This is a genomic window from Agrobacterium sp. ST15.16.055 (assembly GCF_027956555.1).
Classification (GTDB): domain Bacteria; phylum Pseudomonadota; class Alphaproteobacteria; order Rhizobiales; family Rhizobiaceae; genus Agrobacterium; species Agrobacterium salinitolerans.
Genome location: NZ_JAQKGN010000014.1, coordinates 1 through 56373 on the forward strand (window position 1 = coordinate 1; position 56373 = coordinate 56373).

Sequence of the window (56373 nt, forward strand, 5' to 3'; positions counted from 1 at the left end):
CGCCTGGGGATGAGGAAACGAGGCTCATCTTATCTCCCGTTCACCCGCAAAAGACGACAACAAAACGTCATCATCCCGAAAAAGAAAAAACCCGCCGAAAATATCGACGGGTTTGTCAGCGGTCTGACCGCCTGCCCTGAGGCAGACGGTTTTATTGTATGAGTAGGCTCGTTACGGCTGGGTCTGCGTGCCGCCCGTATTCGGGCTTGCCGGTGCAGTATCGTTCGCAGGCGGTGTTGCCGGAGCGGTCGGAGCCATGGGTGCCGGCGCCTGATCCGTTGCCGCAGGCGGCGTGGTGGAGGATGTCGTGGCCGGATCGGTGGTCGGGCCGCTCATCTGCGACCAGGCGAAAACGCCCACCAATACGACGACGATGATCGCCAACCACGGCACCCAGGACGACGACGTGCGGGCACGCGGTTCATTGCTGATATTCACTTCCGGACGAAGATCGCGGTCCGAACGCGGGTTGTTGGGATCGAATGTCATGGTGTTTCCTCCTCTTCATTCTGCGGAGAAAACGGCGTTCACGAGATTTTGTTCCGATTTGGCCCAGAACGCTTACGACCGACGAGGCTCAACCGCCTGCTGAAGCGCCTCCGCCAGCACCGTCATGACCTGCGGACCTGCCATTTGCGACACGTTGAAACGCATGAAACCGGACGCGCTCTGTGAGGAACTGAACACATTGCCGGGGGCCAGCACCACCTGCCGCGAAAGGGCGCGGCGCGCCACATCGGCGGCATCAACCCCGTCCGGCAGGCGGCACCACAAAAACATGCCCACCTGCGGTTCGATCCACGGCACACATCCAACCGACCTGAGACGCGCCGCCACCTCCGGCATCGCCGCCGCAAGACGCTGCCTGAGTGCCTCGACATGTTTGCGGTAGCTGCCATCGGTCAAAAGCGAGAGGATGAGCGCCGCCGAAAAATGCGTTCCGCCAAAAGTGGTGGCGATCTTGAGATCGGTTAGAGGGTCTACCCATGCCATGGGTGCTGCGATGAAACCGCACCGTACGGAGGCCGACAGGGTTTTTGAAAAACTGCCTATCTGGACGACGCGGTTCAGACCGTCAAAGGCAGCCAGCCGGGGCGCTGCCTGGGTTTCGAAATCGGCAAAAATATCATCCTCGATGATGGTCAGCCCCACCTGCTCGGCGAGCATCAGCAGGCGATGGGCGGAAACGGCGGAAAGCCTTGCGCCTGTCGGATTATGAATTGCGGAATTGGTGATATAAAGCCGGGGCTGATGGTCTTTCAGCGCCTGCTCGAAGAGTTCCAGGTCCGGTCCGGTCGGCGTATAGGGAACACCGACGATCTTTACCCTGTGCGCCCGCAAGAGGGCGTGGAAATTGAAGTAACACGGGTCATCGACAACAACCGTATCCCCCGGTTGCAGCAGGAAACGGCACAAAAGATCGATCGCCTGCGTGCCGGAGTCGGTGAGCATGATCTGGTTGAGGCCCGCCTGCACCCCGTGTTCGGCCAACCTGCGCGAGAGAAGCTGGCGCAGCGGCAACAGCCCCATCGGGCCACCATAATCCGTCAACAGGGCTGCGTCGGCGCGGGTAAGCCCGCGCATGGCTCGCCTCAACGCCTCCTGCGGCATCCACGATGTGGGAAGCCAGCCGCAACCGGGTTTGGCGAGAACGGAACTTTCATCCAGCGCCTGCCGTGAAACCCACAAAGGATCCACCGCCCTGTCCAGCTGCGGTTCGATATCGGCAAGCGACAGGGGCGCAAGCGGACCCGAAACGAAAAAACCGGAGCCGGGGCGCGAGCTTATCGTGCCATCGGCCACCAGCCGATCGTAGGCCTCGACAATGGTGGAGGTGGAAACCTGCATGGTCTTCGCCAGCGCCCTGACCGAGGGCAGGCGCGCGCCCGGCACGAGGCTGCGCGAGGCGATGCGTTGCCGCACACTTGCCATCACCTTTTCTATGCGCGTGCCCGCGGCAATCGGTCCGTCCACACTTCCTCCAACTGTACCGCTTGCGATACCATAACAGTTTATTGAAATTGTATATGATTGTCGCTGTTCCTGCTAGCCATTCCGGATCAAGAAAGGCAAAACGCAGGAGTTGACGATGGACAAGACGACGAGCGGCTGGCTGAGCGGCCTGACAGGCGTGCTGATATTCAGCGGTTCGCTGCCCGCGACGCGCATTGCGGTAACGGGTTTCGATCCGGTTTTCCTGACTGCCGCCCGCGCCAGCATTGCCGGCCTGCTGGCGCTGGCGCTGCTGTTTCTGTTCCGGCAAAGGCGCCCGGCGCGCGATGAGCTGACATCGCTTTTCATCGTCTCACTGGGTGTTGTGGTGGGCTTCCCGCTGCTCACAGCGCTGGCCCTGCGGCATGTTACCTCGGCGCATTCCATCGTTTTTGTGGGGCTCTTGCCGCTCGCAACGGCAATCTTCGCGGTGCTGCGCGGCGGAGAACGCCCACGCCCGGTGTTTTGGCTCTTTTCCTGCCTTGGAAGCGCGCTTGTTGCGGGGTTTTCCCTGTCGAATTCGTTTGCCGCCGGTGTCGAGGCCTCGCTTGCCGGCGACCTGCTGATGCTCGGGGCAATCATCGTCTGCGGGCTCGGCTATGCGGAGGGTGCTGCCCTTTCCCGCAAGCTGGGCGGCTGGCAGGTCATTTCCTGGGCGCTGGTTCTTTCCCTGCCGGTCATGCTGCCGCTTGCTTTCTTTACCGGGCCGGAAACGCTTGCCGGCATCGAGCCGCAGGCCTGGGCCGGCCTTGCCTATGTTTCCCTGTTCAGCATGCTGATCGGCTTCATCTTCTGGTATCGCGGACTGGCGCTTGGCGGCATCGCCGCCGTGGGCCAGCTGCAATTGCTTCAGCCCTTCTTCGGGCTGGCACTTGCCGCAACCCTGCTGCATGAGGAGGTGAGCCCGGCCATGATCGCCATTACGCTTGTGGTGGTTCTCTGTGTTGCAGGCGCGCGGAAATTCGCGCGCTGATGGCTGCCATCGTAAGCTCGAACGATGTCAGCTCGAACGACGCTCCACCCAGCGATGCCATGCGTCCTCGCTGCCGTTGAAGACGTTGAGATCGATGCGGCCATCGACGCCATGCGACAGGCCGGAACCGGAATATTGCCAGAACAGCCACTTGCGGCCGGGATACACCACGGACGGATGCTGGGCAACGGCGCGCAGCCAGAAGGGATAATCCTGGAATTCGCCCTTGAGGTTGTCCTTGTAAAAATCGGGCGCCGTATAAATGATCGGCCGCTGGCCGTAATGGCGCTCGAGCTTGTCCATGAAGACGCGCATCTTTTCCAGAACGCGCTCACGCGAATGGCGCATCTTGCAGCTCGATTCGCCGTTATATTCCACGTCAATGACAGGCGGCAGCGCATCTGGATCGCGCGGTACATTACGAATGAACCAGTCCGCCTGTTCGCTGGCGCTACGGCACCAGTAGAAGAAGTGGTAAGCACCGCGGCGAATACCCGCTTCCTTCGCGCGCTGCCAGTTGGTGCGGAACATCGGATCGAGATGATCGCCGCCATCCGTCGCCTTGATGAAGGCGAAATTGGCGCCGCGCGTGCGCAGCTGTGGCCAATTAATATTGGCCTGCCAACGGGATACGTCCACCCCGTGGACCTGAAAATGACGCGGCTGGACCCTGCCGAAATTGATCGGCTTGGCATCGCTGAAGCTGGAGCGGAAAATGCGTGAACGAACCTGCGCGCCGGCGCTCGCCGCCGGCGCCGCAGCCATGGCCAACTGGACCGGACGCTCCATCTGGTTGATCGTGGGGCGCTCCGCCGGCCGCACCATTCCCGCCGCCTGTGACGGAACCGGCAAACGGATTTCAGGTGCATTCTGCGTTAACGACGCCCTGGGGGTGACAGCGGAAAAGGCCTTGGGTTCGTCAGGCACCGGCCCGCCCCATGCCAGAACTTCCTGCCGTGGCTGGGCGGCGATGGCCTGGGTACCGACGCCTGCCTGCGGCACCGGCGCGGATGGCGTGACCGAACTCGTCGTTTCCTTTGAAGGCAAGCCCGCCATCAGGCTTTCCGGCCCGGAACTGGACGTGCAGCCTCCAAGCAGGAAGCAACCGAAGAAGAGTGCTGGCACAGCCGATGAACGCATGAGAACCCGTACGCAAAACAAATCGGGGGCGCTCTGATGCCGCCCGGAGACCTCGAAATACAAATGCTAACGGAAGATTATCAAAAAAGACTGAATCTTATCTTTACGTCGGCACCCGCCAATGCGCCCGTCATTTCTGGCAGGCGAAACGGATCGAATTCTCGCGCGGCGGCGCGGTTCAGGCCGTCATGGCGGTCAGATCGACAGTGTCGGCGCCGGGGGAATTTCTCTTGATCGATTCGATCGCATGGATGGCCGAAGCTTTTGCCTTGTATCCTTCCGACGAGAACATTGTTTCCCCGTTGGATGCCTTGAAGCGGAACCGGTATTCGCCGGCCTTGTCCTGGTAGATTTCAAATTTGTACATGATCTTTGCGTCTCCTTTCGCGCCGTAGTCCATCAGCCGCAACTCTGTTCGGCCTCGATCACTTTCGCAACGGAAAATCGGCGATCTGAATGAGCCGTACCCAGGCTCGAGCGATTTCCAGTCCGGCTGCATCCGCCATTTCTGCGCGCGGGCCACGATGGTCACGATAATTCCCCAGCCAGCCCGGGGACATTCTTTCGACGGAAGCAGGAAACGCCTGGCACCAGCCATCAACCACGGTGGTCGAGGCCTCGAAATGGAATTGCGTGCCATAGACTGCCCGGCCGATGCGAAAGGCCTGATTTCGTGTCGCGCCATTGGTCGCAAGCCGCGTGGCGTCCGGCGGAAGCGTAAATGTATCGCAATGCCACTGAAAAATAGGGAAGGTCTTTTCCAGCCCGGCCAATAGCGGATCGGACACGCCCTCTTCCGTCAGTGAGACATCCTGCCAACCGAATTCCGGCGGACCTGAGAGAATATTCTCTCCGCCATAGGCGCGCGCCAGCAACTGGCTGCCGAGGCACACACCCAAGACCGCCTTGCCAGCATCGCCAAAGGCTTTCATGAGAAGGGCGAGATCGGCAAGATAGGGATAAAGCGCATCGTCAAGCGCGTTCTGTTCGCCGCCCAGAACGACAAGCGCATCATGGTCGGCGGCATCCCTTGGGAGAGGCTCCCCCGCATAGGCGCGGATGACATGGATTTCCGCCGCCGCTTCTTGCAGCGCGACACCGAGCTGCCCATGCGGCGTACCCGCCATATTTTCTATAATTGCGACGCGCATGAAACCTCGTGGAGACGGCATGGATTCAACCGGCCAAAAGTGCCGATCAAATCCAGCTTCACCACGAGAAAAATCGATTTTCAAGAGCCGCAGCAACGTCCTTGTGACAATAGGTGGATTCTGAAGCGATACGCCCTAGAATTCACGCGCCAGCTTGGCGTCTACCGAATGCCGGTTGCCGCCGCGAACGGCGAAGAACAGGAAAATCGCGGCCCACAGAATCGATTTTTCCGCGCCGCCCAGACCTTCCGCCTTTACGATGCCGTGAAAATAAACCGTTACCAGAAGAACGATCATGGCAGCAAAGGACGCAGGCCGTGTAAACAGGCCGATAGCGACCAGAATTCCTCCGAAAAATTCCGTGGCAGCAAGCAGCGGCGACCAGAAGACGCCTGGATAAAAGCCGAGGCTCTCCACCATGCCGACTGCGCCAAAAGGATTGACGATCTTGCCGACCCCATGGGTAACGAGAAGAAGTCCTGCCGTGACGCGCAGGATCGTCTCCACCAGATCATGCGTCGCATTATAAAGCGGTGCGACCGCCGGAACGAAAAGACGCTGAAGATTATTCTCGAACTGGGCCATAGGATCTCCACGTTGCAGCCTTCGACAGCTTCTCTGTTCGCAAAGCCGCATGGTAAGAACAAGGGTGCACCCGATAAAAACATGAGTGCTATAGTTGACATTATCGTGAGCATTATTCCTGCCAAGCAGCGAAGGAGACGTGAGGATGACCGAAACCAAACCCCGCATAACCATCCGCTATTGCACACAATGCAACTGGCTGCTTCGGGCAGGGTGGATGGCGCAGGAAATCCTGCAGACCTTCGCTTCTGATGTCGGCGAAGTCAGCCTCGTTCCCTCAACCGGCGGTCTGTTCGAGATCACCGTTAACGGTACGACCATATGGGAACGCAAACGCGATGGCGGTTTTCCCGGCCCAAAAGAACTCAAACAAAGAATCCGTGACATCATCGACCCGGAACGCGACCTCGGCCATGTGGACAGAACGAAGCACGAAGGCCTCGACACCTGACCCGGCGACATGTTTCAACAAGGCCAACCAAGTTTTTTCCCTTTAAAATCAATGATCGTCATAAAAGTTCAAAAAGTCTGTTGACACCGGGCGGCTGCCCTCGTACATCGCTCTCCGTCGCCCAGATGGCGGAATTGGTAGACGCGCCAGCTTCAGGTGCTGGTACTCGCAAGGGTGTGGAGGTTCGAGTCCTCTTCTGGGCACCATTCCATTTTTGATCTTAGCCAGATCAAATACTTAGCCGAAAAATAGCAACATATAGCCGACCGGAAAACGCCGGGGAGCGTGTTGCTTTTTCGCCTTCCCACCGATGGGAAAACCCGAAAGAAGGCCGCTCCCGTGTTACCGGAAGGCTGCCATACTGTCAGAATCTATGATTGATGTTACGGCGTTACGGCTGAGCGTCCTTGTCGCCGCTATTTTGCGAATGCTGTTCGCAATTCGGCGTACAGGACAGAACGGTTCGCTCCGTCTGGCGGAAAACACGCACCGTATTGCCCTCGTCGATGGAGACGAGAATCCGTTCGTCCACGATAGGATTGCCATCGGCATCCAGAAGCACGAGATTGGTCGTGCCAAAACTGCGGCCTGTCAGAACAATCGTGGTGGAATCGGCAACCGTGGCGTCTGCGACCTTGGAATTGCCGACGATAACCTTGCTCACGGGACGATCGAGGCGGAGAACACGGGCGTGATTCATCGACACGCGTAATAAATCTTCCTGAGCAAAAACAGGCAGCGCCGCTGCTCCAAGAATAGCGGACAAGCCGACCACGATTTTCGCCAGTTTTCCGGATGTCACGCTTTTGGCCCTTGCTCATTATCCGCACAATTTCTTTCACTAGAGAATGCGTGGTTTTAGTGAATGAAGCGTTAAATGGCTGAAATCCTCTAAGCAGACCATGGCCGTGTGTAACAAGATGATATTTTCATGTCTCTTGACACGCTCCAAAACTGAACATGTGCGCCCCTGTGAAACGACACTTGCAGGGAAGGGATAACCGGACAGGCTCAAAATACATTTGTTTATCAGCAAATATAAAAATACAGAAATTACTTTTCTTGTTTGTTTACCAAGAGAAACTCATCCTGCCGTTTACTTTGAGTTAATCGTTTTTTTTAAGCGCTTGGAAATCGCTCGGCTGTAGTTTGAACGCAACCGAACAACGGAGAACAGTTGTCGGCGTGCTGAACCAACACAAGTTAGGAGAGACCCATGACCAAAATTTTCGCTCGTTTCCTGAAAGACGAATCCGGTGCAACTGCCATTGAATACGGCCTGATTGCTGCGCTTATTTCCGTTGCGATCATTGGCGGTGCAACGACTGTCGGCACCCAGATCGGCACGCTGTTCGAAAACCTTGGCGACAAGATGACGGAAGCCGCCACTAAGTCTGGTGAGTAAAAGCTAAGAAACTTCGGGGTGGCCGCCCTACAAAGGGCGGCCATCTTTTGTATTTTTAGTCATCTGAATATCAGTCATCACCACTACACCCATATTCTGGGGAGGCGAATTTATGGTTGTCGCAGCAATCTTTTTAACTTTGCCTTTGTGCCTGACGTTTGCTGCGCTGAACGATCTGTTCAGCATGACAATACCTAACCGCATACCGCTGGTGTTGTTGCTAAGTTTTATAGTAGTTGCCCCCTTCACCGGCATGGGATGGCAGACCTTGGCAATGAGTCTTTTGGCCGCCGCCATCGTTTTTTTTGCCTGTTTTGCGCTTTTTGCCGCCAATGTCATGGGCGGAGGCGACGCTAAGCTCCTGACAGCCGCGGCATGCTGGTATGGTTTCAACATATCGCTCATAGAATTCTTGCTCGGCGTCGCTTTCCTTGGCGGCTTCCTTACGATCGGCATTTTGCTTCTGCGCTCGCGGTCACAACAAATCATGGCGGCTGGTATGCCCATCCCGGATTCGCTCCTGGTCGCGAAAAAAGTTCCCTACGGCATCGGCATCGCCGTCGCCGGGCTGATGACCTATGGCGAAGCACCGCTCGTTAAAGCCGCGATTGCCAGTCTTTCCTAGATAATTGCTACTCAGCCTTGCTTTAATAGCCCGTTAACCACGAATCCAAGCATACTATTAACCATAATTATACCAATCGCGCGCCATCCTGACGGGAGCAGAATCTGATTCCCTCAAGGATCGAGCATGAAACCGTCGCGTATCGTCATTCTTTCCGTTGCCCTGGTGGCCGCCGGTCTTGCCGGCCTTGTTGCCATGCAGATTTCCGGTGCCAAGCAGGTCATCGAGAAAGCGGAAACGATCATCCAGAAAGAACCGACGGTCAACGTTCTCGTCTCTTCGGTCAACCTGCCCGTCGGCAGCCGCCTGAACGACAGCTCCGTGCGCTGGACACCCTGGCCACAGGGCAATGTGGTCGACAGTTTCATCACGGAAGCGAAAAGGCCAGACGCCATCACCGAACTCGCGGGCGCTGTCGTCCGGCTGCCTCTCTTCGAAGGTGAGCCGATCCGGCCGGAAAAAGTGGTCGATTCCAGCACGCGCATCATGTCCTCCCTTTTGCCGGCCGGAAAACGCGCCGTCGCCACCGAGATTTCCGTCTCGACAGGTGCAGGCGGTTTCGTGCTGCCGAACGACCGGGTCGATGTGATCATGGTCCGCAAGGGCGAAAACAATAACTTTCTGACCGAAAATGTTTTGAACAATGTCCGTGTCCTGGCGATCGATCAGCAGATCAAGGAAGGCGAGGACGGAACGTCGGCGGTTGTCGGCGCAACCGCTACGCTCGAACTGACCCCGGAACAGGCGAAGATCATCACAGTGGCGCAACAGATGGCGGATCGTCTCACGCTCGCCTTGCGCTCCGTCGCCGATGCACAGGAAAACGATACGCTTTCGGCCGGCCATCTTCTCAGCGGAAGCTCCGGGCAGCCGGAAATTCAGGTAATCAAATCCGGCTCGATCGTGAAGAGCGGTCAAGGAGCTTCACAATGACCGGGGGGCTCATGACAAACCGTCTCAAACAACACCTGCGTTCATCGATGGCGGGTGGGCTCGCATTCTGCCTTGCCTTTTCAGGCATCCCCGGCCAGCACTCCCCCAAATTTCTGCGTTTCAGCGAAGCAGAGGCGCAAAGCGCAAGCGTCGTGCGGATCACCGAAAGCGGTGCCGGCACTCGCAAACGCTTGAAACTGGGTTTAAACAAGGCGCTGGTTATCGACCTGCCTGAAGATGCTCACGATATCCTTGTTGCCGATCCGAGCCTTGCCGATGCCGTGACCCGCACGTCCAGACGAATCTATCTCTTCGGTAAAACGGTCGGTCAGACCAATATTTTCATTTTCGGTGACGGCGGCAGGGAAATCGTCAGCCTCGATCTGGAGGTGGAGCGCGATATTTCCGGGCTTGAGGCCAATATTCGCCGCTTCATTCCCGAGTCTGACATCAAGGTGGAAATCGTTTCGGACAATATCGTTCTGACGGGATCGGTGCGCACACCGCAGGACTCCGCACGCGCCGTGCAGCTGGCGGACGCCTTTCTAAAGGGCGGTGAGGCCACCACACGCAACATATCGCTGACGGGCGGCGACAATGGTGGCGATGCGGCGATTTTTGCCGAGCGCCGGCAAGTATCGCAAATCGTCAATATGTTGACGATTGAGGGTGAAGATCAGGTGACGCTGAAGGTCACCGTTGCCGAAGTCAGCAGACAGGTTCTGAAGCAACTCGGCTTCAACGGGTCGATCGGCAGTACAACGAGCGGCAATGGTTTCGAATTCGCAAATCCGTCCAATCTCGGCAACGCGATCGATGGAGCGTCCCGGATCGCCAGTGGTGCGATTGGTTCTGGCTCCCTCAGATTCGCTTCCTACCTCAACGCCATGGAGCAGGCCGGCGTCATGCGCACCCTGGCAGAGCCGAGCCTGACAGCCATTTCCGGCGAGCAGGCCAAATTTTACGTGGGCGGTGACTTCCGACTTGCCGCTACACAAGAAATCGAGATTGATAACGAGACGAAACAGCCGAGCAAAGTTATACGCGAGACACAGACGGTAGACTACGGCATCACCTTGAACTTCAAGCCGGTGGTGCTTTCACCAGGCAGAATAAGTCTCAAGATCGAGACCAATGTCTCCGAACCCACCTATGAAGGCAATGTCGTCACCGGTAATTACGGGCGGGGCGTTCCAGGCTCGACCTATATGTCCGTGCGCAAGCGCGAGACCTCCACGACGGTCGAACTTCCCTCGGGAGGATCAATCGTGATCGCGGGCCTTGTCCAGGACAATGTCAGGCAAGCCATGTCCGGGCTGCCGGGCATCTCGAAAATTCCTATCTTCGGTACGCTTTTCCGCAGCAAGGACTTCCTGCGCAACGAAACGGAACTGGTCATCATCGCGACGCCCTATCTGGTACGGCCCGTCGCGCGCAACCAGATCGCCCGGCCGGATGACAACTTCAACCCGGAAAACGATGCCGCCATGTATTTCATGAACCGCGTCAACAAGGTCTATGGCCGCAAGGACCAGGTCCAGGCGGCGCCATACCAAGGCTCCGTGGGGTTCATCTACAAATGACGACGAGTTCCGCCAATTCCCAACCCGATCTCGCAGCAAGTCCGGACCGCGCAGGTGACATCATGCACGCAAACACTCACCGCCCTTTCGCAAAACAGATCGGCCTTGCGGCTGTCGTCGCTGTTGTCGCTGGGTTGCTACACGGCTGCGCCCGTGACCCCATGACGACCAACGCGATCCCCGATGACTATCGCACCCGCCACCCGATTACGCTGTCCGAAGCCGAGCACTCGCTCGACATACCCGTTTCTGCCGGCGATAGCCGCTTGACCACTGCGATGGCAGACAATGTCCGTGGTTTTGCCCAGAATTATGCATCCATGTCGACGGGCATAGTCAACATTCAAATACCTTCCGGCTCCGCCAACTCCGCGGCGGCATCACGAATGGCAAAACAGATTCGCTCAGCGCTTTCGGGTGCGGGTGTGGCGCCAGGAAAAATCATGCAGACGAACTATGCCGCCTCCCCGAATGGCGACGCCGCGCCCATCCGCCTGAGCTATGTTGCGGTTACCGCCATGACTGGCCAGTGCGGCCAATGGCCCGAGGACCTCTCGGATAATACCTTCGCCAACAAGAACTGGTACAATTTCGGATGCGCGTCCCAGAGCAATCTCGCAGCGCAGATCGCCAATCCCATGGATCTCGTCGGCCCGCGCGGCATGAGCCCGATCGATGCCGAACGCCGGGCGGTGGTCATCGATACCTATCGCAGCGGTACTTCGACGGCACCGACAAACTGATGCAGATCCACGATTTCTCACGGCAGGAAAAACAATGAGCGCTGTAGAGTACGATATCAAGCCAAGCGGCGGCACAGAAGCCGAACCGCCCGTGCGCGCTTCGGATATGGACCACCTGCGGCCCCTGCCCCGCATTTCCGTTCACGCTTTCTGCGTCAGCGACAATATGCAAGGTGTCATGGACGCATTGTCCAGCGACCGGCGCATGAGCAAGGTAACCCTGCGGGTGACCAAAGGTGACATCAATGCGGCAGCCACGATGTTTTCCACGTCACCCACACCCAATCTCATCATTCTCGAAACAGCAAGCTCACCCGCCTCACTGCTGGACGATCTCGCGCCTTTGGCGGAGGTTTGCGATCCCTCCACGCGTGTCATCATCGTCGGCCGGCACAATGACATAACGCTCTATCGCGATCTCATCCGCAACGGCATCTCCGAATATCTCGTCGCCCCGGTCAATATGGCCGATCTCCTGGGTTCGATCGCCGCGATCTTCGTCGATCCGGAAGCGGAGCCGCTCGGCCGCAACATCGCCTTCATTGGCGCCAAGGGCGGTGTGGGCTCGTCCACCATCGCGCACAATTGCGCCTTTGGTATTTCCAGTCTTTTTTCCACGGAAACCATTCTAGCTGATATGGACCTTGCCTACGGAACGGCGAATATCGATTTCGATCAGGACCCTGCCCAAGGCATGGCTGAAGCGGTCTTTTCGCCGGAGCGGCTGGACGAGGTGTTTCTCGACCGCCTTCTGACGAAATGTTCCGATCATTTGTCGCTTCTGGCAGCGCCGTCTCTTCTCGACCGCACCTACGATCTCGATCGTCAAGCCTTTCTGCCGATCCTCGAGGTTTTGCAGCGCAGCGCCCCGGTTGCGGTTCTCGATCTTCCCCACCAATGGTGCGACTGGACGCAGGCAGTCCTTGCGGAAGCCGATGAGGTGGTCATAACGGCCGTTCCCGATCTCGCAAACCTGCGCAATACGAAAAATCTCTTCGACGCGCTGATAAAGCTGAGACCCAACGATAAATTGCCGCATCTCGTTCTCAATCAGGTCGGCATGCCCAAACGTCCGGAAATCGCGCCGGCGGATTTCCTTGAGCCGCTTGAAATCGAACCGATCGCGATCATCCCGTTCGACGCATCATTATTCGGAAATGCCGCCAATAGCGGCCGAATGATCAGCGAGATGGATGAAAAATCGCAAATAGCGGAAACCTTCTCGCAAATCGCCCACACCATCACAGGCCGCTCCGTGCTGCGCAAAAGCAGGCGCGGCGGTCTCGAAAAACTGAAGAATATTCTCAAGCGCAAGTAGGTCTTTTGCCTGCGCCCTTAGACGGAAACGCCGATGTTCGGAAAACGCGGGCCTGAGGGCCCAGCCAGAAGCACGAAGCCGGAACCTGTTGCACCTGTACATATGCAGGCGGTGACGGCGCCTGAACCTCGTTCTGCTGCGATTGACACTCTTGAACCCGGCCAATCGCCGGCAATGCGTCAGGCGACCGCAAGCGTACCGCCGGCACAGAAAAAACGCGCCCGCACGGAAGATTACTACAATACCAAGAGCCAGGTATTTTCCGCACTTATCGATACGATCGACCTTTCGCAACTCGCCAAGCTCGACGCGGAGAGCGCGCGCGAGGAAATTCGCGATATCGTCAACGATATTATCACGATCAAGAATTTCGCCATGTCGATCGCCGAGCAGGAAGAGCTGCTCGAAGATATCTGCAATGATGTTCTTGGTTACGGGCCGCTGGAGCCTCTCCTCGCTCGCGATGATATCGCCGATATCATGGTCAACGGTTCCGGCCAGACCTTCATCGAAGTCGGCGGTAAAACCATCGAATCCGATATTCGTTTTCGTGACAATGCGCAGTTGCTTTCCATCTGCCAGCGCATCGTTAGCCAGGTTGGCCGACGGGTGGATGAGTCGAGCCCGATATGCGACGCGCGCCTACCGGACGGATCGCGTGTCAACGTCATCGCGCCGCCGCTCGCCATCGACGGTCCGGCGTTGACGATCCGAAAATTCAAGAAGGACAAGCTGACACTCGACCAGCTGGTGCGTTTCGGAGCGATTACGCCGGAAGGTGCGACATTGCTCAAGATTATCGGTCGCGTCCGCTGCAATGTCGTCATTTCGGGCGGCACCGGCTCCGGCAAGACCACGCTTCTCAATTGCCTGACGAGCTTCATCGACAGGGATGAACGTGTCATCACCTGCGAAGACACCGCCGAACTGCAGCTGCAGCAACCGCATGTGGTGAGGCTCGAAACACGTCCGCCGAATATCGAAGGAGAAGGCGAGATCACCATGCGCGATCTCGTCAAGAACTGCCTTCGCATGCGGCCCGAACGCATCATCGTCGGCGAAGTGCGCGGACCGGAAGTTTTCGACCTTCTCCAGGCCATGAACACCGGTCACGACGGTTCGATGGGCACGCTGCACGCCAATACGCCGCGCGAATGCCTCAGCCGTATCGAATCGATGATCGCCATGGGCGGCTTCACCCTGCCGGCCAAGACCGTGCGTGAAATCATCTCAGGCTCGATCGATGTCGTCATTCAGGCGGCGCGTCTGCGCGACGGCTCGCGCCGGATAACGCAGATCACGGAAGTGATCGGCATGGAAGGCGATGTCATCGTCACCCAGGATCTGATGCGATACGAGATCGAAGGCGAGGATGCGCAGGGCAGGCTGATCGGCAGACACGTATCGACCGGTATCAGCAAGCCCAATTTCTGGGATCGTGCACGCTATTACGGTGAAGAAAAACGCCTGGCGGCCGCGCTCGATGAGATGGAAAAGACATCCTAAGGGAAAGCGACTGCCATGGACCCGACAATAGTGTTACTGGCCGTACTCGTCGCCATCTCGGCAGGAGCGCTCGCTTATGCGTTTCTTTTCCAGCAGATAGAGGTCGAAAAGAAGACCACCAGTCGTTTCAAGCGGGTGCGGGCCGCAGAGACGGATCACGCAAATATCAAAGCTGCGCGCGATCGGGTTCAAGAGCTCAGCAAGCGCCGCAAGTCCATGCAGGACAGCCTGCGGGACATGGAGAAGAAACAAAATGAAAAGGCGAAAAAAACAAAGAATGTCAGCCTGCGCGATAAACTGATGCAGGCTGGGCTGGTAATTTCCGTTCGGCAGTTCCACCTTCTGAGCCTTGGCGCGGCAGCTTGCGCCGCTTTTATTGCACTTATCTACGGTCTGTCGTTAATGACAGTTCTCTTCGTCGCCGCTGTTGCGGCCTTGGGATTGCCACGCTGGGTATTGGCTTTTCTCCTCAAGCGCCGGCAGAAAAAATTCCTCGAGGAATTCCCCAATGCGCTTGATGTCATGTGCCGCTCGATCAAGTCGGGTTTGCCGTTGAACGACGCGGTACGCCTGATCGCGTCAGATGGTCAGGAGCCGGTAAAGACAGAGTTTCAGCGAGTTGTCGATGCGCAGCAGGTTGGCATCGGGATTCCCCAAGGGATAGAGCGTATGATGCTGACCATGCCGCTTTTCGAAGTGAGTTTCTTCAGCATTGTCATCAATATCCAGGCACAGGCAGGCGGCAATCTGTCGGAGGCGTTATCCAACCTTTCAAAGGTGCTGCGCGACCGAAAAAAAATGCGCGCAAAAGTGAACGCCCTATCCATGGAAGCAAAAGCGTCTGCCGTCATTATCGGCGCATTGCCTTTCATCGTTATGCTGCTGGTGCACTTTACGTCACCTGACTATCTTTCAGTCCTGTTCACGGATATGCGCGGGCACATCATTCTGGGTGCATCTGGACTATGGATGCTCATAGGAATTTTCATCATGCGTCAAATGATCAATTTCGATATTTGAGGGTCATCAATGACAAGGAATCTCCTTTCAGACCTGACAAATCCGCAGACCATTATTGCGATTCTGGTAACAGTGGCAGTTTTCGCCACTCTTTATACGCTCATTACGCCTTTCTTCGAGCGAAAAGACTTTGCCAAGCGCATGAAAGCCGTATCGTCGGAGCGAGAACTCATTCGCAGCCGCGAGCGCGAGCGACTTGCGACAGCAACCAGAGACGGCAAGACCTCCCTGCGAGGCAACAACAATAAGTCCGCACGTCGAATCGTCGAAAAATTCAACCTCCGGGAAGCACTTGCCGACAAGAACACAATGAACAAGCTGCGAGCAGCCGGTTTTCGTTCGCAAAATGCGCTTAATACATTTCTCGCCGCCCGGTTCATCTTTCCGTTCATTTTCCTGGCCGTGGCATTCACCTGGGTTTTTATTCTCGGAAACCTGGCTGATCAGGCTTTTGTCGTTCAGCTGATGGCGGTGCTTCTTTTCGGCTATGTCGGCTTTTACGCCCCCAATATCTATGTTTCGAACCGCATGACCAAGCGACAGGCATCGATCAAACGGGCATGGCCGGATGCGCTTGACCTGATGCTGATCTGCATCGAATCCGGTGTATCGATGGAAGCCGCCATGCGCCGCGTAGCGGAAGAGATGGGCGAGCAGTCACCTGAACTCGCAGAAGAAATGATTCTGACGACAGCGGAATTGTCCTTCCTTCAGGACAGGCGTGTCGCTCTTGAGAATTTTGGTATGCGCACACAACTGGACGGTGTCAAAAGCGTGGTGCAGGCCCTTATCCAGGCGGAGCGGTACGGCACCCCCCTCGCCCAGGCCCTGCGCGTTCTCGCGCAGGAAGGCCGGGACGAGCGAATGAATGAAGCCGAGAAAAAGGCCGCAGCGTTGCCGCCCAAACTGACTGTACCGATGATAATATTCTTCCTGCCGGTTCTCATCGCCGTCATTCTCGGGCCTGCCGGCATTCGTGTCGCCGACACATTCTGACGACGAACCATCAGGGCGCGGCCCCTCTATGACTGCAAAAGCGTATCAACCGGCCGGCTTACCGTCCTTTTTCGCCAGTTGCTGCCAGGAGTTCTGCTGTGAAAGCATTGCGCGCAGATAGGTGAGATTTGCCTGCGCCTGTTGTGGCGAGAGTTCCTGAACCGCGATGCGCTCGGCTTCGGCAAAGCGGCCCTGTAGACCGACCACGAGCGCGAGGTTCTGGCGAACGCGGCTATCGGCGCCCGGCTGGGCGATGGCGGATTGCAGATATGTTTCGGCAGTGCGCGGATCGCTCGACAGGACGTAAGACATGCCGAGGTTGGACAATACACTCGGGTCGTTCGGCTTCAGGTCAAGCGCCTGCCTGTAGCGGGAACGCGCCTCGTTCGAACGTCCAAGCTGATCGAGCACGGCGCCCTCGGCGGAATAAAGCCGCCAGTCGGGCCGGTCCGGCGTCTGTGCCCGCTGGATGGTCGAAAGCGCCTGTTCCAGCTGGCCGGCAGCCGCCTGCGATTTGCCATAGGCGGCAAGCACATCACGGTCGGCCGGATTGGCGATGGCGATCTGCTGCATGACGGCGAGAGCCTGTGTGTTCTTGCCGGTCATCATCAGCACGCTGGCATAATTCATGCCCACCGATTTGTCCTTGGGATTGCGTTCATAGGCTTTGCCGGCGGTCTCTTCCGCCTGCCGAAGCTGCTCCATGTTCAGATGGTCGTAAGAACGCGTGGCCACGGGAATGGAGCCGGTGGACATACGATCGGGCTTGTTGGCGCCCGCGCATCCTGAAACCGCAAGAACCAATGCGGCAAGACATGCTCCCCGCAGCAACCCTGTCCGGCCTGTCTCGCCCAAAGAAAATGCAGTCATGGCAGCGCCCCCGCCCGAGAATGATCGATCTTGCGCCCGACACACGACAGACTCACATGACGCAACTTTCGCTTAAGCAATAATCTGTTAACCCTAACAGAGCGTTAATCGCACCGATTCTCGACATTTACGGAAGCATATAATGGCGCCCTATCAGTTCATCGAACGCCCGACCCCCTTCAGCTCCAAGGCCGGCAGCACATTGCCGGTTTTCGCCGTCACGCCGGCCCATATCGAACAGGGCGCCATCGACCCTGTCGCTCTGGATTGGGCGAAGAAGGCGGGGTTCAAGGCGGAGGCGGGCGCTATCCTCCTCGTTCCTTCCGCCGATGGTTCGCTGGGCGGCGTGCTTCTCGGCCTCGGCGGCAATCCCTCGGAAATCCCCTTCATCACCGGGAAACTCGCCCGTGAACTGCCGGAAGGCGAATGGCACATCGAGACCGCACCCCTGACGGCCAATCGGCTCGCTCTCGGTTTCGGCCTCGGCAGCTACCGCTTCGACAAATACAAGACCACCAAGGCGAACGGGGCAAAGCTCCTTATTCCGCAGGATGCGGAAGACGGCGAGATCAAGCGCGTTCTGGCCGGCGTTTTCCTTGCGCGCGATCTCATCAATGTTCCGGCCAACGATATGGGACCGGATGAGCTAGAGATTGCCTTCCGCGCGCTTGCCGCCCATTACAAGGCAAAGGTGAAGGTCACTACCGGCGATGATCTGCTCAAGGAAAACTTACCCCTGATCCATGCTGTCGGTCGGGCCAGCGAAAGCGCGCCGCGGCTTCTGGAGATGAGCTGGGGCAAGAAGGGCAATCCGCGCCTCACCCTTGTCGGCAAAGGCGTCTGCTTCGATACCGGCGGCCTCGATATCAAACCCGCCGCCTCCATGGCCTTGATGAAGAAGGATATGGGCGGTGCCGCCAATGTTCTCGGCCTTGCGCTGATGATCATGGATGCGAAGCTGCCGGTCGATCTTCGCGTGCTCGTTCCCGCCGTGGAAAACTCCATCTCCGCCAATGCCTTCCGTCCCGGCGATATCTATAAGAGCCGCAAGGGGCTGACGGTACAGATCGACAATACCGACGCCGAAGGTCGTCTCGTTCTGGCGGATGCGCTCGCTTATGCGGACGAGGATGCGCCGGACCTGATGATCGACATGGCGACGCTGACGGGTGCGGCGCGTGTCGCGCTCGGCCCGGATCTGCCGCCCTTCTACACCGATGACGAGGATCTGGCGCATGATATCGCGGAAGCCAGCATCGATACGGACGATCCGTTGTGGCGCATGCCGCTCTACATGGGCTACGACAAAGATATACGCTCGCGCGCAGCCGATATCACCAATGCGCCTTCGGGCGGCATGGGCGGATCGATCACCGCCGCCCTGTTCCTGAAACGTTTTGTCACCAATACCAGGCGCTGGGCGCATTTCGACATCTACGGCTGGTCGCTGAGTGAGCGTCATCATTCAGCGATTGGCGGGGAAGCACAGGGCATCCGCGCACTCTTCCACTACATCGCACATCAATTCGCGAAGTAATCTTCTGAACCCTGATCGGGGCTCGACGGGGCGCTTCCTCAACGGGAGCGCCCGATTCTCTTAAACCAGCACCTTCTGTTCCTTATGGTCCTCTTCACCGAAGAACTTCAGGTACCGTTGCACCTCGCCCGGATCACCGGTCGCCTTTTGCGGGTTGTCCGAGAGCTTCACCGCCGGCCGGCCATTGGCGTCGCTGACCTTGCAGACGATGGAAATCGGCTTGAGGCTGGCGATGGTTTTTGGCGCGCAACCGGCAAAATCATTGGTGAGGTTGGTGCCCCAGCCGAAGCTCATGCGAACCCGGCCTTCGAAATGCCTGTAGGTATCGATGATGGCGTCGACATCGAGACCGTCGGAGAAGATCAACATCTTCTTGCGCGGATCGCGGCCCATCTTCTGCCACCACTCGATGATCTTTTCGCCGCCTTCGATCGGCGGGGCGCTGTCGGGACGGAAACCCGTCCAGTCTGCCACCCATTCCGGCGCGTTGCGCAGGAAAGCCGCCGTGCCGAACGCATCCGGCAGCACGATCAGCAGGTTGCCGCCATAAAGCCGGTTCCAGTCCTTCAGGACCTGATAGGGAGCGGCAGCCAGTTCCTCATTCGTCTGCGCCAGCGCCGCGACGACCATCGGTAGTTCATGCGCGTTCGTGCCAACGGCTTCGAGATCGGAATCCATGGCGAGCAGGACATTGCTCGTACCGGTAAAGGCAGGACCGATGCCTTCCTTCAGCGCTTCCACGCACCAGCGTTGCCAAAGGAAACTGTGGCGGCGGCGAGTACCGAAATCGGAAATGCGCAAGCCCGGCAGTTCCCGCAGCCGCTCGACCTTCTCCCACATCTTGGCCTTGGCGCGGGCATAGAGCACATCGAGCGTGAAATAGCCGAGCGAACGCATGGCGCTGCGCGAGCGCAACTCGTTGATGATGGCGAGCGCCGGGATTTCCCAGAGCGTCGTGTCCATCCAGCGGCCATGAAAGTTCAGCTCATATTGCCCGTCGCGCTTGAAAAGCTCGTATTCCGGCAATTGATAGCTCGACAGCCAGGAGAGGAATTCCGGCTCGAAAATCTGCGAGCGGCCGTAAAACGTATTACCCGCAAGCCAGATATTTTCCTTCTTGGAGAGACGCAGGGTACGCGCATGATCGAGCTGCTCGCGCAGTTCCATCTCGTCGATCTCTTCCGCCAGCCGTACCGTCTTCGTGCGGTTGATCAGGGAAAATGTCGCGTCGACTTCCGGATAGAGCTTCCAGATCATCTGCAACATCAATAGCTTGTAAAAATCCGTGTCGATCAGGCTGCGGACGATCGGGTCTAGCTTCCAGGTATGATTGTGGACACGGGTGGCTATATCGGTCTTCGTCATACTTGCATTCCCCAATATCGGCCAAAGGTCAGAATAGCCGATGTCACTCCGCACCCTGGCAGGTATCAACCTGTCATGCGGAAGATTTATCTGAAAAAGCGACAACAAGTCCAGAGCACCCGCCTGGCAAATGCCTGCCACCACAGCTCACGCATCGATTTTCCGAAGACCACAAAGGGGTTTTCGGTCCGGCGTTCAAACCATGCGGCTTCAGAAGGTCGGGTCGACGGGGTTTATGCCGGGATACCAGTCCTTGGAGACCGGATTTCTGCCGCCGAAACTGGAAATGCCGTTTTCGTCGGTACAGCGATACCCCTGAACGGGAAGCCCACGGCTGCCGAAAACATCCCGGTAAGGACCTCGGGAATATCCGGTCACACCCAATGCGCTATGGCAGTTGTAACGGACCTTTGGCTGCAGCGTTCGCGGGTCCTTGACGCCCGGCAGGTTTGCATAGGCATCCGGTGCGGGGGCAAAACCATTCTGAAAAACGGTCTGCGCCTGCGCAGGGGCGCTCAGCAAAATCGCTGTGACGATCGTTGCCAGTCGTGTTGCCGTTCTCGTCTTCATCGTTGCCAGTCCCATACCATCATCCAACCGATGTAGGCGTCGGAAACTCTCCCACAAAGGGCCCGGCAGGCAAAATTTCGTGAAAGCCGCCTTCTCAATCCTCCAGCCGGCGGAAAGCCGTCGGCTTTTCGTAAAGCCAGCCGATGCGCTGGATGGCCGCATCGAGATTTTCGCGTGCAACATTCATCGTATGGCCATTGGCATGCAGCAAGGTTTCCTCGCTTTCCATGAGGCCGACATGGCCCTTCCAGAAGACGAGATCGCCGCGGCGCAATTCATCCCGCTCGATTTCCACACCGAGCGACTTCACCTGCATGTCGGTATCGCGCAGAACCCGCCGGCCCGTCATGGCCATGGAAAGCTGCACGAGGCCGGAACAATCGATACCGAAGCCGGAGCGTCCGCCCCAGAGATAGGGCGTTTCGATAAAGCGCAGCGCCACCGCCACATAATCTTCGTCAAGCGCCGCGTCGACGGCCTGGCAATGGGCGGCGATGATGCCTTCGCCTTTTTCGGTCAGCAGGTAACGGGTACCGCGTGTCTCCGCCTCGCCTACAATCTGGATCAGGCTACCCATGGACAGTGCTGCGACCGGCGGTTTGCGCAACTCAGCGGCTGGATAGAGAAAAGTGCGCGGCGCAGTCACCCGATGGGTGGCGACAACGACATCGCCAATCGCCTTTTCCGGCACATAGCCGGCATAACCATCCGCATCCGCCTGCACCCATGCCCAGCCGTTCGCCCGGTCGAAAACACGGATGGTTTCGCCAGACAGCAGCTCGGTATCGATGCCGACGGCAAGGTCCGGCGTCGGCCGCAGGCCAATAACCGGCACCGCGATCTGGGCAGGCGAGCCGCTGACAAAACGTTCGGCCTGCACCACGCCCCGCAGCTTTTCATCGGCGAGATCGGAGCGGAAGACATTCAGGCGGCGGTCGAGCATCATGGGTTTCACATCCAGGGGTTAGATCTTGCGTGCCTGATCAATAATCAGGTCGCCGAATTTTTCCAGATAAAGCGCACCAGCCACCGTACGTTTTATCACGACATTGCGCTTGTCCCGCTCATCCCGAACCCGATCGACGAGTCCGAGAGCGCCGAGGCTGTCGAGCGCGCGGGTAATGACCGGTTTGGTGACTCCCATCGTTGCCGCAAGACCCCTGACGGTGTGTGGTGGCGTGACGAGATAAATCTGCAGCAGGATGGCGGTTTGACGCAAGGTCAAATCCGGCTGATCGTCAATGACCTGCGTCGTGGACACACGATGCCAGAGGCCAAGCGCCTCCGAGGGCGACAATTGTGCAGGCAAACCTTGCCCCTCCAGTCGTTTTCTTACCTTTTTCATTCAAGAGAACGGAAAACTCAAGAACCATCCCGCACAAACAGAACCGCCGCACGGCGCAGATCAGAAAGATCGCGCGGCGCGGCGGTATTTGTTGACCCGTTTTCGGGCCATGATGTCCCCTCTGGACTTGCAGGATAAGAAGCAGGAAGCGTGCCAGTTTTGATGCAACGCACAAATATTCGTAAAAACAGCAACTTAAGGGAAAAATTCGTCTTTTGGCGAAATTTTCCGCAAAGGATAAACAGCAATAAAAATAGGCAAAAATAACTCAATGCATAAAAATTGCCTTCCGCCGCGACAGCGGAAGGCAAGGATACGCGGATCAGATCTCCGCGCCACGCGCGGCATCGACCGCATCGGCATTCTGTCGCCGGTTATAGCGGATCGACGACCAGAGCGAGATGCCGATCAGGCCCGCGCCGCCAAGGCCCGTGATGACCTCCGGAATATGCACCATGGTCTGCACGTACATGATGACGGACAGGATGAGGATCGCATAAAAGGCGCCGTGCTCCAGATAGCGATATTCGGCCAGGGTTCCCTTCTCGACCAGCATAATGGTCATCGAGCGCACATACATGGCACCGATGCCGAGGCCGATGGCGATAATGAAGAGGTTCTGCGTCAGCGCGAAAGCGCCGATCACGCCGTCGAAGGAGAAGCTGGCATCCAGCACTTCAAGGTAAAGAAACGCACCGAAGCCGCCTTTTGCAGCGCCCTCCAGCATTTCCTGGCTGCGGTCGAGAATACCGCCGACAACTTCCACCAGCAGGAAGGTCAGAAGACCCCAGATCGCCGAATGGAAGAAGGTGTTGGCGGCGACCGGACCAAGTTCAGGATTGTCGCTTGCGCCGATGATGCGGGAAAAGATCAGCATGACGACCAGCACGAAGGCAATCTCGATGCCCTTGACGGAGGAATAGATTGCAGCCTTTTCCTCGATCCAGCGTACCCAGTGCACATCCTTTTCGTGGTCGAAGAAGAAGTTGAGGCCGACCATCATCAGGAAGGTGCCGCCGAAAGCCGCAATCGGCAGATGGGCGTCACGCATGATTTCCGCATAACGTTCCGGCTGTGTGGCCGCCATGACGAGAGCTGTCCAGGGGCCGACATTGGCCGCGACGACCACGATGAGCAGCGGGAAGACGATACGCATGCCGAAAACGGCAATCAGAATACCCCATGTCAGGAAGCGATGCTGCCAGACCGGTGTCATATCCTTCAGCTTGTTGGCGTTAACGATGGCGTTGTCGAAGGAAAGTGAGATTTCCAGCACCGCCAGAACGACACAGATGAAAAAGATCGTCGCCGTGCCGCCCACCGTTCCGGTCATTTCCCAACCGAGATAACCGCCGAGGATCAGGCCGACGATGGTGACGATAAAAGCCCACTTGAAGTAGGTAAGCGTGTTTTTCTGGGCAGCGCTCATGTCCGGTCGCCTCCAATGACGAGGACGTTCACGGACCGACGAGAGGCGTCAGGCCGCACGCAGAAAGCACGCGCGCGAAGCACATTCAGGTTTTTCATAGTTTTTAATCCGCCGGCCAATTTTTGCAGGCGGTACCGACATCGCGAGAGCGCCGTAAAACTCTCGCCAGAGGGGCCCGGCACCTTTGTTTCCTCTGCCCTTGCGAGACAAATCATCGCAGGGGCCCTTCTTACTTCCTGAAGATCACGCCTTCGTCAAGTCCCGTGATTGTGACCACGGCGAACTGGAAAGATCAAACCTGCTCCGCAGCCAGTCCTTCGGCGGTTTCACGGCGTCGCTTGAGTGTATTTTCGCGGAAGAAAATATAAAGTCCGGAAAGAACAATCAGGCCTGCACCGACAACGATACTGGTCTGCGGCACATCGTTGAAGAACAGCCAGCCGAAGATCACCGCCCAGAGCAGCAGCGTATATTGCAGCGGTGCGACGGTTGCAGCATCGGCGAGTTTAAGTGCCCGGTTGACCAGCACATGCGCTGTCATGGCGACGACGCCAAGCAGGCCGAGGAAGGCGAGATCGAAACCGGACTGAACCGGCAGCCATCCCGATGGCGTAAGGAATACCGCGACAATGCCCGCAAGCGCCGCACCGATGATCTGCCAGAAGGCAAGCACGGTATCCGGCGTATTGCGCAGCTGGCGGCCAGACAACATCATGAAAGCGAAAGCGGCGCTACCGAGGATCGAAAACAATGCTGCGGAGGTGAGGCTTGCCGAACTGGGCTTGAGCGCGATGAGAACGCCGACAAAACCGATGGCGATGGCCGTCCAGCGACGCCAGCCCACTTTTTCTCCGAGCAGAAACGGTGAGAGCGCCGCCACATAAATGGGGGCGGCCAGCCAATAGGTCATGACATCGGCGAGCGGCAGGGCCGCGACGGCGAAATAGAAACAGAAGAGCTCTGCGGTGGAAAAGAAAACGCGCGCAAACTGAAGGCCGGGACGCTCAATTCTGACAAGGCCGGAGAGGCCGGCACGCCAGACGATCGGAACGAGGATAATAAGCGCCGCCGCGCTGCGAATAAGGATCACCTGACCCTGGCTATAGGTGGCGACGAGCCACTTCCCCATGGCGTCGTTCAGTGCGAAAAGCAGCATTCCAAGCAGCATGACGGCCACGCCGAGGCCAGTCGGCGAAAGCTTACGTAGTATAGACATGTCAGTTCCGATCTCTCCCAATGGCTGCATTGGTCGTCCAGCCAGCTATCCTTTGTCAAGCCCCGAACAGCCAGGCCCGAACAATTAATAGTACTAATAATATCGACATGTGGGATGTCAGGTGAATATCCGCCGTTCTTCGGCCACGAGTTCCTGGAGAAAATCGACCACTGTGCGGACGCGGACAAGTTGACGGGCGGATTCGTGATAGGCTGTCCAATAGGACCGGCTGATGGTGAGTTGCGGCATGATGCGCAAAAGCTCGGGATATTGCCCCGCGATGTAATTATGCAGGATACCGATACCCGCACCGGAGCGCACTGCCTCGGTCTGACCGGTGGCGCTCGATATTTCGAAGGCGGCGTCCCAGTCGCGCATGATCTCACCGGTAAAGTTAAGTGAAGGCGAAAAGATCAGGTCCTCTACATAACCGATCCGCCGGTGGCGCTTCAGTGCCTCGACATCATCAGGCGTTCCGTAATCGGCCAGATAATCCGCCGAGGCATAGAGGCCCAGCGAATAATCGGTGAGCTTCGAAAACATCAGCCTGCCCTGCTCCGGCCTTTCGATGGTGATGGCTATATCGGCCTCGCGCTGCGACAGGGAGAAAGAGCGCGGCACCGGCACGAGCTGGATTTTAAGATCGGGATAACGCGCCGTCAGCCGGCCGAGCCGCGGCGCGAGGAAGGAAACGCCGAGACCATCCGGCGCGCCGATGCGCACCGTTCCCGCCACCGCCGTATCGACGCGGCCGAGATTTGCCTGGGCATTCAGCATTTCGGTTTCCATGCGCTCGGCCCCGGCAAGAAGGCGCTGGCCCTCTTCCGTCAACTCGCAGCCATTGGTGCTTCTCAGGAAGAGCTGTGTGCCGATGGCCGCTTCCAACGCGGAAATACGGCGGCTGAGGGTGGCGTGGTTCACACCGAGCTTTCTCGCCGCCGAAAGAAACTGGCCGCTTCGCGCCACGCTTAGAAACAAACGCACATCATCCCAGTTCATGGCACCCTCCTTATGTCTATTTTTGCACAATGGATGCTTATTTCAGGCGATTGATTTGTGCAAATCGAAAGGTAATGCTGCGCCATCACATTCTGGAGGAAAACCCATGAAGGAAATCGGTCATTTCATTAATGGCAAGCATGTGCCCGGCACCAGCGGTCGCACATCGAATGTCTACAACCCGGCCACCGGCGAAGTCCAGGCGACTGTCGCGCTTGCGAGCGATGCCGAGCTTCGCGCCGCTGTTGAGAGCGCAAAAGCGGCACAGCCAAAATGGGCCGCCACCAATCCGCAGCGCCGCGCCCGCGTTTTCTTTAAATTCGTCGAGCTTCTGAACCGCGACATGAATGAGCTGGCGGTGCTGCTTTCCAGCGAGCACGGCAAGACCGTCGAGGATTCCAAGGGCGATATCGTCCGTGGCCTCGAAGTGTGCGAATTCGTCTGCGGCATTCCGCATCTGCAGAAGGGTGAATTCACCGAAGGTGCCGGCCCTGCGATTGACATGTATTCGATCCGCCAGCCGGTCGGCATCGGTGCGGGCATCACCCCGTTCAACTTCCCCGGCATGATCCCGATGTGGATGTTCGCCCCGGCGATCGCCTGCGGCAACGCCTTCATCCTCAAGCCTTCCGAGCGCGACCCGTCCCTGCCAATCCGCCTTGCCGAACTGATGATCGAAGCCGGTCTTCCGGCTGGCATCCTGAACGTCGTCAACGGCGACAAGGGCGCGGTCGACGCCATCCTGACCGATCCCGATATCGGCGCGGTCTCCTTCGTCGGCTCGACACCGATCGCCCGCTATGTTTACGGCACTGCCGCCATGAACGGCAAGCGCGCGCAGTGCTTCGGCGGTGCGAAGAACCACATGATCATCATGCCGGATGCCGATCTCGACCAGGCGGTAAACGCCTTGATGGGCGCAGGTTACGGTTCCGCCGGCGAGCGTTGCATGGCGGTTTCCGTTGCGGTTCCGGTTGGCGAAGAAACGGCAAATCGCCTCGTTGAAAAGCTCATCCCGCAGATCGAGGCGCTGAAGATCGGTCCCTATACCGATGACAAGGCCGATATGGGTCCGCTCGTCACCAAGGAAGCCCAGACGCGCGTCAAGGGTCTGATCGACAGCGGTGTCGAACAGGGCGCAAAGCTGCTGGTCGATGGCCGCGACTTCAAGCTGCAGGGTTATGAAGACGGCTATTTCGTCGGTGGCTGCCTGTTCGACCATGTCACTCCTGACATGGACATCTACAAGACGGAAATCTTCGGACCGGTTCTCTCCGTCGTGCGCGCCAAGAACTACGAAGACGCGCTGGAATTGCCGATGAAGCACGAATATGGCAACGGCGTCGCGATCTACACCCGTGACGGGGACGCTGCCCGCGACTTCGCAAGCCGCATCAATATCGGCATGATCGGCATCAACGTTCCGATCCCCGTTCCGCTCGCCTATCATTCCTTCGGCGGCTGGAAGGCTTCGAGCTTCGGCGACCTCAACCAGCACGGCACGGATTCGATCAAGTTCTGGACGAAAACCAAGACGATCACCTCACGCTGGCCGTCGGGTATCAAGTCGGGCGCAGAATTCGTCATGCCGACAATGAAGTAACCCGAGAAGCAGGTAGACAAACAAAGCCCCGCTGCAAAAACAGCGGGGCTTTTTATTAGATTTCGGCAGAACGGTAAGGGTTGCGCCGGGATTAGTTGGTCGGGCCGTCGTTGAAACCCACTTCATCAACCAGTTCGGACGCCTGCTTGCGATGGGCGGCTATGTCCGTCAGCGGCAGCTTGTCCGGATTGATGGGGCCGAAGCCCTTCACAACATCGGATGGCTCCGCACCGGGCAGCACCGGATATTCAAAGACCTGCCTGGCGTAGATTTCCTGCGCCTCCCGCGAGGCCAGGAATTCCATCAGCTTCAGCGCATTGTCTTTGTTGGGGGCGTATTTCGTCAGAGCCATGCCGGAGATATTCACATGCGTGCCGCGATCGCCCGCATTTGGGAAAATCACCCGCACCGATCCGGCCCATTCCTTTTCTTCCGGCTCGCGATCATTGGTCAGCATCAGGCCGACATAATAGGTGTTGCCGAGCGCGATATCGCATTCACCGGAAAAGATCGATTTCGCCTGGCTGCGGTCGGTTCCATCAGGCTTGCGAGCAAGATTGTTCTTCAGGCCGGTCAGCCATGTGCGGGTATAATCGACGCCGTGATGGGCGATCATCGAGGCGATCAGCGCGATATTATAGGAATGCTGGCCGTCGCGAATGCAGATCTTGCCCTTCCATTTCGGATCGGCAAGCTCCTCATAGGTAATCTCCTTCTGGGTCACCCTTTCCTTCGACGCATAGACCACCCGGCCGCGCGTGGTGAGCCCAAACCATTCGCCCTCGGGATCGCGCAGATTGGCGGGGATATCCTTTTCGATGACGGGATCGTTGAGGACCGGCTGGGTAACCTTGCCCTCCTTCGCCTCGACGAGACGGGCGATATCGACCGTCAGCAACACATCCGCAGGTGAATTGACGCCCTCGGCCTGAATGCGTTCCACCAGCCCCTTGTCGAGAAAAAGCACATTCGCCTCTATCCCGGTTTCCTTCGTGAAAGCATCGAGCAGCGGCTGGATCAATTCAGGCTGGCGATAGGAATAGACGTTAACCTCCCCCTCCGCCAAAGCGCCGGGCGCGGCGACAAGGATCGTCAACCCTGAAAAAACGGCAGCGGAAAAGTATGATTTCAAGCTTGCCATTATGAACGCCTCCATTACATTCGGATTCTTGACTTGTTTGTTCATGAATCATCCGGACGGTCAACAACGCTGTTCGAGAAATATCGGATGGGTACCAGTTTTTTCAGTTTCTGGAATTGTTCTAAACTGAAAAAGAGACTATATAACTCCACATTGAGAGTTAGGAGACCAGCATGCGCTTGACCAAACAGACCAACTATGCCGTTCGCATGTTGATGTATTGCGCCGCAAATGACGGCCACCTGAGCCGCATTCCCGAGATTGCCAGGGCCTATGGCGTTTCGGAGCTGTTCCTGTTCAAAATCCTGCAGCCGCTCAACAAGGCAGGTCTGGTGGAGACCGTGCGCGGCCGCAACGGCGGCGTGCGTCTTGGCAAACCCGCCGACAAGATCAGCCTGTTCGACGTGGTGAAGGTTACTGAAGACAGCTTCGCCATGGCCGAGTGCTTTGAGGATGGTGCGGTGGAATGTCCGCTTGTAGATAGCTGCGGCCTCAACTCGGCGCTTCGCAAGGCACTTAATGCCTTTTTTGACGTTCTGGCGGAATACTCAATCGATGATCTCGTCAAGGCGCGGCCCCAGATCAACTTCCTCCTGGGCCTGGACACGGAAATGCCGAAGGTCGCTCCCCTTCCGGCTGCCTAATCATCCCATTGTCCCATCGGGAATCGCCATAGCCCGTGCCCTATAGGCCACGGGCTTTTCTTATGTAAATAAGCAAGAAATGTAATATTTCTGGTCCTGCGTGTTGACGTCATGAACGGAAGCGGCGCATTTGGTCGCGAGCTTTTTCAAGCAAACACTCAGCGTCGCAATGATCATCAAGCCTGAACTCCATACATTCGCGCTCACCGCGCTCGTCGGCAGCATTGGTGCGCTGCTCGCCAGTCTCATCGATATCCCGGCGCCTTTTCTTTCCGGCCCGGCGCTTGCCGTGACGATTACGGGACTGGCCGGTGTAAGGCTTGGTATTCCCGCCTTTATCCGCAACGCCTGTTTCGTCGTCGTCGGCATTTCGATGGGAACGAGCGTGACGCCGTCCGTGATCGACGCCGCAAAGACCTGGCCCCTGAGTTTCGTCGTCGTGCTCGCCGCCGTCGTCATCATGCTCTATGTCGCCTACTGGATTCTGCATTACGGCTTCGGTTACGACCGGACGACAGCGATGCTAGGCGCCTCTCCCGGTCATCTCAGCTATATCATCAGCCTCGGCGCCGAAACGAAAAGCGACCTTGCGACCGTCAGCATCGTGCAAAGCGTGCGGGTGCTGGCGCTGACGCTTTCCGTGCCGCTGATCGTCGAATATTTCGATCTTGTCAGCAGGGAACCGCTTGTGGCCAACCCGCCAATGGGCCTTTTTACGCTGGCGCTGACCATCGGTGCATCGCTTCTGACCGGCTGGCTCTTCCTGCGCTGGAAGTTTCCGGCCGCCCTGCTGCTTGGCGGTGTCGCCATTTCCATAGGCACCCATATTACCGGCCTTACCGAAGGCGGTGTTCCCACCTGGCTTAGCCTGCCCGTCTATGTGCTTATCGGCTGCCTGATCGGCACGCGCTTTTCGAATGTCTCACTGATGGACGTGCGGAAAGGCTTTCTGGCGGGCTTCGTCGTCACCATCGCCGTGATGGTTATCGCTGGCAGCATTGCCTGGATGATTTCCGGTGTGACCGGCGTTCCTCTCAATGCCGTCATGATCGCCTATTCGCCGGGCGGTCTGGAAACCATGGCGGCGATGGCGGTGATGATGCATGCCGATACCGCCTATGTCGGTTCCCATCACGTCATCCGGCTCTTGTTTCTGTCCGTTCTCATGCCGCTCGTCATGGGCAGGGATGCGCGCAAACGTGACGGCGAAACCTGACTATCGGCGTCCAGCCGCAGCCATTGACGCAAAAAAAGCAGATGGCATGCAACCATTTTTCCTTCCGGCTGTTTATGTTGGGCCGCAATTGCGGCGGCGATCTTTCGCCTGTTCGCAGGCTGACCCACCGGAGGAACATTCATGAACCGCTTGATGACGTTGACGGGCGCCGGACTTGCGCTTGCCCTTTCTGTTTCCATCGCGCAGGCGCAGGTGGTCGTGTCGTCCAAGATCGACACGGAAGGCGGTGTTCTCGGAAACATCATCCTCGCCGTCCTCAATCAGAACAAGATCGAAACGACGGATCGCATCCAGCTCGGCGCAACGCCGGTTGTGCGAAAAGCGATCACAGCCGGCGAGATCGACATTTATCCGGAATATACCGGCAACGCCGCCTTCTTTTTCTCCAAGGCGGACGATCCGCTCTGGAAAGATGCAGCCAAGGCCTATGAAGAAGCAAAAACACTCGACTTCGACGCCAACAAGATCGTCTGGCTGACACCATCTCCGGCCAACAACACCTGGGCCATTGCGCTGCGCAAGGATGTCGCCGACAAGAACAATCTCAAGACGCTTTCCGACTTCGGCAAATATGTTGCCGATGGTGGCGAGGTGGTCCTTGCCGCTTCTTCCGAATTCGTCAATTCCGCCGCTGCGCTGCCTGCATTTCAGACCACCTATGGCTTCACCATGAAGCCTGACCAGTTGATCACGCTTTCCGGCGGCGACACTGCGGCCACGATCGCCGCCGCCGCCAACCAGACGAACAACGCCAATGCTGCCATGGTCTATGGCACGGATGGCGGCATCGCGCCTTCAGGTCTCGTGGTGCTGGAGGATGACAAACATGTGCAGCCGGTCTATCAGCCAGCGCCGATCATTCGCGAAGAGGCTTTGAAAAAGCACCCGAATATCGAAGAGTTGCTGAAACCCGTGTTCGAAAAACTCGATCTGGCAACCCTGCAGGACCTGAATGCGCGCGTGCAGGTGGGGGGTGAACAGGCCAAGACCGTAGCCATCGACTTCCTGACAAAGAACGGCTTCGTCAAGTAACCGCTCGCGACGCCGGAGCGGGTTGCGGGAGCCGGTACGTTCCCATGATCCGGTCCGAATCCAGAGTAGGCGAGACAAAAGGCAGGGGAGCAGGATTTGACGAAGTGGCCTGACAAAGTGGGCGTGGTGATTTCGTCCCTGCTTCTTTATGCGCTTCTTGCGTCGCCTTTCATGACATTGCGTGCCAACCGGATCGTTCAGGGCGAGACACGCACGGTCTTCGAAGCGCTTCCGGGTTCAGCTGCAACTCTTCTCGTCACCATCGTTCTTGTTACAGTCTTCATCGCCTTTTTCCGCTTTCCCACGCGATTGAAACTCGCAGCCGCGCTGGTCGGTCTTGCGGCACTGGCGGTTTTCATCGGGCAGGCGGCATCTTTTCTCACGCCAGAGGGTAACAGTTTTGCCCGCGTTTCGCCCGCAAGCGGCTTCTGGTTGATGTTTGCCGGTCTGGCTCTGCTCGCTACGGATTGTATTGCGCGTCTTGAGCCGAAGCCCGCTGCCCGGATTTTGTTGCTGCTGGCGGCCATCGCCGCACTCGCGGCCGTGCTGACAAGCGGCCTCTGGAACGACCTCTCCATCATAAAGGAATATACCGGCCGGGCCGATACGTTCTGGACCGAGGCTTTGCGGCACGTGGAACTTGCCATAGGCTCGCTGATCGCGGCGACCGTAGTGGGTATTCCCCTGGGGATACTCTGTTACAGGGTCGAGTGGTTGCGCGCGGGTGTACTGAATGGCCTCAATATCGTCCAGACCATCCCTTCCATCGCCCTTTTCGGCCTTTTGATCGCCCCGCTGGGGTGGATCGCAGCCACTGTGCCGGGCGCCGCGAAAATCGGCATCGCCGGCATCGGCATGGCGCCCGCTTTCGTGGCGTTGTTTCTCTATTCGCTGCTGCCGGTCGTTTCCAACACTGTGGTCGGTCTTTCCGGCGTTTCGCAGGCGGTCCGGGAAGCGGCGCGCGGGCTTGGCATGACGCCGGTGCAACGGCTGCTGCGGGTGGAATTTCCGCTGGCCATGCCGGTCATCCTCACCGGCATCCGCATCGTACTGGTGCAGAATATCGGCCTGGCGACGATAGCCGCCCTGATCGGCGGCGGCGGTTTTGGCGTTTTCGTATTTCAGGGCATCGGGCAGACAGCGATGGACCTCGTGCTGCTCGGCACCGTACCGACCGTCCTTCTTGGCTTTGCCGCAGCAATAACACTCGACGCCCTCATCGACAGCAATCTCTTCAGCGCAGGCGGAAGGCAAAAGGCATGATCGAAATCGACACCATCACGAAACGATATGGCGATGCAGCCGTCGTTGATCAGGTATCGTTGACTGTCGCGCCGCGCACCGTCACCGTCATCGTCGGCACCTCCGGCTCGGGAAAAACCACCCTGCTGCGCATGATAAACCGGCTGGTGGAGCCCACCTCCGGCACGATCCGTATCGACGGTGAGGATGTCAGCGCCATACCCGGCTTCAAGCTGCGCCGCCAGATCGGCTACGCCATTCAGGGCCATGGCCTTTTTCCGCACCGGACGGTGGCCGAAAATATTGCGACTGTTCCGCAGTTGATCGGCTGGGATCGCAAGCGGATCAATGCGAAGATCGACGCGCTGATGCAGCTCTTCCAGCTCGATCCCGCGCTTTATGCCAACCGTTTCCCGCATGAACTCTCAGGCGGTCAGCAGCAGCGTGTCGGCGTGGCGCGTGCGCTGGCCGCCGAACCGAACATTCTCCTGATGGACGAACCCTTCGGCGCGCTGGACCCGGTGATCCGCGCCAAGGCCCAGAACGATCTTCTCGACATCCAGAAAAAGCTCGGCGTGACCGTCGTTCTCGTCACACACGATATGGACGAGGCTTTTCATTTGGCGGATCGTATCGCCGTGATGGACAAAGGCCGTATCGTCCAAGACTGCCCGCCGGCCGAATTGGTGCTGAAACCGGCGACGGATTTCGTGCGCACCATGATCGGTGAAAACGAACGGGCGCTGAAACTGCTATCCGTTCTCTCCGTTGCCGATGTCGTGGAGCCGGGAAATGCTAAGGGCGAACCGCTCACCGAACATACAAGCCAGCGCGACGCCCTGTCGGCGATGTTATGGGCGGGCTGCGATGCCTTGCCGGTCGTCGGGGACGATGGGCAACCCGCTGGCCGGGTGCGGCGTGATGTTCTCCTCCAGCGCGCCGCCGGAGCCCTATGAAAAACGCATTATCCTTCTTTGCTCTCGGGCTACTGCTACTGGCGCTGATCATCTTTCTGGCAGCGCCGCAGGTCTTCGCACCGGTGTTCCGCCCTCTCGTGCAGGCCAATGCACCCGCAATCTACACGCAGGCCAATCTGCTTTCCCTCACCCTGTCGCATCTAACTATCGTGGCGATTGCCACGGGCTTGGCCACGCTCACGGCGGGGGCCCTTGCGGTTCTCGTCACCCGGCCTTTCGGGGCGGATTTCCTGCCGCTGTCGCGCAGCATCGTTAATATCGGCCAAACCTTTCCGCCCGTGGCGGTGCTGGCGCTGGCCGTGCCGATGATCGGTTTTGGCGAAAAACCAACGCTCATTGCCCTGTTTCTCTACGCGCTTTTGCCGGTATTCGAAAATTCGCTGACGGGTCTTACGACCCTGCCCGCCACGGTGATGGACGCCGCGAGAGGAAGCGGCATGACCGGCTGGCAACGCCTTGTCAAAGTGGAGTTGCCGCTTGCCCTTCCAGCCATTCTCGCCGGCATCCGGCTTTCGGCGGTCATCAGCCTTTCGACCGCAACCATCGGCTCGACAGTCGCGGCGCGCACCCTCGGCGAAGTGATCATTGCCGGCCTGCAATCCAACAATCTGGCCTTCATTCTTCAGGGCGGGCTGATCGTTGCGGCGCTGGCGATCCTGATTCACGCGGCCTTTTCCGCCATGGAAAAGACTGCGGCGCGCAAAACCGGGCACTGACACAGTGCAAGCCCCCGCATTTTTATATTCCCGATGCCTGCCGCACATGATAGGGGCTGACGGTCGAAACAGAAACATTCGAGGTGCGGGTGACACAGGCAATTGTCGTGATGGGAGTGAGCGGCTCGGGCAAGTCCACAGTCGCGGAAGCAGTGGCGGAGAAACTGGGCATTGCCTTCATAGAGGGCGACAAGCTGCACCCGAAATCCAATGTCGAAAAAATGTCCGAAGGTATTCCGCTGACGGACGAAGACCGTTGGCCCTGGCTCGATCTGATCGGCGCGGAACTGCGCAAGGGCAGCGAAAGCGACGGTGTCGTCGTTTCCTGCTCGGCGCTTAAGAAAATCTATCGCGACCGCCTTCGCAAGGCCACCGGCGGCCCGCTGGCTTTCGTTTATCTGGATGGCAGCCTGGAGCTTCTCAGCCGGCGCATGGGTGAGCGCAAGGGCCATTTCATGCCGCTTTCGCTGCTGCAGACCCAGCTTGCCACGCTGGAAGTGCCGACCGGCGAACCGGGCGTCGTAACCGTCAGCATCGATGCCACACCGGAGGATATTGCGAATAACGCACTTTCCGGTTTGAAGACGGTAACGTTCTAAAATCCGAGCCTGTCGCGCAGGCCGTACCACCATGCGCCAAGCACGGTCAGCGGCACCCGGAATGTCTTACCCCCGGGGAACGGATAGTTCGGCAGCGAGCTCCAGACATCGAAACGTTCGGCGTGGCCGGCAACGGCCTCGCCCAATATCTTGCCGAGCAGATGGGTTGTTGTAACACCGTGGCCGCTATCGCCATGCGAAAAATAGATATTGTCGGACAGCCTGCCCATATGCGGGATGCGCGTGAGCGTCAGCGCAAAATTGCCGCTCCAGGCAAAGTCGATCTTCGTCTTTTCCAGTTGCGGAAAGGTCTTCAGCATATTCGGCCGGATCACACCCGTCAGATCGGCAGGATCGCTGCCGCCATAGCCGATGCCGCCGCCATAGAGCAGGCGATTGTCGGAGGTGCGGCGGTAATAATCGAGAATGTAATTGGCGTCCTCGACGCAATAATTGGCGGGCAGAAGCTCCTCGATCAGATCGGCATCAAGCGGCTCCGTTGCCATGACCTGGCTTGAGACGGGCATCATCCGCTCGCCGATTTCCGGCAGCAAGGTGCCGAGATAGGCGTTGCCGCAGACGAGAACATATTTCGCCTTCACGCTGCCCGTTGCCGTGCGCACGATGGGATTGACGCCCTGCTCCACCGCGATGACACGCGAATTTTCGAATATGCGGGCTCCAAGGCTTTCGGCAGCCGCCGCCTCGCCCTGCACCAGATTGAGCGGGTGGATATGGCCACCGAAGCGGTCGATCATGCCGCCAGCATAACGGTCGGTCTTCACATAGCGGCCGACATCCGCCCTGGAGACCATTTCGAGACCGCCATGACCGTGTTTTTCCCAATGGGCTTTGTGAGCTTCCATCTCGCGGATTTGTTTCGGTGTGAAGGCGGCAAAGAAACCGCCATCGACGAGATCGCAATCGATGGCGTAGTTGGCGATGCGGTTGCGGATGATCGCGCCGCCTTCAAGCGACATTTCGCCGAGTTTCACCGCCTTGTCATGCCCATAGCGACCGGCAATGGTTTCGAGATCACGGCTATAGCCGTTGACGATCTGACCGCCATTGCGCCCCGAAGCGCCGAAGCCGACGCGGACACCTTCCAGGACGATGACGGAATAGCCGCGTTCACTGAGTTCCAGCGCGGCGGAAATGCCGGTGAAGCCGCCACCGATGATGCAGACATCGGCGTCCAGAGCGCCTTCGAGTGTCGGCCGCACGGTTTTGACATTGGCGGAGGCCGCATACCATGACGATGTGTGGCCGGGATTGGGAATATTCGTTACCTCAGCCATTTCACACCGTCCTGATATAGGCGTCATATTCGACGTCGGTTACACGCAGGGAAAATTCGGAAAGCTCCTGCTGTTTGCAGGCGGAAAACAGCGTGCGGTACTTCTGGCCGAGCGTCGCATAGGCAAAGCTCGAGCGCGTGAAGCGCTGCAACGCGTAGTCCCAGTTGGTGGGCAGCGGCTCGTGATTGATCGCGTGGCTGTCGCCGGCAATCGCGCCGCCCGGCTGGCGCTTCTCCTTCATGCCTGCCAATGCGGCGCTCAGGATCATCGCGACAACGAGATAGGGGTTGGTATCAGCGCCCGCGACCCGATGTTCGATACGCGTCGCCGCCTTGCTGGCAACGATGACACGCACCGCCGCCGAGCGGTTGTCGATGCCCCAGGAGGCGTAGGTCGGCGCATGTTCGCTGGGGGTCAGGCGGCGGTAGGAATTGGCATGGGGGGCGAAGATCGCCATGCTTTCACCCATGTTTTCCAAGAGGCCGCCGACCGAATGCATCAAAGCATCCGACGGGCCGTTCTCCCCGGCGTATATGTTCCTGCCGTCCCTGTCGAGAACGGAAAAATGCACGTGCATGCCGTTGCCGGCCTGCAACCCGTAAGGCTTGGCCATGAAGGTGGCGTCGAGGTCATGCCGCCGCGCCACGCCCTTGACGATGCGTTTCAGGAAGACGGCGAAATCGGCCGCCTGCAATGCATCCGGCACATGGTTGAGGTTGATCTCATATTGCCCGGGGCCGTTTTCCCGCAGCGTCGTATCGGCAAGGACGCCCTGTGCGCGGCAGGCCGTGGCAATATCATGGAAAACATCCTCGAAATCCTGTAATTCGGAAATCGACAGAACCTGTGTCTGGCCCGTGTGCCATCGGCCCTCGCGGCTGCGCGGCGGGCGGACAGGATCGAGCGCGGAGCGGACAGGATCGATCAGGTAAAATTCAAGTTCGGTCGCCACGACCGGCGTGAGGCCCGCCTTTTTATAGGCGCTTAGAACCTGCGCCAGAACATGGCGCGGATCGCCATAAAAGCCGGTCCCATCCGGATTTTTCATTGCCAGCAGAACCTGTGCCGTTGGTCGGCCAAGCCATGTCACCCGCGACAGCGTGCCTGGAACGGGGAAACAAAAACCGTCTGGATCGCCCGTGCCTTCCGCAAGACCTGCAGCATGCACATCTCGACCCCAGATATCCAGCGCATAGACCGACCGGGGAATGGCCATTCCTTTCTCAAGAACGTCAATTGCCCGTTCGCGCGGAATCCACTTGCCGCGCGGCACGCCGTTCGCATCTATGACGAAAGCTTCGAGAATTTCGATATCGGGATTATCGGCGAAAAATTTCTTTGCGTTTTCAATATCATCCATCATGCACCAGCAAGCCGTTTCCATCTCGTTTCATGCGCAGCGAGTTGCGCTAACGAAAGTCGTCCTGCTGCTGATAGATGAGAAACCTCGCCACCATGATGACGTTTCGCCCCTTTTCCCTTTGCACGCGACCATGTTACGTGGCCTGTCCCCGGAAGGCCAGCGGATTTAGCTATCAGGGATTGAACCTTTCCGGGCGATAGGCGTCGATGGCGATAACCGACGTTTCGCCAAGCATGGTTTGCGCCAGCACACGGCCGGTGATCGGCCCAAGTGTGAGGCCATGGTGGGCGTGCCCGAAAGCAAACCACAATGTTTTATGGCGCGGCGCCTTGCCGATGATCGGCATCATATCCGGCGTACAGGGCCGCGCTCCCATCCACGGTTCCGCATCCAGCCGGCCGCCGAGAGGAAAGACGGTACGCGCCACCCGCTCCGCCCGCTCGATCTGCACGGGAGATTTCGGCGCATCGCGTTCGGCGAATTCCGCGCCCGTTGTCAGGCGGATACCCTTGCGCATCGGCGCGAGGAAATATCCGCGCTCGGCGTCGATCAGCCAGTTATTGAGCTTCGCGCCCTCCTGTGGCGCATAATGCATGTGGTAACCGCGTTTCACACCGAGTGGAAAGCGATAACCCAGCCGTTCCGTGACGGTATCCGCCCAGGGGCCTAGCGCCACCACGGCATGTTCGGCCTCGACCGCGCCGGTTTCGGTGCGCACCGTCCAACCGCTCACCGTCTGGCTGAGGGTGGAGGCATCACCGCGGACGAAACTTCCGCCAAGGCTCTCGAACAGCCGAACATAAGCGAGCGTCAGCGCATGCGGATCACGCACCGACCAGGGATCGTTCCATTTCAGGCCGCCGACGAAATCATGGCTGAGATGCGGTTCGGCTGCGGCAAGCTCCTCAGCGTCGAGTTTCGTATGGGAAATACCGTGGTCGCGCGCCAGACGCTCGGCGAAAGCAAAATCTGCATCCCGCCTTACGGCGGTCCTGTAGGCCTCCATCCAGCCGTTCTTGACGATCAGATCACCGGCTTTCGCTTCCTCGATCAGGATGTTGTGTTCCGAAACCGAATGCTCGATCAGCGGCGCATAGGCGCGGGCAATTGCCGCGTGGCGCGAGGCTGCGGAATTATACCAGTAGCGGCCGAGAAACGGCACGATCTTCGGCAGGGCGGAGAGGTGATAGCGAGCATCGATGCTGTTGTTCAGGGAATAGCGCAGCAGAAGGGCGAGATCCTGCGGGAAGGCATAAGGTACGACACCTTCTCTCTGGATCAGCCCGGCATTGCCGAAGGAGGTCTCCTCACCCGGCCCGCGCCGGTCGACCAGCACCACCGACTTACCCCTGCGGGCCAGTTGCAGGGCGATGGAGACCCCGATGATCCCCGCACCCAAAACGATCACATCCGCTGCCATGGCAATCAATCCGTTTCCGCGTCACTGCCCCTCAACATGGGTCGGCATTTTCCGCGAAGCAACAGAAAAATCATCGTCTTAATGGAAAGGTGACGCGTCTTACTGGCTGACCGCTTTCGTTTTCACCGCCTCAATGTTGAAGGCGGCAGCCAGCAGCGCTTTGGTGTAGTCCTGCTGCGGATTGGCGAAAATCTCCGCCGCCGGGCCGCTCTCCACCACCTTGCCGTGGCGCATGACGATCAGGTCGTTGGCGAGCGCCTTCACCACCTTCAGGTCGTGGCTGATGAAAAGGTAGGCGAGTTCGTGCTTCGCCTGCAGATCGCGCAGCAGATCGACCACCTGCGCCTGCACGCTCATGTCGAGCGCGGAGGTCGGCTCGTCCAGCATGACGAAACGCGGTTTCAGCACCATGGCGCGGGCAATGGCGATACGCTGGCGCTGGCCGCCGGAAAATTCATGCGGATACCGCCAGCGGGTGGCCGGATCGAGACCGACCTCTTCCAGCGCTGTGGCGACACGCATATCGCGCTCATCGGCAGACAGAGACCGTTCATGCACCTTCAAGCCCTCGGCGACGATCTCGCCGACAGACATGCGCGGGCTGAGAGACCCATAAGGATCCTGAAACACCACCTGCAACCGGTTTCTGAGCGGTTTCATCATTTCATAGGAATAGTGGTCGATCGACTGGCCGATGAAGCTGATACGACCCTCAGATGCGATCAACCGCGAGAGCGCCAGCCCGAGCGTCGTCTTGCCGGAGCCGGATTCGCCCACAACGCCCACAGTCTGGCCGGCGCGAAGGGTGATATCTATGCCGTCCACCGCCTTCACATGATCCACCACCCGGCGCATCAGCCCCGCCTTGATGGGGAACCAGACCTTGATATCGTCACCCTGCATGACCACCGGTTTGGTTGCGTCAGAATGGGGAGGCTCGCCCTTTGGCTCTGCCGCCAGAAGATGGCGCGTATAGGCGTGTTGCGGATCGGTAAACACCTGCTCCACCGTACCGGTCTCGACGATCTTGCCCTTGGTCATAACGCAGACGCGATCGGCAAATTTGCGGACGATGCCGAGATCGTGGGTGATGAACAGCATGGACATGCCGTGCTGCCTTTTCAGATCGCCGAGTAGCTCGAGAATCTGCGCCTGAACCGTCACGTCGAGCGCCGTCGTCGGTTCATCGGCGATCAGCAGTTTCGGCCGGTTGGCAAGCGCCATGGCAATCATCACGCGCTGCCGCTGGCCGCCGGACAATTCGTGCGGATAGGCCTTCAGGCGCTTTTCCGGCTCGCGGATACCCACCTGCAGCAGCAGTTCCAGCGTGCGCGCCCGCGCCTCCGCTCCGGCAATCGCCTGATGCAGCTCCAGAATCTCGCCGATCTGCCGCTCGATGGTGTGGAGCGGGTTGAGCGAGGTCATCGGCTCCTGAAAAATCATGGTGACGTCGTTGCCGCGCACGGCGCGCAGCGCGCGCTCCGGCAAAGTCAGCATATCCTTGCCGTCGAACAGGATTTTTCCCGAAGGATGGCTCGCTGCCGGATAGGGCAGCAATTTGAGAATGGAATTTGCCGTGACCGATTTGCCGGAACCGGACTCGCCGACGAGGGCGACGACCTCGCCCGGCATCAGATCGAAAGAGACATGATCGACAGCGACGCTCGTCGCGCCGCCCTGATGGAAGGCGACGGAGAGATCACGGACGGAGAGAAGCGGCTGGATATTTGTTTCCGTCATGGCGATCACCGGAACGTCTTGCGTGGATCGAAAGCGTCGCGCACCGCTTCACCCACGAAGATCAACAGCGAGAGCATGATGGACATGGTGAAAAACGCAGTGAGGCCGAGCCAGGGGGCCTGAAGGTTGTTCTTACCCTGCGCGATCATCTCTCCCAGCGACGGCGACCCCGGCGGCATACCGAAGCCGAGGAAGTCGAGCGAGGTGAGCGTCGTGATCGACCCTGAGAGAATGAATGGCAGGAATGTCAGCGTCGCTACCATGGCGTTGGGCAGAAGATGGCGGAACATGATCGTCCAGTTGCCGACCCCAAGCGCGCGGGCGGCGCGGACATATTCGAAGTTTCTGGCGCGCAGGAATTCCGCGCGCACGATGCCGACGAAGCCGACCCATGAGAAGAGCAGCATGATGCCGAGCAGCACGAAGAAGCCCGGCGGCAGAATGGCTGCGATAATCAGCAGGATGTAGAGCACCGGCATGGACGACCAGATTTCAATGAAACGCTGCAAAAGCAGGTCCGTCCAGCCGCCGAAATAGCCTTGAATTGCGCCGGCGGTGACGCCGACAATGGCGGAAGCGATGGTCAGCGTCAGACCGAACAGCACGGAAATGCGGAACCCGTAGATCATTCGCGCGGTGACGTCGCGCGCCTGATTGTCGGTTCCGAGCCAGTTGAGATTGCCAAGCGTGCAGCCGGGATCGGCATCGCCCTGCGGGTAAGCCGAGCAGCGATCCTTTTTATCCATCAGCCAGAAGGGCGCAGTTGGCGCCGAATGGGGAATATTGGAATTGACCGTCTGATAGGAATAGCGAATCGGCGGCCAGATCATCCAGCCATTGGCGTTGATCTCATCCTGAATGAAGGAGGATTTGTAATCGGTCTGAGCCAGGAACCCGCCGAATTTTTCTTCCGGATAATCGACCATGACCGGCACCAGCAACTCGCCCTTGTAGGAAGCGAGAATGGGTTTGTCATTGGCGATGAATTCCGCGATCAGGCTCAGAAAAAACAGGACCAGGAACAGCCAGAAGGACCAGTAACCGCGCCGGTTTGCCTTGAAATTCTGCCAGCGGCGCTTGGTCGTGGGCGAAAACCACGGGCGCTTCGGCTTTGCCGGCATTTCCGCTTCGGCGGTATGGACAAGTGTCATCACACGTCCCTCCGCTCGAAATCGATGCGCGGATCGATCCATGTATAGATCAGGTCGGAAATGAGGCCGACGACGAGGCCCATCAGCGAGAAGATGAAGAGCGTGCCGAAGACGATCGGGTAATCGCGATTGACGACCGAGAGATAACCGAGGCGACCGAGACCGTCGAGCGAGAAGATATTCTCGATCAGCAGCGATCCGGTGAAGAAGGCCGAGATGAAGGCGCCCGGAAAACCGGCGATCACGATCAGCATCGCATTGCGGAAGACATGCCCATAAAGAACCCTGCGTTCGGTGAGGCCCTTGGCGCGAGCGGTGATGACATATTGCTTCTTGATCTCGTCGATGAAGGAGTTCTTGGTCAGCAACGTCGTTGTCGCGAATGCCGAGAGCGACAGCGCGATCAGCGGCAGGGTCAGGTGCCAGAAATAGTCGATGATCTTCTGCCACCAGTTCAGTTCAGCAAAATTATCGGACACAAGGCCGCGCAGTGGGAACCAGTCGAAGAAGGACCCGCCGGCGAAGAGGACGATGAGCAGGATGCCGAAGAGGAAGCTTGGCACGGCATAACCGACGATGACAACGCCTGACGTCCAGACGTCGAAGGTCGAGCCGTCGGATACGGCCTTCTTGATGCCGAGCGGAATGGATATCATGTAAGAAATGATCAGAATCCAGAAGCCGAGCGAGGCCGAGACCGGCAGCTTGTCAATGATGAGATCGATCACCGAGGAATTGCGGAAGAAGCTGTCGCCGAAATCGAAGCGGATATAGTTCCACATCATTTCGAGGAAACGGGTGAGCGGCGGCTTGTCGAAGCCGAACTGTTTTTCGAGCTTGGCGATCAGTTCCGGATCGAGACCCTGCGCACCACGGTATTTCGAACCGCTGTCATCGAAACCGCCGGACTGGCCCATAAGATCGCCGCCGCCCGATAGCCGGTCGGAGGCGCTGTCACCCTGCCCCGTCAATTGCGCGACGACCTGCTCCACCGGCCCGCCCGGCGCGAACTGGATGACGAGAAACGAAATGCCCATGATGCCGATGATGGTCGGGATCATCAGCGCCAGACGTCTGAGGATATAGGCGCCCATCAGCCTCTGCTCCCGGCCGATACGTCAGCGGTTTTCGTTTCTTTCAAAACCTGTCCCTTCCTGAAAGCGCTGCCTGCGCTTTGAGCGATTCGTCTCGCCCTATGTGAATCAAGCCTTCGCCATGAAAGCAAGGCCGGCGTCAGTTTCCGGCCTGGCTGGACCACCATGCCTCGGGAAAACCGACGCCATATTGGGGTAGGTTTTCCGGACGGACGAGCGTGTTCCAATAAGCGATGAACATCTCGCCGCGGTAAAATTGCGGGATGACATAGCTGTTCGCCAGCAACACGCGGTCAAGTGCGCGTGCGGCGGCCACCTGTTCATCCCGGTTGGGCGCGAATATGACCTTCCTTACCAAAGAATCGACTGCCGGGTTCTTGATGCCGGCGAGGTTGTTCGAACCCTGCCGGTCGGCTGCCGCCGAACCCCAGAAATCCGCCTGCTCGTTTCCGGGATTGGCGGATGTCGCCCAGAGCTTGACAGTTACGTCGAAATCAAAGCTGCGGGTGCGGTTGGTATATTGCGAGGCGTCGACCGTGCGGATCGTCGCATTGATACCGATTTTCTTCAGATTCTGGACATAGGGAAGAATGGTTCTTTCCATGCCGGAGGAATCGATCAGAAACTCCATATCGAGCGGCTGTCCGGTTTTCGCATTGACCATGCGGTTGCCGCGCAGCTCGTAGCCGGCTTCCTTCATCAGCTTGACCGCCTCGCGCAGATTGTCGCGCTGCTTGGCCGGATCACCCGCGACCGGATTGCGATATTCGGTTGTGAAAACCTCCGGCGGAACCTGATCCTTCAGTTCCTGAAGAATTTCCAGCTCGCGACCGGTCGGCAGGCCGGAAGAGGCCAGTTCACTGCCCATGAAGAAGCTGTTGATGCGCTGGAACTGGCCGTAAGCCAGCGTCCGGTTCAACTCCTCGAAATCGAAAGCATAATTGAGCGCCTTGCGCAGTTTCGGGTTCTGGAACTTCTCCCTGCGCATGTTCGGCACGAAGGCCTGCATGATACCGACGGAGCGATAGATGTTCGGCAGCTCTTCCTTCTTGACGCGGCCTTCCTTGACGGCCGGAAAATCATAACCCGTAACCCATCGGCTGGAGGAAGCTTCCTGACGGAAATCGACGGTGCCGGACTTGAAGGCCTGGAATTCCACATCCTGATCGGCAAAGAAGGTGTAGGCGATGGTTTTGAAATTGTTCATCCCCACATTCACATTGACGTCCTTGCCCCAGTAGTCGTCGCGGCGTTCATAAGCGATTGTCGAACCGGGAGAGACTGAGGCAATCTTGTAGGGGCCGGAACCCATCACCGGTTCCAGCGTGCCGCGCGATATGTCGCGCGGCTTGCCATCCGCGCCGACGGCTTCCCACCAGTGCTTGGGAACGATAAGCAATTGCCCGACGATCTGCGGCAATTCGCGATTGTTCTTCTCGTCGAAAGTGAAGGTAATGTCCCTTTCGCCGCTCACCTCCGCCTTGGTGACATGGGTGTAATAGGTCGCTAGCTGCGGGCTCAAATCCTTGGCTTTTTCGAAGCTGAAGACGACATCCTCCGGCGTCACCGGCTTGCCATCGGCCCATTTGGCCTCTGCACGCAGCCGGAAGGTGGCTTTCGAAATATCGTCTGGATAGCTTACTCCCTCGGCAAGAAGACCGTAGGAGGCCGACAGCTCCTCTTCGGTCGACTTCATCAATGTATCGAAAACCAGCGAAAGGCCGGTCGCCGCCTCGCCCTTGGCGAGCAGCGGATTGAGGGTATCGAAGGTGCCCGCCGTCGACAGGCGAAGGGTGCCGCCTTTCGGCGCCTTGGTATTCACATAGTCGAAATGATCGAAGCCATCGGGATGTTTCAGTTCCCCGACCGTCGAAATCCCCTTCCGCCATACATCGGTCGATTGTGCGGAGGCCGCCGCCGGTATCAGCAGGGCGGATGCCGCAAGAGCAATGAGGAGACGGGATTTCAGTGGTGCCAATATCATTGGGGGAATGTCCCTGTTTTCGCGTTTGTTGAAGAGAGCATAAAACAAAGATTGGCAAAAAACAGATGTACTGGCTCACAAGCTCTTTATCGGCGCCTTTATCCTTCCGCTTTGCAAGATGCAGGGCGAAACATGGTTTCAACAAAATCCCGTTCCAGTTTATCTTGAGGGGAAGAGAATCATCTGATCGGACGGGCAAGACTTTATGACGGCGGGATCATCGAGAGTTTTCAAGGCGGCCTTGCTGGCGATTTCGGTCGTCTCCGCGTTGCAGTTGCAGATGGAAACTGCAGCGGCCGAGGACAGGCCGGCGAAAGAGGTGTTCGGGCATATGGCTCTGCCTTCCGCCACGGGCTCGCAGCCGATCGGCTCCTATGCCAAGGGCTGTCAGTCCGGCGCCATCGCCATGCCGACGGACGGTCCCGGCTGGCAGGCCATGCGCCTTTCCCGCAACCGGCGCTGGGGCCAGCCGCAGATGATTTCGTTCCTCGAGCAATTTTCGCAGGACGCCCAGAAGATCGGCTGGCCGGGCCTGCTGCTGGGCGATATTTCCCAGCCGCGCGGCGGGCCGATGCTGACCGGTCATGCGTCGCACCAGATCGGCCTCGATGTCGACATCTGGTGGCGGCCGATGCCGACCCCGCGGCTGAGCGTGGAGCAGCGCGAAACGGTGCCTTTCATCTCCATGCTGGACAAGAGCAAGTTCCTGACGGTCGATGACCGCAAGTGGTCACCCCTCAATGCCCGGCTGGTGATGATGGCGGCAAGCTATCCGCAGGTGGAGCGTGTCTTCGTCAACCCGGCCATCAAGCAGAAACTCTGCCAGACATGGACCGGCGACCGCACCTTCATGGGCAAGATCAGGCCGATCTACGGCCATGACGAGCATTTCCACATCCGTCTCGAATGCCCGCCCGGCGCGCCAAACTGCAAGCCGCAGGCGGCCGTGGGCAAAGGCGACGGCTGCGACAAGTCGCTTGCCTGGTGGTTCAGCAAGGAACCATGGGCGCCGCCGAAAAAGGACCCCAACGCCAAGCCGGTGAAACCGCGCCCGGTCATGGTTTCCGATCTGCCCTCGGCCTGCGCCGCCGTGGCTGCCGCTCCTTCCGCCAACCCCGAAGGCATTGCGGCTCAGGCCTATTCGCCTGCTCCAGCAACGCGCCAGCAAAGCGTGGAACAGGTCATTCAGGCAGCCCCCGCCCTACAGCCGCCTTCGGATATTCCGCTTCCTACCCAGCGCCCGACATTGAACTGAAACAGAAATGAGGCATTCAACAGCTTCCCTTTTCAAATGGCGGCAAGCTGTTATAGAAGGCTTCAAATCGATTTAATTCTTGATTGAACGGGCTGGGACCATGGAAGAACAACGCTGTATCGCGCTCATCGCTCACGACGAGAAAAAAGACGATATGGCGGATTTCGCCCGTCATCACCAGAAAGCGCTTGCCGGTTTCAGGATCGTCGCCACCGGCACCACCGGCGGAAGGGTACAGGAAGCGTGTCCGGGTCTTGAAGTCATCCGCCTCAAGAGCGGTCCGCTTGGCGGCGACCAGCAGATCGGCGCGATGATCGCCACAGGCGAGGTGGATATGCTGATCTTCTTCACCGACCCGCTGACGGCCATGCCGCATGATGTTGACGTGAAGGCGCTGACGCGGCTTGCTACGGTTTACGATATTCCCATGGCGCTCAACCGCGCTACCGCAGAAAATCTCATCGACTTCCACGTCGCCAACTGAACCTCCCAACATGGAACAGGCAATGCCGAAGACGTCCGATACCGAATATCTGTCCTTTCCAATCCTTCTTGGCGACATCGGCGGCACCAATGCCCGCTTTTCCATCCTGATCGATTCCTTTGCCGAACCGGTGCACCTCACCACGGTGAAGACGGCGGAATATCCTGCTATCGACGACGCCATCCAGCAGGCGGTTCTGGACAAGACCTCGCTTCAGCCGGTCTCGACGATTCTCGCGATTGCCGGCCCCATCGAAGGTGACGAGATTCCCCTCACCAATTGCCACTGGGTCGTCAAGCCGAAGGACATGCTCGCCAATCTCGGCCTGAAGGATGTCATCGTCATCAATGATTTCGAGGCGCAGGCTCTGGCGATCGCGGCCCTTGACGACGATAACCGCGACGCCATCGGCTCCGGCAAGGAAGACGTTTTGGCGTCGAGGGTCGTTCTTGGACCGGGAACGGGGCTCGGCGTTGCCGGGCTGGTCTATGCCCGCCACATGTGGTTCCCGGTGCCTGGCGAAGGCGGGCATATCGATATCGGCCCGAGAAGCGCGCGCGACTATGCGGTTTTCCCCCATATCGAAACCATCGAGGGCCGCGTCGCCGGCGAACAGATCCTGTGCGGACGCGGGTTGGTCAATCTTTATCGGGCCATCTGCAAAGCCGATAGCATCGAGCCTGTCTTTTCCGATCCGGCCGACATCACCTCGCAGGGGCTTTCGGGCCAGAACGCGCAGGCAAAAGAAACGCTGTCGCTGTTCAGCACCTATCTCGGCCGCGTGGCGGGCGACCTTGCGCTTATCTTCATGGCAAAGGGCGGTGTTTATCTGGCCGGCGGCATTTCGCAGAAGATCATTCCGGCGCTCAAGAGCCCGGAATTCCGGGCCGCTTTTGAAGACAAGGCGCCGCACAGCGCGCTGATGCGGAACATTCCGACCTTCGTGGTCACCCATCCGCAGGCGGCGCTTTCCGGGCTTGCCACCTATTCGAGAACGCCGTCCGATTTCGGTCTGGCGCTGGACGGGCGGCGCTGGAGGGCTTGATCGTTTCCAACGACCAGCCCTTTGTGATGTCTTGCGAAGCGGACGAGCGGCCTTTAACGTCGCCGTTGCAAACATCGATCGTCCGATACCGGCGGGTTCCAATCCGCAGACATGAAAAGTGAGTGAAAGCATGGGCAGCAGCGGCATGAAACTGGTGGTGGTCGGCGCGGCGGGCCGCATGGGACAGGCACTGATCCGCCTCATTCACCAGACCCCCGGCGTCCAGCTCCATGCCGCAGTGGCGCGTGAAGGCTCAGCTTTTGTTGGCCGCGATGCCGGTGAGATCTCCGGTCTCGGCCCCATCGGCGTCGAAATCACCAGCGATCCCTTACAGGCATTCCTGCATGCCGAAGGCGTGATCGATTTTACCTCACCGGCAACCAGCGTCACCTTTGCCGGCCTCGCCGCGCAGGCCCGCATCGTGCACATCGTCGGCACCACGGGCTGCTCGGCGGAAGACGAGGAAAAATTCAAGGCGGCATCGCGCCATGCGCGCATCGTCAAGTCGGGGAATATGAGCCTCGGCGTCAACCTGCTCAGCGTTCTCACCCAGCAGGCGGCGCAGGCGCTGGATGCGCAGAACTGGGATATCGAGATTCTGGAAATGCACCACAAGCACAAGGTGGATGCGCCTTCGGGCACCGCACTTCTGCTTGGCGAAGCGGCGGCGGCCGGCCGCAAGGTCGATCTTACCGCCTCTTCCGTGCGCGTGCGCGACGGACACACGGGCGCGCGTGAGACCGGCACCATCGGTTTTGCCACGTTGCGTGGCGGCTCGGTGATCGGTGAACATTCGGTGATTTTTGCTGGCGAAGGCGAGCGCGTCGAGCTTTCCCATTATGCCGGCGACCGCTCCATCTTCGCACGCGGCGCGATCACGGCAGCGGTCTGGGCCTTCGACAAGAAGCCCGGTTTCTATTCCATGCTGGATGTGCTCGGCCTTTCGCAGGCGGAATAAACCCGTATTCTAATTTTCCACCGTGAATTCGACCGTATCCGCAGAAAATCGGCTGACGGCATATTGCACAGGTACGCCATCCATATCGGCATTCAATGCCTGAGTGACAAGCAGGATGGCCCCGGGCGACAGTTCGAGATCGACCAGATCCTGCGTATCCGCGTGGATAGCAGAAATGACGGTGAAAATGCGCACATAGTCCGCCACGCCAAGTACCTTGAAAGCGGCGGTGATCGATCCGCTTTGCTGGTATGCTTCGCCTATTCCGGCAAAACGATCCCCCGGGAACCATGTGGTCGAACGGGATACAGGGCGGGTGTCCGCCTTGCGCAGGGTTTCCAGACGTATGAGCGGCGTACCGGCAGTCAGTTGCAGCCGCGCTGCCAGATCGGCACTGGCCGGTTCGGTCGTGTGGGAAAGAAGTAGCGCCTCCATTTCCTTCACCTGATCGCCGATGCCTGCCGTGAAGCGCGTGCGCAGCGAAATCGGAAAACTCAGGCGCTCCTTGCGGGCGATCATCGTACCGCGCCCCTGCATCGGCTCGAGAATGCCTTCGCTGGCCAGTGCGGCAATGGCGCTTCGGACAGTATGACGGTTGACGCCGAATTTTTCGGCCAGCGTCATCTCGGGCGGCAACATGCCGGTTTCGTCGTGATCGCCAGCCGCAATCTCGCCCCTGATCCGGTCGGCGATCTGCCGCCAGAGCGCTACGCCGTTCTTTCTTTTCATCGCTGCCGCAGGGCTCATGTCACACGCTTGTCATTCATCGACGTTAATTGTAACTTATATTGTATAGTTGTCTATATCAATAGACATTAGAGGTCAAGCGATGAATAACGAAGCTGCGAATATACATGCAGAAAGGAAGCGAGTGGCTGCGCTTCTTGCCCGCGCCACCGTTCAGGAACTTGAAACGGTCTGGAGCCGGCAGGATGCCAGCCCGCAGACGGAAAACGTACGGGGGCCGGAAACCGGCCTCGTCATGGTCAAGGGCCGTATCGGCGGCGGCGGCGCGCCTTTTAATCTCGGCGAAACCACCGTCACCCGTGCGACCGTCAAGCTTGCCTCGGGAACCGTCGGTCATGCGCATGTTCTCGGCACCGGCCGCAAGAAGGCCTGGTATGCGGCCGTTTTCGACGCGCTCTGGCAGGAGAGCCCCACCCGAGACTTCATCGAGACCGAGCTTCTTTCACCGGTCGAAAAGAGACTGAGTGCAGAGAAGGAACGGAAAACAAAGGAAACCGCCGCTACGCGGGTCGATTTCTTCACCATGGTTCGAGGAGAGGATTGATGGGTGTAAAAGCCGAAGCATTGACGGGCGGCTTTTCCAACGCCGTCTTCGATTCCCAGCGTATTTTCAAGAAGCTGATGGACGGCATGGCCCGTCCCGGCACACCGCAGACAATCGAAACGGCTGTCGCCCCGCCACTGCCGCTTGCCGCTGCCACCGGTGCGGTTCTGCTGGCGCTTTGCGACCACGATACGCCGGTCTGGCTGAGTGGCGCCTTGCGCAAGACTGCGGTGCCGGGCTGGATGGGATTTCACACCGGCGCGCCTGCGACGGAAGAAAAAGCGGCTGCGCATTTCGCCGTCATCGAAGCGGGCAGCGCCATCGCGTCCTTCGGCCTTTTCGCCCAGGGCAGTCAGGAATATCCCGACCGCTCCACGACGCTCATCATCGAATTGTCCGATCTGGACGGTGGGCGGGAATTGCTGCTCTCCGGGCCTGGCATCCGCCACGTCAACATCATCAGCCCATCCGGCCTGCCGGATATATTCCCGAGGCTTTGGGCAGAGAACAACGCCACCTTCCCGCGTGGCGTCGATGTCATCCTGACGGCTGGCGATAAATTCGTCTGCCTGCCGCGTACGACGCGCATCAAACCCGTGGAGGCATAAGATGTATGTTGCTGTCAAAGGCGGGGAGACCGCCATCGCCAACGCACACCGGCTGCTGGCCGACCAGCGGCGCGGAGACCGCGACCTGCCCGCCATGAGCGTGGGGCAGATCGTTTCGCAGCTATCTCTCGCCGTAGATCGGGTGATGGCGGAAGCCTCGCTCTACGACCAGTCGCTTGCGGCCCTTGCCGTCAAGCAGGCGCGCGGCGACATGATCGAAGCCATCTTCCTGCTGCGCGCCTATCGCACCACGCTGCCGCGCTTCGGCTATTCGGTGCCGGTGGATACCGCTGACATGGCGGTGCAGCGACGCGTTTCCGCCACCTACAAGGATCTGCCCGGCGGGCAATTGCTGGGGCCGACCTTCGATTACACCCACCGGCTGCTTGATCCCTCCCTCCTCGAAGACGGGGCCGTCGAAACCGCTACCCAGCGTGAAGGCGAGCCGGAATATGTCATGCGCGTTTCCGATATCCTCGCCCAGGAAGGGCTTATCGAAAGCGATGGCGACATGCCGGACGATCATATTGCCGGTGACCTGACACGGGAACCGATGGAGTTTCCGATGCCGCGTGACCTGCGTCTGCAATCGCTGGCGCGTGGCGATGAGGGTTTCCTTCTGGCGCTCGCCTATTCGACCCAGCGCGGGTACGGCCGCACACACCCCTTCGTCGGCGAAATCCGTATTGGCGAAGTAGAGGTCGAGCTTGATGTGCCGGAACTCGGCTTCTCCGTCTCGCTTGGCGATATCCAGGTCACCGAATGCCAGATGGTCAATCAGTTCAAGGGATCGGCGAAGGCACCGCCGCAATTCACCCGCGGCTACGGTCTGGTCTTCGGTCAGAGCGAACGCAAGGCGATGGCAATGTCGCTGGTTGATCGCGCGCTGCGCGCCGGCGAATTCGGCGAAGATGTCGTCGCGCCGGCACAGGACGAGGAGTTCGTCATTTCACACGCCGACAATGTGCAGGCGACGGGTTTCGTCGAGCATCTGAAATTGCCGCACTACGTGGATTTTCAGGCCGAACTCGGTCTGGTGCGAAAGATGCGCGCCGATTTCGAGGCGATCAACGCCAATGGCGCGGAATGGATGAGCGATGCGGCCGAATAGCTCAGCGGCTGTGCTGCTCGCCAAACCAGTAGGCGCAAAAGACGGTCGATGCTGCAAAGACAGCAAAGAACACGGCTGCAAGAATTCCAATCTCCATGAGCTTGTACTCCTTTTTTCACAAGGCTAACGCGCAATGCTTGAAGAAGTTTCATTTGACGACGGGCTGGCTGCCTACAACTTCGCTTATCTGGACGAACAGACCAAGCGAATGATCCGCCGGGCGATCCTGAAGGCCATCGCCATTCCCGGTTATCAGGTTCCCTTCGCTTCCCGCGAAATGCCCATGCCCTATGGCTGGGGCACCGGCGGTGTGCAGGTGACCGCCTCCATCCTCGGTCCTGATGATGTGCTGAAGGTGATCGACCAGGGCGCGGACGACACGACCAACGCCGTTTCCATCCGTGCCTTCTTCCAGAAGGTCGCGAATGTGGCGGTCACCACCCGCACGAAGGATGCAACGATCATCCAGACGCGGCACCGCATTCCGGAAGAGGAGCTGCATTCGGGCCAGGTGCTCGTTTATCAGGTTCCGATCCCTGAGCCCCTGCGCTTTCTCGAACCGCGCGAGACAGAAACCCGTGTCATGCACGCGCTCGAAGAATACGGCCTGATGCACGTCAAGCTTTACGAGGATATTGCCCGCAACGGCCGCATCTCCACCACCTATGCCTATCCGGTGAAGGTGGCCGGGCGTTACGTGATGGACCCCTCGCCCACGCCAAAATTCGACAATCCGAAAATGAACATGTCGGATGCATTGCAGCTGTTTGGCGCCGGGCGTGAAAAGCGCATCTATGCCGTGCCGCCCTATACCGATGTCGTCAGCCTCGATTTCGAAGATCACCCCTTCGAAATCCAGCGTTTCGACAAGCCCTGCGCGCTGTGCGGCGCGGAGAATGTCTATCTCGACGAGGTGGTGCTGGATGACAAGGGCGGGCGTATGTTCGTCTGCTCCGATACCGACCATTGCGAGGACCGCCGCGCCCATGGCCACAAGGGCCACCTGCTGGCGGATGTGAAGGAGGCCGCAGAATGAGCGACGCACCGCTTCTGAAAGTCCGGGACGTTTCCAAATATTATGGTGACCGCGCCGGCTGCCGCAACGTCTCCTTCGAGCTTTATCCGGGCGAAGTGCTGGCGATCGTCGGTGAATCCGGTTCCGGCAAGACCACGTTGCTCAACTGCATTTCCACCCGGCTGATGCCCACCGCCGGCAGCGTGGAATATCGCATGCGCGACGGCTCGATGCGCGATCTCTACCATATGGGCGAGGCCGAACGGCGTTTTCTGATGCGCACCGACTGGGGGTTCGTTCACCAGAACCCGGCGGATGGACTGCGCATGGCGGTATCTGCCGGTGCCAATGTCGGCGAGCGGCTGATGGCGGTCGGCAACCGTCATTATGGCAACATCCGCCAATCGGCCAGTGAATGGCTGGAGCGGGTGGAAATCGGCACCGACCGTATCGATGATCAGCCGCGCGCCTTTTCCGGCGGCATGCGCCAGCGCCTGCAGATTGCCCGTAACCTCGTCACCTCGCCGCGTCTCGTTTTCATGGACGAGCCGACCGGTGGTCTCGATGTCTCGGTACAGGCACGCCTGCTCGATCTGGTTCGCGGTCTCGTCAACGATCTCGGCCTTGCGGTCGTCGTGGTCACCCATGATCTGGCGGTGGCGCGACTTCTCTCTCACCGCATGATGGTGATGAAGGGCGGCGACGTCATCGAACATGGCCTCACCGACCGGGTGCTGGACGATCCGCGCGAGCCTTACACGCAATTGCTCGTTTCCTCCATCTTGCAGGTCTAGCCGCGCGATTCCGAAAAATGGTCCCCGGTTTTCGGACAAAATCACGCGCAGAAAGAAAGAACCCACCATGACGACGCCTCTCATCGTTTCGGAAGTCTTCAAAAGCTTCACCATGCATCTTCGCGACGGTATCGAGCTGCCAGTCGTTCGCGATGTCAATTTCTCCGTCTCTAGCGGCGAATGCGTCGTGCTCGGCGGCCCTTCGGGCATCGGCAAAAGCTCGATCCTGAAAATGCTCTATGGCAACTACGCCATCGACAGCGGGCAGATTCTCGTTCGTCATGAGGGCCAGGTCGTCGATATCGGCAATGCCTCGCCGCGCACGATCCTCGATATCCGCCACCGCACGATTGGTTATGTCAGCCAGTTCCTGCGCACCGTGCCGCGCGTTCCAGCGATAGACGTCGTCGCCGAGCCGCTTTTTGCCCGCAAGGTTGCGGTCGAGGAGGCGCGAGAGCAGGCAGCGGCGCTGCTTTCGAAGCTCAACCTGCCGAAGGAATTATGGTCGCTGCCGCCGGCAACCTTTTCCGGCGGTGAGCAGCAGCGTGTGAATATCGCACGCGGTTTCATCACCGATCACGCCATCCTGCTTCTCGACGAACCCACCGCCTCACTGGATGCCGCCAATCGGCGGGTCGTCGTTGAGATGATCGCCGAAAAGAAGCGCAAGGGGACCGCCTTGCTTGGCATTTTCCATGACGAAGAAGTGCGCGAAGCCGTGGCCGACCGCATTCTCGACGTCTCGCAGTTCTCTCCGCGAAAGGCAGCGGCATGAATTCCAGAGTGGGTCTCGAACCCGTCATCCACGAAAGTGCCCGCGTCACCAATTCCTCGATCGGCCGCTATACCGAAATTTCGGAGCGCTGCCGCCTTGAGGAGGTCGAGATGGGCGATTACTCCTATGTCATGCAGGATGGCGCGATCTGGTGCGCCACCATCGGCAAATTCGTCAACATCGCCGCTTCCGTCCGCATCAACGCCACCAATCATCCGATGCAGCGGGCGACATTGCACCATTTCACCTATCGCGCCCGCAGCTACTGGGACGACGCCGAAGATGAAACGGATTTCTTCGCCGCCCGGCGTGCCAAACGGGTGGTGATCGGCCACGATGTCTGGATCGGCCACGGTGCGACCATCCTGCCCGGCGTCACGGTGGGGAACGGTGCAGTCGTCGGGGCCGGGGCGGTCGTTTCCAAAGATGTTGCGCCGTACACCATCGCCGGCGGCGTGCCCGCCCGGCTGATCCGCGAGCGTTTTACCGCGGAGCTTGGCAAGCGCATGGATGAACTGAATTGGTGGGATTGGGACCATGCGAGGCTGCGCAGCGCGCTGGATGATTTCCGCACACTCGCCGCCGAGGATTTCGTGGCGAAATATGGCGGGTAAACTCCCGCCTATACCGAAGCAATTGCAGTCCCGGGGTCATGTCCCGGGATTTCTGTTTGTCGGCTCCCGATATGCCACGCGGGATTTCCACCGCATGACAAGCCAGAAGAAAGGTTTGTCGGCGAACCCACGGGTGTCGTATCTGCGAATTATGTAATATTTTCTTCATCAAACTGACACTCACGCTTCACGCACCGCTGTTACGTCGAACCCCGTCAAAAGAAGATTGGACGGGGAAATGAGCTTTCACCTGAAGCAAGTCACGCGCCGTTTCGGCAACCACACTGCGGTCGATTCCGTAAATGTCGAGATACCGCAGGGTCAGATGGTCGGCGTGATCGGGCGCTCAGGTGCGGGAAAATCGACGCTGCTGCGCATGATCAATCGCCTCGTCGATCCGTCTTCGGGCTCCATTCATTTCAACGATACCGAAGTGTCTGCACTGAAGGGTGCGGCGCTCCGCAACTGGCAGCGCGACTGCGCCATGATCTTCCAGCAGTTCAATCTGGTGCCCCGCCTCGATGTGCTCACCAACGTCATGCTCGGCCGCCTCAACCACCGTTCAACGGCGCTCAGCCTTTTTAACATCTTCACCCATGAGGAGCGGCTGATGGCTATCGCCGCGCTCGAGCGGCTCGGCATCGAACATGTGGCCATGCAGGCGGCAGGCACGCTTTCCGGCGGCCAGCAGCAGCGCGTCGCCATTGCGCGTGCGTTGATGCAGTCTCCAAAGATGGTCCTGGCCGATGAACCGATCGCCTCCCTCGACCCCCTCAATGCCAAGATCGTGATGGACGCGCTGCGCGACATCAACGAGCGCGAAGGCATCACCGTCATCACCAACCTTCACACGCTGGATACGGCGCGCAATTATTGCGAACGCATCATCGGCATGTCGCAGGGCCGCGTCGTCTTCGATGGAACGCCCGCCGAGCTCACTGCTGCCGCCGTCACCGAAATCTACGGAACCGATTCGCAAGGCTCCGGTATCGACGAGACCATGACCTCGACCAGCATCAATATTCCCGGCGCGCAACTTGCCGCGCGTCCGGTGCAGCAATCTGCCGGTCCCGAACCGCTCGCTCTCGCCGGGCTCTGAGGAACCGCTCAGCATCGTTTGCGCCCGCGTCAAGGGCCAATATTTGACAACAAACTCCGGCTCGCCGGGAAACAGGAGAAAGTCCATGTTGAAGAAAGTCCTTCTTTCGGCAGTCGCCCTTGGCGTTCTGGCCGGTTCCGCCATGGCTCAGGACGTCAAGGTTCTGCGCATCGGTCTCGACGGTTCCGAAAACGAAGCCGACCAGATCCGCAACACCAAGTGCGTTGCCGATGGCCTCAAGGCTGCAACCGGCGTTTCCGAAGTTCAGGTTTTCCCGTCGCCGGACTATAACGGCGTCATCCAGGGTCTGCTCGGCGGCACCATCGACATC

The 56373-nt window shown here is 58.8% G+C and carries 58 protein-coding genes and 1 tRNA gene (1 of these 59 only partly in view); 34 read left to right on the forward strand and 25 right to left on the reverse strand.

Annotated features, from left to right (window positions below; translation table 11 throughout):
- Positions 1-171: 171 nt before the first annotated feature.
- Positions 172-489, reverse strand: a complete 318-nt coding sequence (locus tag PL599_RS17925; RefSeq protein ID WP_269824858.1) for a hypothetical protein — start codon at positions 487-489, stop codon at positions 172-174.
- A 72-nt stretch (positions 490-561) separates the two neighbouring features.
- Complete coding sequence (locus PL599_RS17930) at positions 562-1974, reverse strand: aminotransferase-like domain-containing protein (protein WP_269824859.1); 1413 nt, start codon at positions 1972-1974, stop codon at positions 562-564.
- A 115-nt stretch (positions 1975-2089) separates the two neighbouring features.
- Here PL599_RS17930 and PL599_RS17935 point away from each other — a divergent pair, with 115 nt between their 5' ends.
- Positions 2090-2965 carry a DMT family transporter gene (locus PL599_RS17935; protein ID WP_269824860.1) on the forward strand — a complete coding sequence of 292 codons (876 nt, stop codon included), beginning with the start codon at positions 2090-2092 and terminating at the stop codon, positions 2963-2965.
- Positions 2966-2992: 27 nt separating this feature from the next.
- Here PL599_RS17935 and PL599_RS17940 read toward each other — a convergent pair whose 3' ends face one another.
- The 4 genes from PL599_RS17940 to PL599_RS17955 form a co-directional block, all read right to left on the reverse strand.
- Positions 2993-4105, reverse strand: coding sequence for a glycoside hydrolase family 25 protein (locus tag PL599_RS17940; protein WP_269824861.1), 1113 nt, complete (start codon positions 4103-4105; stop codon positions 2993-2995).
- 178 nt (positions 4106-4283) lie between these two features.
- Positions 4284-4472 carry a YegP family protein gene (locus PL599_RS17945; RefSeq protein ID WP_059759498.1) on the reverse strand — a complete coding sequence of 63 codons (189 nt, stop codon included), beginning with the start codon at positions 4470-4472 and terminating at the stop codon, positions 4284-4286.
- Positions 4473-4530: 58 nt separating this feature from the next.
- Positions 4531-5256, reverse strand: a complete 726-nt coding sequence (locus tag PL599_RS17950; protein WP_162520576.1) for a type 1 glutamine amidotransferase — start codon at positions 5254-5256, stop codon at positions 4531-4533.
- Between the two features lie 135 nt (positions 5257-5391).
- On the reverse strand, positions 5392-5841 hold the full coding sequence (locus PL599_RS17955; protein WP_269824862.1) for a DoxX family protein: 450 nt from the start codon (positions 5839-5841) through the stop codon (positions 5392-5394).
- 145 nt (positions 5842-5986) lie between these two features.
- Here PL599_RS17955 and PL599_RS17960 point away from each other — a divergent pair, with 145 nt between their 5' ends.
- Positions 5987-6292, forward strand: a complete 306-nt coding sequence (locus tag PL599_RS17960) for a SelT/SelW/SelH family protein (protein ID WP_077984498.1) — start codon at positions 5987-5989, stop codon at positions 6290-6292.
- A gap of 119 nt (positions 6293-6411) precedes the next feature.
- Positions 6412-6498, forward strand: a tRNA-Leu gene (locus tag PL599_RS17965).
- 185 nt (positions 6499-6683) lie between these two features.
- On the opposite strand, the gene PL599_RS17970 is transcribed toward PL599_RS17965, so the two are convergent.
- On the reverse strand, positions 6684-7067 hold the full coding sequence (locus PL599_RS17970; RefSeq protein ID WP_269824904.1) for a pilus assembly protein N-terminal domain-containing protein: 384 nt from the start codon (positions 7065-7067) through the stop codon (positions 6684-6686).
- A 441-nt stretch (positions 7068-7508) separates the two neighbouring features.
- On the opposite strand from PL599_RS17970, the gene PL599_RS17975 reads away from it, so the two are divergent.
- The 9 genes from PL599_RS17975 (at position 7509) to PL599_RS18015 (ending at position 16421) form a co-directional block, all read left to right on the forward strand.
- The gene (locus tag PL599_RS17975) at positions 7509-7697 is read left to right on the forward strand and encodes a Flp family type IVb pilin (protein WP_269824863.1); all 189 of its coding nucleotides are present in this window, start codon (positions 7509-7511) and stop codon (positions 7695-7697) included.
- 112 nt (positions 7698-7809) lie between these two features.
- Positions 7810-8322 (forward strand): A24 family peptidase, encoded by a 513-nt coding sequence (locus PL599_RS17980; RefSeq protein ID WP_077984500.1) that lies wholly within the window; start codon positions 7810-7812, stop codon positions 8320-8322.
- A gap of 126 nt (positions 8323-8448) precedes the next feature.
- A complete protein-coding gene (gene cpaB, locus PL599_RS17985; protein WP_142913758.1) occupies positions 8449-9255 on the forward strand; it encodes a Flp pilus assembly protein CpaB in 807 nt (268 codons plus the stop codon).
- 11 nt (positions 9256-9266) lie between these two features.
- Entirely contained in the window at positions 9267-10838 is a 1572-nt protein-coding gene (locus tag PL599_RS17990) for a type II and III secretion system protein family protein (protein WP_373692764.1), read from the forward strand.
- Positions 10839-10900: 62 nt separating this feature from the next.
- The gene (locus PL599_RS17995) at positions 10901-11581 is read left to right on the forward strand and encodes a CpaD family pilus assembly protein (protein ID WP_269824864.1); all 681 of its coding nucleotides are present in this window, start codon (positions 10901-10903) and stop codon (positions 11579-11581) included.
- Positions 11582-11615: 34 nt separating this feature from the next.
- On the forward strand, positions 11616-12899 hold the full coding sequence (locus tag PL599_RS18000) for an AAA family ATPase (protein ID WP_269824865.1): 1284 nt from the start codon (positions 11616-11618) through the stop codon (positions 12897-12899).
- Positions 12900-12932: 33 nt separating this feature from the next.
- Complete coding sequence (locus tag PL599_RS18005) at positions 12933-14405, forward strand: CpaF family protein (RefSeq protein WP_077984504.1); 1473 nt, start codon at positions 12933-12935, stop codon at positions 14403-14405.
- A 15-nt stretch (positions 14406-14420) separates the two neighbouring features.
- Entirely contained in the window at positions 14421-15425 is a 1005-nt protein-coding gene (locus PL599_RS18010; RefSeq protein ID WP_077984505.1) for a type II secretion system F family protein, read from the forward strand.
- Between the two features lie 9 nt (positions 15426-15434).
- A complete protein-coding gene (locus PL599_RS18015) occupies positions 15435-16421 on the forward strand; it encodes a type II secretion system F family protein (protein WP_137409591.1) in 987 nt (328 codons plus the stop codon).
- 45 nt (positions 16422-16466) lie between these two features.
- Here the strand turns inward: PL599_RS18015 and PL599_RS18020 are convergent, their stop codons facing one another.
- Positions 16467-17177: a tetratricopeptide repeat protein gene (locus PL599_RS18020; protein ID WP_332909364.1), complete on the reverse strand. Its 711-nt coding sequence runs from the start codon at positions 17175-17177 to the stop codon at positions 16467-16469.
- 256 nt (positions 17178-17433) lie between these two features.
- Between PL599_RS18020 and PL599_RS18025 the strand changes: the two genes are divergently transcribed.
- Positions 17434-18828, forward strand: coding sequence for a leucyl aminopeptidase family protein (locus PL599_RS18025; protein WP_269824867.1), 1395 nt, complete (start codon positions 17434-17436; stop codon positions 18826-18828).
- A 60-nt stretch (positions 18829-18888) separates the two neighbouring features.
- On the opposite strand, the gene pncB is transcribed toward PL599_RS18025, so the two are convergent.
- The 8 genes from pncB to PL599_RS18065 form a co-directional block, all read right to left on the reverse strand.
- A complete protein-coding gene (gene pncB / locus PL599_RS18030; protein WP_077984509.1) occupies positions 18889-20193 on the reverse strand; it encodes a nicotinate phosphoribosyltransferase in 1305 nt (434 codons plus the stop codon).
- Positions 20194-20403: 210 nt separating this feature from the next.
- The gene (locus PL599_RS18035; RefSeq protein ID WP_077984610.1) at positions 20404-20763 is read right to left on the reverse strand and encodes a hypothetical protein; all 360 of its coding nucleotides are present in this window, start codon (positions 20761-20763) and stop codon (positions 20404-20406) included.
- A gap of 94 nt (positions 20764-20857) precedes the next feature.
- Positions 20858-21709, reverse strand: a complete 852-nt coding sequence (locus tag PL599_RS18040; protein WP_142913760.1) for a C40 family peptidase — start codon at positions 21707-21709, stop codon at positions 20858-20860.
- 18 nt (positions 21710-21727) lie between these two features.
- Complete coding sequence (locus tag PL599_RS18045; protein ID WP_077984611.1) at positions 21728-22072, reverse strand: MarR family winged helix-turn-helix transcriptional regulator; 345 nt, start codon at positions 22070-22072, stop codon at positions 21728-21730.
- Positions 22073-22125: 53 nt separating this feature from the next.
- On the reverse strand, positions 22126-22419 hold the full coding sequence (locus PL599_RS18050) for a hypothetical protein (protein ID WP_142913761.1): 294 nt from the start codon (positions 22417-22419) through the stop codon (positions 22126-22128).
- A gap of 11 nt (positions 22420-22430) precedes the next feature.
- Positions 22431-23537: a DUF475 domain-containing protein gene (locus PL599_RS18055; RefSeq protein WP_137409587.1), complete on the reverse strand. Its 1107-nt coding sequence runs from the start codon at positions 23535-23537 to the stop codon at positions 22431-22433.
- 292 nt (positions 23538-23829) lie between these two features.
- Positions 23830-24753, reverse strand: a complete 924-nt coding sequence (locus PL599_RS18060) for a DMT family transporter (RefSeq protein WP_193559328.1) — start codon at positions 24751-24753, stop codon at positions 23830-23832.
- 117 nt (positions 24754-24870) lie between these two features.
- Positions 24871-25752, reverse strand: coding sequence for a LysR family transcriptional regulator (locus PL599_RS18065; protein WP_077984612.1), 882 nt, complete (start codon positions 25750-25752; stop codon positions 24871-24873).
- Between the two features lie 106 nt (positions 25753-25858).
- Here PL599_RS18065 and PL599_RS18070 point away from each other — a divergent pair, with 106 nt between their 5' ends.
- Positions 25859-27355 carry a CoA-acylating methylmalonate-semialdehyde dehydrogenase gene (locus PL599_RS18070; RefSeq protein WP_077984513.1) on the forward strand — a complete coding sequence of 499 codons (1497 nt, stop codon included), beginning with the start codon at positions 25859-25861 and terminating at the stop codon, positions 27353-27355.
- 91 nt (positions 27356-27446) lie between these two features.
- Here the strand turns inward: PL599_RS18070 and PL599_RS18075 are convergent, their stop codons facing one another.
- Positions 27447-28496 (reverse strand): Fe(3+) ABC transporter substrate-binding protein, encoded by a 1050-nt coding sequence (locus PL599_RS18075; protein WP_244614279.1) that lies wholly within the window; start codon positions 28494-28496, stop codon positions 27447-27449.
- A gap of 173 nt (positions 28497-28669) precedes the next feature.
- On the opposite strand from PL599_RS18075, the gene rirA reads away from it, so the two are divergent.
- The 7 genes from rirA (at position 28670) to PL599_RS18110 (ending at position 34943) form a co-directional block, all read left to right on the forward strand.
- A complete protein-coding gene (rirA, locus tag PL599_RS18080; protein ID WP_077984514.1) occupies positions 28670-29140 on the forward strand; it encodes an iron-responsive transcriptional regulator RirA in 471 nt (156 codons plus the stop codon).
- A 169-nt stretch (positions 29141-29309) separates the two neighbouring features.
- Positions 29310-30356 (forward strand): AbrB family transcriptional regulator, encoded by a 1047-nt coding sequence (locus PL599_RS18085; protein WP_077984515.1) that lies wholly within the window; start codon positions 29310-29312, stop codon positions 30354-30356.
- A 141-nt stretch (positions 30357-30497) separates the two neighbouring features.
- Positions 30498-31409 carry a glycine betaine ABC transporter substrate-binding protein OsmF gene (gene osmF, locus PL599_RS18090; protein WP_137409585.1) on the forward strand — a complete coding sequence of 304 codons (912 nt, stop codon included), beginning with the start codon at positions 30498-30500 and terminating at the stop codon, positions 31407-31409.
- A 96-nt stretch (positions 31410-31505) separates the two neighbouring features.
- On the forward strand, positions 31506-32672 hold the full coding sequence (locus PL599_RS18095; RefSeq protein ID WP_269824868.1) for an ABC transporter permease: 1167 nt from the start codon (positions 31506-31508) through the stop codon (positions 32670-32672).
- Complete coding sequence (locus PL599_RS18100) at positions 32669-33607, forward strand: ABC transporter ATP-binding protein (RefSeq protein ID WP_269824869.1); 939 nt, start codon at positions 32669-32671, stop codon at positions 33605-33607. Before PL599_RS18095 ends, PL599_RS18100 begins: the two co-directional genes overlap by 4 nt.
- On the forward strand, positions 33604-34344 hold the full coding sequence (locus PL599_RS18105; RefSeq protein WP_137409584.1) for an ABC transporter permease: 741 nt from the start codon (positions 33604-33606) through the stop codon (positions 34342-34344). Before PL599_RS18100 ends, PL599_RS18105 begins: the two co-directional genes overlap by 4 nt.
- Positions 34345-34454: 110 nt before the next feature.
- Entirely contained in the window at positions 34455-34943 is a 489-nt protein-coding gene (locus PL599_RS18110) for a gluconokinase (protein ID WP_162520591.1), read from the forward strand.
- Here PL599_RS18110 and PL599_RS18115 read toward each other — a convergent pair.
- From PL599_RS18115 to PL599_RS18145, 7 genes are all read right to left on the reverse strand, one after another.
- A complete protein-coding gene (locus tag PL599_RS18115) occupies positions 34940-36241 on the reverse strand; it encodes an NAD(P)/FAD-dependent oxidoreductase (RefSeq protein WP_269824870.1) in 1302 nt (433 codons plus the stop codon). The genes PL599_RS18110 and PL599_RS18115 overlap by 4 nt on opposite strands.
- A gap of 1 nt (position 36242) precedes the next feature.
- Positions 36243-37604: a glutamine synthetase family protein gene (locus PL599_RS18120; RefSeq protein ID WP_162520580.1), complete on the reverse strand. Its 1362-nt coding sequence runs from the start codon at positions 37602-37604 to the stop codon at positions 36243-36245.
- Positions 37605-37776: 172 nt separating this feature from the next.
- Positions 37777-39024, reverse strand: coding sequence for an NAD(P)/FAD-dependent oxidoreductase (locus PL599_RS18125; protein WP_269824871.1), 1248 nt, complete (start codon positions 39022-39024; stop codon positions 37777-37779).
- Positions 39025-39123: 99 nt separating this feature from the next.
- Positions 39124-40764 (reverse strand): ABC transporter ATP-binding protein, encoded by a 1641-nt coding sequence (locus PL599_RS18130; RefSeq protein ID WP_269824872.1) that lies wholly within the window; start codon positions 40762-40764, stop codon positions 39124-39126.
- 5 nt (positions 40765-40769) lie between these two features.
- Positions 40770-41885: an ABC transporter permease gene (locus PL599_RS18135; RefSeq protein ID WP_406568461.1), complete on the reverse strand. Its 1116-nt coding sequence runs from the start codon at positions 41883-41885 to the stop codon at positions 40770-40772.
- Between the two features lie 29 nt (positions 41886-41914).
- Complete coding sequence (locus PL599_RS18140; RefSeq protein ID WP_077984523.1) at positions 41915-43009, reverse strand: microcin C ABC transporter permease YejB; 1095 nt, start codon at positions 43007-43009, stop codon at positions 41915-41917.
- A 139-nt stretch (positions 43010-43148) separates the two neighbouring features.
- On the reverse strand, positions 43149-44993 hold the full coding sequence (locus PL599_RS18145) for an extracellular solute-binding protein (RefSeq protein ID WP_269824873.1): 1845 nt from the start codon (positions 44991-44993) through the stop codon (positions 43149-43151).
- A 205-nt stretch (positions 44994-45198) separates the two neighbouring features.
- On the opposite strand from PL599_RS18145, the gene mepA reads away from it, so the two are divergent.
- The 4 genes from mepA to dapB all read left to right on the forward strand — a co-directional run bounded on the left by mepA (position 45199) and on the right by dapB (position 48735).
- Entirely contained in the window at positions 45199-46248 is a 1050-nt protein-coding gene (gene mepA / locus PL599_RS18150) for a penicillin-insensitive murein endopeptidase (RefSeq protein ID WP_077984525.1), read from the forward strand.
- A 100-nt stretch (positions 46249-46348) separates the two neighbouring features.
- A complete protein-coding gene (locus tag PL599_RS18155) occupies positions 46349-46732 on the forward strand; it encodes a methylglyoxal synthase (RefSeq protein ID WP_020812947.1) in 384 nt (127 codons plus the stop codon).
- Positions 46733-46754: 22 nt separating this feature from the next.
- Complete coding sequence (locus PL599_RS18160; protein WP_269824874.1) at positions 46755-47777, forward strand: glucokinase; 1023 nt, start codon at positions 46755-46757, stop codon at positions 47775-47777.
- A 130-nt stretch (positions 47778-47907) separates the two neighbouring features.
- A complete protein-coding gene (gene dapB, locus PL599_RS18165; RefSeq protein WP_269824875.1) occupies positions 47908-48735 on the forward strand; it encodes a 4-hydroxy-tetrahydrodipicolinate reductase in 828 nt (275 codons plus the stop codon).
- Positions 48736-48744: 9 nt separating this feature from the next.
- Here the strand turns inward: dapB and phnF are convergent, their stop codons facing one another.
- Positions 48745-49482: a phosphonate metabolism transcriptional regulator PhnF gene (phnF, locus tag PL599_RS18170; RefSeq protein ID WP_269824876.1), complete on the reverse strand. Its 738-nt coding sequence runs from the start codon at positions 49480-49482 to the stop codon at positions 48745-48747.
- A gap of 82 nt (positions 49483-49564) precedes the next feature.
- Between phnF and phnG the strand changes: the two genes are divergently transcribed.
- The 9 genes from phnG to phnD all read left to right on the forward strand — a co-directional run.
- A complete protein-coding gene (gene phnG, locus PL599_RS18175; RefSeq protein WP_269824877.1) occupies positions 49565-50026 on the forward strand; it encodes a phosphonate C-P lyase system protein PhnG in 462 nt (153 codons plus the stop codon).
- Complete coding sequence (phnH, locus tag PL599_RS18180; RefSeq protein WP_269824878.1) at positions 50026-50634, forward strand: phosphonate C-P lyase system protein PhnH; 609 nt, start codon at positions 50026-50028, stop codon at positions 50632-50634. The genes phnG and phnH overlap by 1 nt, the downstream gene beginning before the upstream one ends.
- Before the next feature lies 1 nt (position 50635).
- On the forward strand, positions 50636-51745 hold the full coding sequence (locus tag PL599_RS18185; protein WP_077984530.1) for a carbon-phosphorus lyase complex subunit PhnI: 1110 nt from the start codon (positions 50636-50638) through the stop codon (positions 51743-51745).
- A 133-nt stretch (positions 51746-51878) separates the two neighbouring features.
- A complete protein-coding gene (locus tag PL599_RS18190) occupies positions 51879-52781 on the forward strand; it encodes an alpha-D-ribose 1-methylphosphonate 5-phosphate C-P-lyase PhnJ (protein ID WP_077984531.1) in 903 nt (300 codons plus the stop codon).
- A complete protein-coding gene (gene phnK, locus PL599_RS18195; RefSeq protein ID WP_004439249.1) occupies positions 52778-53554 on the forward strand; it encodes a phosphonate C-P lyase system protein PhnK in 777 nt (258 codons plus the stop codon). Before PL599_RS18190 ends, phnK begins: the two co-directional genes overlap by 4 nt.
- A 67-nt stretch (positions 53555-53621) precedes the next feature.
- Positions 53622-54329, forward strand: a complete 708-nt coding sequence (phnL, locus tag PL599_RS18200; RefSeq protein WP_173987846.1) for a phosphonate C-P lyase system protein PhnL — start codon at positions 53622-53624, stop codon at positions 54327-54329.
- Positions 54326-54943 carry a DapH/DapD/GlmU-related protein gene (locus tag PL599_RS18205; RefSeq protein ID WP_269824879.1) on the forward strand — a complete coding sequence of 206 codons (618 nt, stop codon included), beginning with the start codon at positions 54326-54328 and terminating at the stop codon, positions 54941-54943. The genes phnL and PL599_RS18205 overlap by 4 nt, the downstream gene beginning before the upstream one ends.
- Before the next feature lie 238 nt (positions 54944-55181).
- The gene (gene phnC, locus PL599_RS18210; RefSeq protein WP_077984535.1) at positions 55182-56042 is read left to right on the forward strand and encodes a phosphonate ABC transporter ATP-binding protein; all 861 of its coding nucleotides are present in this window, start codon (positions 55182-55184) and stop codon (positions 56040-56042) included.
- An 85-nt stretch (positions 56043-56127) separates the two neighbouring features.
- Positions 56128-56373: the 5' portion of a phosphonate ABC transporter substrate-binding protein gene (phnD, locus tag PL599_RS18215; RefSeq protein ID WP_269824880.1), read on the forward strand. Its footprint extends 660 nt past the window's final position; 246 of the gene's 906 nt are visible here — the first part of the coding sequence; its start codon is at positions 56128-56130; the stop codon falls past the right edge of the window.

Coding starts and splice junctions, on each gene's coding strand:
- PL599_RS17980 (WP_077984500.1), top strand. CDS start 7,810: ATGGTTGTCGCAGCAATCTTTTTAACTTTGCCTTTGTGCCTGACGTTT.
- rirA (WP_077984514.1), top strand. CDS start 28,670: ATGCGCTTGACCAAACAGACCAACTATGCCGTTCGCATGTTGATGTAT.
- PL599_RS18110 (WP_162520591.1), top strand. CDS start 34,455: ATGGGAGTGAGCGGCTCGGGCAAGTCCACAGTCGCGGAAGCAGTGGCG.
- PL599_RS17925 (WP_269824858.1), bottom strand. CDS start 489: ATGACATTCGATCCCAACAACCCGCGTTCGGACCGCGATCTTCGTCCG.
- PL599_RS18065 (WP_077984612.1), bottom strand. CDS start 25,752: ATGAACTGGGATGATGTGCGTTTGTTTCTAAGCGTGGCGCGAAGCGGC.
- PL599_RS18130 (WP_269824872.1), bottom strand. CDS start 40,764: ATGACGGAAACAAATATCCAGCCGCTTCTCTCCGTCCGTGATCTCTCC.
- PL599_RS17935 (WP_269824860.1), top strand. CDS start 2,090: ATGGACAAGACGACGAGCGGCTGGCTGAGCGGCCTGACAGGCGTGCTG.
- PL599_RS18020 (WP_332909364.1), bottom strand. CDS start 17,177: ATGTCCACCGGCTCCATTCCCGTGGCCACGCGTTCTTACGACCATCTG.
- PL599_RS18000 (WP_269824865.1), top strand. CDS start 11,616: ATGAGCGCTGTAGAGTACGATATCAAGCCAAGCGGCGGCACAGAAGCC.
- PL599_RS18105 (WP_137409584.1), top strand. CDS start 33,604: ATGAAAAACGCATTATCCTTCTTTGCTCTCGGGCTACTGCTACTGGCG.
- osmF (WP_137409585.1), top strand. CDS start 30,498: ATGAACCGCTTGATGACGTTGACGGGCGCCGGACTTGCGCTTGCCCTT.
- cpaB (WP_142913758.1), top strand. CDS start 8,449: ATGAAACCGTCGCGTATCGTCATTCTTTCCGTTGCCCTGGTGGCCGCC.
- PL599_RS18015 (WP_137409591.1), top strand. CDS start 15,435: ATGACAAGGAATCTCCTTTCAGACCTGACAAATCCGCAGACCATTATT.
- phnG (WP_269824877.1), top strand. CDS start 49,565: ATGAATAACGAAGCTGCGAATATACATGCAGAAAGGAAGCGAGTGGCT.
- pncB (WP_077984509.1), bottom strand. CDS start 20,193: ATGACGAAGACCGATATAGCCACCCGTGTCCACAATCATACCTGGAAG.
- PL599_RS18135 (WP_406568461.1), bottom strand. CDS start 41,885: ATGCCGGCAAAGCCGAAGCGCCCGTGGTTTTCGCCCACGACCAAGCGC.
- PL599_RS18155 (WP_020812947.1), top strand. CDS start 46,349: ATGGAAGAACAACGCTGTATCGCGCTCATCGCTCACGACGAGAAAAAA.
- PL599_RS17995 (WP_269824864.1), top strand. CDS start 10,901: ATGCACGCAAACACTCACCGCCCTTTCGCAAAACAGATCGGCCTTGCG.
- PL599_RS18075 (WP_244614279.1), bottom strand. CDS start 28,496: ATGGCAAGCTTGAAATCATACTTTTCCGCTGCCGTTTTTTCAGGGTTG.
- PL599_RS18040 (WP_142913760.1), bottom strand. CDS start 21,709: ATGATGCTCGACCGCCGCCTGAATGTCTTCCGCTCCGATCTCGCCGAT.
- PL599_RS17960 (WP_077984498.1), top strand. CDS start 5,987: ATGACCGAAACCAAACCCCGCATAACCATCCGCTATTGCACACAATGC.
- PL599_RS18060 (WP_193559328.1), bottom strand. CDS start 24,753: ATGTCTATACTACGTAAGCTTTCGCCGACTGGCCTCGGCGTGGCCGTC.
- phnL (WP_173987846.1), top strand. CDS start 53,622: ATGACGACGCCTCTCATCGTTTCGGAAGTCTTCAAAAGCTTCACCATG.
- PL599_RS17940 (WP_269824861.1), bottom strand. CDS start 4,105: ATGCGTTCATCGGCTGTGCCAGCACTCTTCTTCGGTTGCTTCCTGCTT.
- PL599_RS18025 (WP_269824867.1), top strand. CDS start 17,434: ATGGCGCCCTATCAGTTCATCGAACGCCCGACCCCCTTCAGCTCCAAG.
- phnK (WP_004439249.1), top strand. CDS start 52,778: ATGAGCGACGCACCGCTTCTGAAAGTCCGGGACGTTTCCAAATATTAT.
- PL599_RS18055 (WP_137409587.1), bottom strand. CDS start 23,537: ATGAGCGCTGCCCAGAAAAACACGCTTACCTACTTCAAGTGGGCTTTT.
- PL599_RS17955 (WP_269824862.1), bottom strand. CDS start 5,841: ATGGCCCAGTTCGAGAATAATCTTCAGCGTCTTTTCGTTCCGGCGGTC.
- mepA (WP_077984525.1), top strand. CDS start 45,199: ATGACGGCGGGATCATCGAGAGTTTTCAAGGCGGCCTTGCTGGCGATT.
- phnF (WP_269824876.1), bottom strand. CDS start 49,482: ATGAGCCCTGCGGCAGCGATGAAAAGAAAGAACGGCGTAGCGCTCTGG.
- PL599_RS18100 (WP_269824869.1), top strand. CDS start 32,669: ATGATCGAAATCGACACCATCACGAAACGATATGGCGATGCAGCCGTC.
- PL599_RS18125 (WP_269824871.1), bottom strand. CDS start 39,024: ATGGCAGCGGATGTGATCGTTTTGGGTGCGGGGATCATCGGGGTCTCC.
- PL599_RS17950 (WP_162520576.1), bottom strand. CDS start 5,256: ATGCGCGTCGCAATTATAGAAAATATGGCGGGTACGCCGCATGGGCAG.
- PL599_RS18140 (WP_077984523.1), bottom strand. CDS start 43,009: ATGGGCGCCTATATCCTCAGACGTCTGGCGCTGATGATCCCGACCATC.
- PL599_RS17990 (WP_373692764.1), top strand. CDS start 9,267: ATGACAAACCGTCTCAAACAACACCTGCGTTCATCGATGGCGGGTGGG.
- PL599_RS18160 (WP_269824874.1), top strand. CDS start 46,755: ATGCCGAAGACGTCCGATACCGAATATCTGTCCTTTCCAATCCTTCTT.
- PL599_RS18005 (WP_077984504.1), top strand. CDS start 12,933: ATGTTCGGAAAACGCGGGCCTGAGGGCCCAGCCAGAAGCACGAAGCCG.
- PL599_RS18035 (WP_077984610.1), bottom strand. CDS start 20,763: ATGAAGACGAGAACGGCAACACGACTGGCAACGATCGTCACAGCGATT.
- PL599_RS18120 (WP_162520580.1), bottom strand. CDS start 37,604: ATGATGGATGATATTGAAAACGCAAAGAAATTTTTCGCCGATAATCCC.
- PL599_RS18145 (WP_269824873.1), bottom strand. CDS start 44,993: ATGATATTGGCACCACTGAAATCCCGTCTCCTCATTGCTCTTGCGGCA.
- PL599_RS18085 (WP_077984515.1), top strand. CDS start 29,310: ATGATCATCAAGCCTGAACTCCATACATTCGCGCTCACCGCGCTCGTC.
- PL599_RS18010 (WP_077984505.1), top strand. CDS start 14,421: ATGGACCCGACAATAGTGTTACTGGCCGTACTCGTCGCCATCTCGGCA.
- PL599_RS18190 (WP_077984531.1), top strand. CDS start 51,879: ATGCTTGAAGAAGTTTCATTTGACGACGGGCTGGCTGCCTACAACTTC.
- PL599_RS18185 (WP_077984530.1), top strand. CDS start 50,636: ATGTATGTTGCTGTCAAAGGCGGGGAGACCGCCATCGCCAACGCACAC.
- phnH (WP_269824878.1), top strand. CDS start 50,026: ATGGGTGTAAAAGCCGAAGCATTGACGGGCGGCTTTTCCAACGCCGTC.
- PL599_RS17945 (WP_059759498.1), bottom strand. CDS start 4,472: ATGTACAAATTTGAAATCTACCAGGACAAGGCCGGCGAATACCGGTTC.
- PL599_RS18070 (WP_077984513.1), top strand. CDS start 25,859: ATGAAGGAAATCGGTCATTTCATTAATGGCAAGCATGTGCCCGGCACC.
- PL599_RS17975 (WP_269824863.1), top strand. CDS start 7,509: ATGACCAAAATTTTCGCTCGTTTCCTGAAAGACGAATCCGGTGCAACT.
- dapB (WP_269824875.1), top strand. CDS start 47,908: ATGGGCAGCAGCGGCATGAAACTGGTGGTGGTCGGCGCGGCGGGCCGC.
- phnC (WP_077984535.1), top strand. CDS start 55,182: ATGAGCTTTCACCTGAAGCAAGTCACGCGCCGTTTCGGCAACCACACT.
- PL599_RS18115 (WP_269824870.1), bottom strand. CDS start 36,241: ATGGCTGAGGTAACGAATATTCCCAATCCCGGCCACACATCGTCATGG.
- PL599_RS18205 (WP_269824879.1), top strand. CDS start 54,326: ATGAATTCCAGAGTGGGTCTCGAACCCGTCATCCACGAAAGTGCCCGC.